Here is a 57,282-nt window from a genome sequence, read left to right as displayed (position 1 = left end):
CCGGCCCGGTGACGCCACCGCACGGCCTGCGCGTCGACCCACGCCTGCTCGACCACGTGGCGGTGACGACGCGACGGGCGCTGTCCGAGGGCGACGGCGACGTGCTGGTCTTCCTGCCCGGGGCCCGGGAGATCGAGACGGTCGCCGGCCGCCTCCGCGATCTGGACGCCGACGTGGTCACCCTGCACGGCCGCCAGTCCGGCTCGGCGCAGGACGCGGCGTTGCGCCCCGGCCCACGGCGCCGGGTGGTGCTGGCCACGGCGATCGCCGAGAGCAGCCTCACCGTTCCGGGGGTGCGCGCGGTGGTCGACGCCGGTCTGAGCCGGGTGCCCCGGATGGATCACGCCCGGGGCCTCGGCGCGCTGAGCACGGTGCCGGTCTCCCGCTCCAGCGCCGACCAGCGTGCCGGGCGAGCCGGCCGCGAGGCGCCGGGCCGCGTCTACCGGTGCTGGTCACCGGCCCTGCACGACCGGCTGCCCGCCCAGCCCGAGCCGGAGATCGCGGCCGCCGACCTCACCGGTTTCGCCCTGGACCTGGCTCTCTGGGGACACCCCGACGGCAGCGGCCTCGCCCTGCCCGACCCGCCGCCGGGTGGCGCCCTCCGCGCCGCCACCGCCGTGCTGCACGACCTGGGCGCCCTCGGCCCCGACGGCCGGGTCACCGCACGCGGCCGCGCCCTGGCCGGCGCCGGCCTCCACCCACGCTGGGCCCGCGCCCTCCTCGACGGCGCCGCCACGATCGGAGCCCGGCGCGCCGCCGAACTGGTCGCCGTCCTCGACGACGACCGAGCCGCCACCGACGACGTGGTCGCCGCATGGCGGCGCTCCCGTGCCACGAACGACGCCACATGGCGGGCCGAGGTCCGCCGCCTGACCCATGCCATCGACCGAGCCACCCAGCCACCGCCCCCGGAGCCCTCATCCCCGAGGGACACGCCAGCCCCAAGCGACACACCAGCGCAGATCGCCACACCAACCCCGGGAAAGCAAGCCGCCCGATCCGACCGCGACACGCCCGCCCAGGCCTTCAGCCCGGGTCAACGGGCCGCCCGGTCCCACCGCGACACGGCCACCCAGGCGCCCACCACGGGCGGGCCGGCGGTGGGGGACGACCTGGCGGCCGGGCTGGTGGTGGGGCTGGCGTTTCCGGAGCGGGTGGCGCGGGCTCGCGAGCCGGGCGGGCGGGCGTACCTCATGGCCGGCGGCACTGCGGCCGAACTACCGGCCGGGAGTTCGCTCGCCGGCACACCGTGGCTCGCCATCGCGAGCGCCGATCGGCCGGCCGGGGCCCGGGTGGCGCGGATCCGCGGTGCCGCGCCGATCGACGAGGAGACCGCTCGGGAGGTGGCCGCGCCGCTGCTCACCGACGCCACCGAGATCGGCTGGATCGACGGGGACGTGGTGGCCCGGCGGGTTCAGCGGCTGGGGGCGATCACGCTGGTCTCCGGGCGGCTGAGCGATCCCGACCCGGCGCTCGTCCGAGAGGCCCTCATCACCGGGCTGCGGGAGTCGGGGCTCGGGTTGCTGACCTGGAGCCGGACCGCCGAAGAGTTGCGGCAGCGGTTGGCCTTCGCGCACACGGCGCTCGGCGATCCGTGGCCGGACGTGTCCGATGCGGCGCTGCTCGCGAACCTGGAGGACTGGCTGGATCTCGGCGCCGCCCGCCGCCGGGCCGACCTGGCGAAGCTGGACGTCACCGGCGGGCTGCGGCGTCTCGTGCCGTGGCGGGTGGCGGGTCGGCTCGACGAGGTGGCCCCGGAACGCCTGCCGGTGCCGAGCGGCTCACAGGTGCGGGTCGACTACCGGGATCCGGCGGCGCCGGTGCTGGCGGTGAAGGTGCAGGAGGCGTTCGGCTGGCGGGAGGCGCCACGGCTGGCCGACGGCCGGGTTCCGGTGCTGCTGCACCTGCTCTCCCCGGCCGGGCGGCCGGTGGCGGTCACCCGCGATCTCGGCTCGTTCTGGGTGCAGGGCTATCCGCAGGTACGGGCCGAGATGCGTGGCCGCTACCCACGTCACCCATGGCCGGAGGATCCGACCACGGCGGAGCCCACCCGTCGCACCAACCCACGCGTCCGGTGACTCGATGCGGGCGCGCCCCTGAAGTGCCTCCCTGGTCGAGGTCCGCGTTTCGCATCTGGCCTTTTCCGGTACGAGTGTCCTCCTCCCCACCTGGTCAGGGCCGTCCCGTCCGGTGGGCGCGAGCTTGCCGCCTACTCCGGCCTGTGCCGCGCCCGCCGGGCGTAGATCGGTTGGACACCCCGCACGTGCTGCCGCTCGCGCTGGGTGGGTGGTCACGCATACCGCGAAGGAGTGGAGCCGCGACCGCGAAAGATCTCTAGTCGGTGGGCGAAGCACCCAGCTGGGCGAGCGGTGCGGGGGCCCCGAACAGGTAGCCCTGGCCAAGGGGGCAGCCCAGCTCCTCCAGGGCCGCGGACCGTTCGGCGGTCTCCAGGCCCTCGGCCACGACGGTGATGCCGAGTTCGGCGCAGATGGACAGCACCGACCGGCACAGTGCGCCGGAACGATCCGAGGTGCTGGACACGTCGGTCAGGGTGGAGTCGAGTTTGACGATGTCGACCGGGATGGCGTGTAGCTGGGCCAGGGCGTTGAAGCCGCTGCCGAAATCGTCCAACGCCACCCGTACGCCCAAGGCTCTGAGCCGGCCCACGACGGCGGCCGCACGGGGCAGATCGGGGATGCGCAGCGTCTCGGTGATCTCGATGACCAGGCGGGCGGCCGGCACGCCGTGCCGGGCCAGCGCGGCGGCCACCGCGTCCTCCAGGCCCTGCTGGCCGATCCGGCCGGCGGAGACGTTGACGTGCAGGTCGATCGGGCGGCCGAAACGTTCGGCCAGGACGGCGGCGTCGGCGCACGCCCGGTCCAGGACGAAGTCGTCGATGGCGGCGACCAGGCCGGTGCGTTCGGCCATCGTGACGAAGACGTCGGGGTGGACCGGGCCGGCCACCGGGTCGGTCCAGCGGGCGAGCGCCTCCACCGCGACGGTCGCGCTGTCGCCGAGCCGCACGATCGGCTGGTAGTGGACCTCGAACCCGGCTTCGGCCGGGCTGCCGCCGTCGGCGAGAGCGCCCGCCAGCAGTTGGGGCAGGTCGGCGTTGGGGCCGGAGTCGCGGCGTCCGGTGTAGCGGATGAGGGCGCCCTTGCCGCGGCGCTTGACCGCGTACATCGCGGCGTCGGCGCGGCGCAGCAGCAGGTCGGCCGAGAGCCGATCGCCCGGCTCCGCCGCGACCAGGCCGATGCTGACGCCGACGCCGACTGAGCGGCCGTCGATGACGTACGGCTCCCGCAGCGCGGCCAGCAGCCGTTGCCCGATCGCCTCGGCCTCCGCGGCCCAATTCTCCCCCGAGGACGCGGAAGGAGAGGAGGGAGCGGAGGGTCCCGAGAGCGCGGAAGGAGAGGAAGGAACGGAAGGCCCCGACGGCACGGAAGAAGCGGAAGGCCCCGACGGCGCGGAAGGAACGGAAGGCCCCGACGGCGCGGAAGGAACGGAAGGCCCCGAGGACGCGGAAGGAGAGGAAGAAGCAGAAAGCCCCGACGGCACGGAAGAAGCGGAAGGCCCCGAGGACGCGGAAGGAACGGAGGGCCCCGGGGCGCCGGAGGATGCGGGAACGGCCGGCGGACCGCCGTTGGGCTGGTGGGAGGCGGGCCGGCGCGACGACGGGACGTGCGGCAGGACGGGGTCGGCGGCGCGCGCGGGCCGCCCGTCCACGGAACGGCCGAGCGGCTGATCGGGGGGTCCGGGAGCGTTCGTCACCCGTACCCCCGCGGCGGAGAGGATGTAGCGACGGCCTCGCGCCGCCGCACCCCAGCGGGACCGGAGACGGCGTCGCGGCACGGGCGCGGGCTGGGGCGCCTGGTCGAGAACGACCGCGAACTCGTCGCCGCCCAGCCGGGCCACCAGGTCCTGCGAGCGCACGCAGGCCCGCATCCGCTCGCCGATGGCGTGCAGCACCCGGTCGCCCATGGCGTGCCCGAACGTGTCGTTGATGAGTTTGAAGTCGTCGAGGTCGGCGAAGAGGACGGCGACCGGCGCCCCGTGCTGGTGGTGGGCGTCGATGGCGAGAACCAGGCGTTCCCGGAACAGCGCGCGGTTGGCCAGGCCGGTGAGCGGGTCGTGGTAGGCCTGATGGTGCAACCGCCGCTGGCTTTCCGCGACCCGGTCGAACAGGACGGTGTTGTCCACGATGGTGATCATCTGCCGGGTCACCACGAGGGCCAGCCCGAGCCAGCCGAGGTAGGCCTCGAACGGCGTGAGCCCGCTGCCCGCCACCGTTCCCGCCACCAGCACCAGCCCGGTCACCAGCACCGGCCCGTACGGGAGAAGCAGCCGGAACCAATCCCGCTGGAGCGGTTCGGCGGCCGGCCGGACGGGCGCCGGACGGCCGGGGCTGAGGGCGGCCAGCGCGATGAACGCCGGCCCCAGCAGGTACCCGGCGTTCTCCAGCCAGCTCATGCCGCCGTCGAGAAGCCAGCCCATGCCGCCGTCGAGGAGCCAGGGATTGCCGCCGTCGAGGAGCCGGATCGTGTCGGCCGTGCCGAAGGCGACGAGCGCCACACCGACGAGCCGCAGCGGCCGCCGCCCGGCGGGCGAGTCGGGCCGGGTGGTGAGCAGCAGCACCACCATGGTGAGCAGGATCAGGTCGGCGATGACGTAGCCGAGCAGGGCCGTGCCGGTCAGGTCGCCGAGCGGGTCGCCGGGAATGACCGACCAGACCAGGGCGAGCACCGAGCCGGTGATCAGCACGCTGTCGATGACGAGGGCGATCTGGTCGCGCAGCGGTGACATCGGCACCGGCCGCGGCCGGGTGTGCACGGCGCCGAGCAGGCCGAGCAGCATGCAGGCGGGCAGCACCAGGTAGCCGAGGCCGTACACGGCCGGCGGCGGGTCGCCGAGCGTCCACCACAGCCGGGTGAGTGTCCAGACGACCAGTCCGGCCGCGGCGAACAGCCGCCACTGGCGCGGGAAGCCGGTCCGGCCGCGGCCGACGGCGAGACACACCGCGGCCGCGACGACTCCGGCGGTCAGCTGCGCCGTGGCGGTGAAGTGGCGCGGGGCGCCGAGGACGAGTTCACCGAACGCGACCAGGCCCAGGATCAGCGCCGTGGTGATGACTGCCACGAGTGCCACCTTCGACGAGCCACCTTCGGACAGGGGAGCGGGTCAGTCCCCGGCTGTCACGTCGGCGACGACCACCGTCACATTGTCCGGCCCACCGCCACGGAGCGCGAGATCGATGAGACGCTCTGCGCACGACTTGGGATCCTGGACAGTGCGCAGTTCCTCTTCGAGGACCGGGTCGGGCACCACACCGGTGAGCCCGTCGCTGCACAGGAGCCAGCGGTCGCCCGCCTGCGGCTCGACGATGACGTAGGCCGGGGTCACCGGCTCGCCCTGGAGAACCCGGGTGACGACGGCCCGCCGCGGATGGGCGGCCGCCTCCTCGGGCTTGATCAGGCCCTGGTCGACGAGCATCTGGACGTACGTGTCGTCCTTGGTGAGCTGGTTGAGGCGGCCGTCGCGCAACAGGTACGCCCGGGAGTCGCCGACGTGGGCCATGGCGGCCCGCTCGCCGTTGAAGAGGACCGCCGTCAGCGTGGTGCCCATGCCGGCGAGGGAGGGGTCGGCGGCCACCTGTTCGGCGATCCGGCCGTTGGCCAACTCCAGCCCGCGGTGCAGGGCGTCCATCTGATGCTCGGTGTCGATCGGGGTGTCGAGCGAGACCATGGCTTCGATGGCGATCCGGCTGGCCAGATCGCCGGCGGCCATGCCGCCCATGCCGTCCGCGACGACGAGAAGCCGATCACCGGCGTAGTGACAGTCCTCGTTGTTGCTCCGGACGTGTCCTTGGTCGGTCACGGCCGCCCACCGGAGGTGCAAGGTCATGGCGTGCAGCCTGCCAGGTCGGCGCCAGCCTGTCTGCACGTGGTGGGCGGCATGTCGCACATGTCGTTGCTGAAAATACACTCAACCCCGCTCAAGCGGGCGCCCGAGGCATCGCGGATCGATTTCGGTGACGGTGCGTGTCGGCGCGATCCACTGGAGTGCCGATGCCTCGACCGGCCATCCGCGGACGGTGACGCCGCTCTCCGGCGGCTGCGCCGCCTGCGGGCAGAGGGTCTTGGAGCGGACCTCGCCGTTCGGGATGAAGATCACCTCGCCGGTGGGCTGGAGCATGGTGGTGGAGGTGTCGTCGACCGCGATCAGCTGGCCGCGGACGACCTTGACCGGCTCCTTCTCCGGGGTCACCTCGACGGCGCTGTCCGGCAGCACCGGGGCGCGCAGGAAGACGACGCCGACCACGAACGGCATGGCGAAGGCCGCCGCCACGGCGGGCCAGTGGGTGGAGATCCGGGCCCATCGCTCCGGCACCGGGCCGGTCAGGAGAGGACCGAAGAACGGGGGTACGGCGAGGAGCACCGCGGTCGCCCACTCCCCGGCACGGACCGCCGCGACCACTCCCGGCCAGACGAAGAGCCAGACCAGGATCCCGGTGAGGACCGGTACGCCGAGGGTGAGCCACCACATCAGCCACGGCTCCCCCGGCTCGCCCTGTACCGCGGTGAGCCCGAGCACGGCGACGATCAGCATCATGAGCAGCGGCAGCATCCGCAGTTGCCAGGTGAAGGCGGCGATCCCGGCGGCGATGACCACCACCCAGCCGGGCATCCGCAGCGCGGTCACGGCGAGGAACGAGTTGGCGGTCCGCCCCGGAACGCTGACCAGCAGGATGCCGCCGAGCACCCGGACCAGCAGGATGGCGGCCGGGATGGTCCAGCTCAGCGTGATGAACAGCGCCCCGATCATGCCGAGCGGGTTGATGTACTGCACGAGCAGCAGCATGGTGGGCAGGTCCTGCCGGCTGAGGTACCACAACCGCAGCACGAGCAGCAGCAGCGGGAAGCCGGGCAGCATGGCGAGCAGCCAGTTCAGTTCGGCGCGGTAGCTCTGCCGGGGCAGCGGCCGCTCCTTGCTGACGGCGCCGGTGTGAATCTCGATCTCGCTCATCCGAGCGGGTCCTCCCACGGCAGCCAGCGCACGTCGGGCCGCTCGACCCGAGGCTGATGGGCCGCGGCGATCGGGGTGCCGCCGTTCGCGGCCACCTCGACCTGGAAGTTGCGGTCGAAGGCCTCTTCCCAGCGGCTGTCCTTGGGATCCGCCCAGGACCGGTAGAGGGTGAGGTCGACGAGCTCTTTCAGGGCGAGGTTCTCACCGACGTTGACGCCCCAGCGCTCGGTAGCATCCAGGCCCAGATCGAAATGATCGTATTTTTCGGGATATCTGTGCTTCCATCCGGCGAGGATCGCGGCGTCGGTGCTGATCGCCTCCACCTGACGACTGTCCAGCAGCGCGAAGCACTCCCGCACCCGGTTCTTCCGGATCACGATGGCCTTGAAATCCTCGAGCGCGGACTGGCTGGTCGAGGTGGACAGGCTGCAGACCTTCCTACCCGCCAGATCTTTCAGCGCGGCGACCGGCGAGTGGCCCTTCAGGGTCAGGACGGACTGCTCGGTGTCGAGGTATCCCTGCGAGAAGGTCACCCCGGCCATGTCCTCACGTGTCTGGGTGATGCTGTAACTGGCGATCACCATGTGCACGGGCACCCGCTCGCCGCCGACCGGGTCGTCGGCCTGCATCCGAGCCCGATCCTCGCTCTCCATGCCGTAGAACTGCACGTCCTCCCGGCGGAACCCGAGATCCTCCGCGATCATGTAGGCGATGTCGATGTCGAAACCGGACCACCGCTTCTCGACGGGGTCGTAGTAGGCCGTACCGAATTGGTCGTCTTTGACTCCGATGGCGAGCGAGGGCCACGTGTCGACCCCGGCCTGTTCCCTGAGCTCGGCCACGGTAGGTGGCCCGCCCACGAACAGCCGCCCCAACGTCACCGCGATGGTGATCACGATCAGCAGCCCCAGCCCAGCGAGCCGCCACGCCTTCAGCCGGTACTCCCGGTCGACCACGATCGCGCTCTCGACCTCGGTGATGACCTCCTCGATCACCTCCTGCTGGGCGAGCGTCTGCGAGGCGATCTCCTCGGCGGTCGGCTCCGGCTGCCCCGGCGCCGGGGGCGGCGGGGTGCGCAGCAGCAGCCGGACCAGCTCCGGCGCCATCTGCAACTGCCGTGGCAGCCGCCACTGCTGGCCCGGCTGCTGGCCCGGCGGCCTGTCGGTGTCCCCCATCGGCCCGTCCCTTCGCGCTCCCTGACGAGTCATGGTGCACGACGAGGTCAGGGAACGGGGTCCCCGGTACCGAACGGGACACCGGGACGGCACCGGGCGAGCCGGCCCGCGGTGAGCCGCAGCCCGGCCCGCAGCCCGTGCCGGTCGATGGCCTGCAACGCGTAGGCGCTGCACGTGGGCGTGTACCGGCAGCGGGTGGGCAGCTTCGGCGAGACCTTCCGGTAGCCGTGGATCGCGCCGACCACGACGCGCTCGGAACGGGAAGCCGGAATCAGGACGGCGGACAGCCGCACCATGGTGCTCAGCGAGAAGCAGTCACAGCCGGGGATGTCACAGTCACAGGCCGGGTTGCACGAGTCCCACCAGTGGGACTTCTTCTTCCGCGATTTCCGCACGCTCACGAGCACATGATGACGGACCGGGGCACGTCAGCGAACCGAGACGACGGCGGCGCTCTCCGGCGGCAGGACGAGCCGGTCCCGTTCGACGACCACGCCGGGCGAGGTGGCCAGCAGCACCGATCGGGGCAGCGCCCGCACGCTGACCGTCTGGGGTGTGTCCGCCAGGTTGGCGGCCACCACGTTGGGCCCGCGGCGGATCACCACGTGCCGGTCGCCGTGCCAGACCTCGACCCGGTGCAGCCACGGGTCGGTGAGGCCGGGGGTGCTCCGGCGCAGCCGGATCAGTTTCCGGTACAGCTCCAGGATCTCGGCGTGGCCGGCTTTCTGGGGTTCGGACCAGTCGAGTTTGGAGCGCTCGAAAGTGGCCGGGTCCTGGGGGTCGGGCACGTCGGCCTCGGCCCAGCCGTGCCGGGCGAACTCCCTACGCCGCCCGTTCCGCACGGCGGCGGCCAGGTCGGGCTCCGGGTGACTGGTGAAGTATTGCCAGGGGCTGCTGGCCGCCCACTCCTCGCCCATGAAGAGCATCGGCGTGAACGGTGAGGTGAGCAGCAGGGTGGCGGCCACCTTCAGCAGGCCGGGCGAGAGGGTGGCGGTGAGCCGGTCGCCGATCGCCCGGTTGCCGATCTGGTCGTGGTTCTGCAGGAAGGTGACGAACCGGTGCCCGGGGGTGCGCTGCCGGTCGACCGGGCGGCCGTGTCTGCGGCCGCGGAACGACGACCAGGTGCCGGCGTGGAAGAACGCGCCGGTGAGCACCGTGCGCAGACAGTCGAGCGATCCGAAGTCCTCGTAGTAGCCTTGGCGCTCGCCGGTGAGCAGGGTGTGCAGCGCGTGGTGCACGTCGTCGTCCCACTGCGCGTGCAGCCCGAACCCGCCCGCCTCACGCGGGGTGATCAGTTTGGGGTCGTTGAGGTCGGACTCGGCGATCAGCGACAGCGGCCGCCGCAGCTCGGTGGCGAGCGTCTCGACCTCGACCGCCATCTCCTCGAGCAGGTGCACGGCGCCCTCGTCGTGCAGCGCGTGCACGGCGTCCAGCCGCAGACCGTCGACGTGGTAGTCGCGCAGCCACATCAGCACGCTGTCGATGATGTAGCGGCGCACGTGGCCGGAGCCCGGCCCGTCCAGGTTGACCGCGCTGCCCCAGGGGTTGCTGGCGCTGCTCAGATAGGGGGCGAACATCGGCGCGTACGCCCCGGAGGGGCCGAAGTGGTTGTAGACGACGTCCAGCACGATGCCGAGGCCCCGGGCGTGCGCGGCGTCGACGAGACGTTTCAGGCCGTCGGGTCCCCCGTACGCCTCGTGTGGCGCGAACCAGCAGACCCCGTCGTAGCCCCAGTTACGGATGCCGTTGAAGGCGTTGACCGGCAGCAGCTCGACCAGGTCGACACCGAGGTCGACGAGGTGGTCCAGCCGCTCGATCGCCGCGTCGAACGTGCCCTCCGGCGTGAACGTGCCGACGTGCAGCTCGTAGAGCACCGAGCCGGGCAGCTGCCGGCCGGTCCACGCCTGGTCGGTCCAGGGGAAGGCGGAGTGGTCGTAGAGCCGGCTCAGGCCGTGCACCCCGTCCGGCTGCCAGGGCGACCGCGGGTCCGGCAGCGGCTGCTCCCGCTCGTCCAGGAGGAAGCCGTAGCGGGCGTCGGCGGGGGCCGGCACGTCGGCCCGCCACCAGCCGTCCTCGCCGGCCTCCATGGCGTGGTCGTGGTCGCCGAGACGCAGGGTGACCTGCTTCTCCGGTGCCCATACCTCGAAGACAGTCATTCCTTCACCAGGAGAGCGACGGGATAGGTGTGCAACAGCTCGGCCACTGGCAGGCGACTCCCACCGTAGCTGGTATTCGTGAACACTTCCGTCCAACTGTGACCGTCCAGTGACAGGCTGGTGTCCCCCCAACTGCCGTGCCGTGACAATCCGATCGGCAGCCGGGTGGCCACCGCGACCACGCCGCCGCGGTCGAAGGCGACCGCGTGATGACCGGCCCGCCCTTCGGCGTAGACCGGCCGGTAGGAGGTGAACAGCTCGGGCCGCTGCCGGCGCAGCCGCAGCACCCGGCTGGTGACCAGGAGCTTGGCCGCGCCGGTCGCGTCCACCGGCGGCAGCCAGCCGTCGTCGATGCGGTTGAGCAGGGCGCGGCGTTCGGCGAAGTCGACCGGCCGCCGGTTGTCCGGGTCGACCAGCGAGTGGTCCCACAGTTCGGTGCCCTGGTAGACGTCCGGCACCCCGGGCATGCTGAGCTGGAGGAGCTTCTGGCCGAGCGAGTTGGACCAGCCGGGCGGGGTGATGGAGGCGGCGAAGTCGGCGACCTCACGGTGCAGGGCCGGGTCGTCGTAGATGCGGTCGACCATCTGCCGCAGGGCGGTCTCGAAGGACTCGTCGGGGTGCAGCCAGGAGGTTCCGGTCCCGGCTTCACGGGCGGCCTTCCGGGCGTACGCCTGAAGTCGCTCCCGGGAGATCGGCCAGGCGCCCACCGTGACCTGCCAGATCAGATGGGCCAGCGACGGGTCCGGGAGCGGAGCGAACCGGACCCACCGGCGCACCACCTCGGTCCAGTCGCCGGGCACCTCGGCGAGGACCGCGAGGCGGGCCCGCACGTCCTCACCGCGTTTGGTGTCGTGGGTGGCCAGCGAGGTCATCGAGCCGGGCCACTCCTGCCAGCGCTCCCAGGCGGCCTCGTGGAACTCGTCGGGGGTGGAGCCGAACCGGGCCGGGTCGCTGCCCACCTCGTTGCGGGCCACGAACCGGGTCCACCGGTAGAACGCGTTGTCCTCCACGCCCTTGGCCATCACCGCGCCGGTGAACTGCTGGAACCGGATGGCGAGTTCGTCGGCGGGGTTGCGCAGGCGAGCGGTGACCTGGTCGAGCGCGCTGATCAGGTGGGGCCGGCGACGGCCCGCCTCGGACCGGGCCTGGGCCAGGTACCGGGATCCGGCCGGCAGGTAGGAGCGGTAGACCGGAAAGCAGGCGGCCAGCTCGGCGAGGGCCCGGGGAGCGTCCTCGACCGTCGGCGCCAGATCGGCCAGACGGGCCAGCTCGGCGGCCAGGGACCCGGTGGCGACCGCGTACTTGGCCTGATGGACCAGGTCCTGCCAGGAGGTGGTGACACCGGTCAGGTGGTGGTCCAGGGTGTCGAAGAAGGCCTCCGTGCCGGTGTCCACGAAGACGCCGTTCACCAGGCACATCGCGTCGTAGCCGGTGCTGCCGTCGACCGGCCAGGCGGGGAGTTTCTCGCCCGGCTCGAGGATCTTCTCGATCACGATCCAGGCGTCCGGGGCGGCCTCCCGCAGCCGGGCGAGGTATCCGGCGGGGTCCCGCAGCCCGTCCGGGTGGTCGACCCGGATGCCCTGCGCGATGCCCTCCCGGTACCAGCGCAGGATCTCGCTGTGGGTGGCGTCGAAGACCTCCGGGTCGTCGACGCGCAGACCGGCCAGGTCGGTGATGGCGAAGAAGCGGCGGTAGTTCAGCTCGGTGTCGCCGCGGGTCCAGTTGACCAGCTCGTAGTGCTGCCGGTCGTGGATCTCCCGTGGCGTGCCGTCGCCGGTGCCGTCGGCGATCGGGAACCGCTTGTCGAAGTACCGCAGCTCGCCGTCCTCGGCGCGCAGGTCGTCGAGGGCGTCCGGGGAGTCGGCCAGCACCGGGATCAGGAGCCGGCCGCGCGACCAGTCGATGTCGTAGAAATGCGCGAAGTCCGACTTCTGGCCGCGGCGAAGGATGTCCCACCACGTGGGGTTCAGATGCGGGACGGCGATCCCCGCGTGGTTGGGCACGATGTCGACGACCAGGCCGAGACCGGCCTCCCGCAGCGCCCGGCTGAGACCCAGCAGCGCCTCCTCACCGCCCAGGGCCGGGTTCACCGACGAGTGGTCGACCACGTCGTAGCCGTGTTCCGAGCCGGGCGCCGCGGTCAGCAGCGGGGCCGAGTAGAGGTGGCTCACCCCGAGATCGGCGAGATAGTCGACGATCTCGATGGTGGACGGGAGGGGGAAATCGGGACGGACCTGAACGCGATAGGTACTGCTCGGCCTGTTGTCGGGCATCACACCGTCCTGTCCAGCACGATGAGGGACCGATCCGGCACCCAGATCTTGTGCCCAGCCTCCACGACGGCCGGACGGTGCGGGGACGGATCAGCGGTTTCGATGACCTTCTCCCACTTCTCCCCGTACTCGGCGGGAGGAGTGGTGAACTCGAGCGGCGCGTCGTGCGCGTTGAAGAAGAGCAGGAACGAGCTGTCCACGTGACGCTGGCCGTACTGGCCGCGCTCCCGGATGCCCTCGCCGTTGACGAAGAGCGCCACCGCCCGGCCGAAGTCGTTGCCCCAGTCGTCGCCGGCCATCTGCCGGCCGTCCGGGGTGAACCACTCCAGGTCGGGCAGCGGATCGCCGCCGCCGCGGGCGGTCACCGGCAGGCCGGTGAAGAACCGGCGGCGCTGGAAGACCTGGTGCCGGTGCCGGAACGCGGTCACCTTGCGGGTGAACTCCAGCAGCTGCTCGTCGGCGTTCTCCCAGTCGATCCAGCTCAGCTCGGTGTCCTGGCAGTACGCGTTGTTGTTGCCCTGCTGGGTGCGGCCCAGCTCGTCACCGTGGGAGATCATCGGCACGCCCTGGCTGAGCATCAGCGTGGCCAGGAAGTTGCGCCGTTGCCGGGCCCGCAGCGCCAGGACGTTCTCGTCCTTGGTGGGGCCCTCGATGCCACAGTTCCAGGACCGGTTGTGACTCTCGCCGTCCCGGTTGTCCTCGCCGTTGGCCTGGTTGTGCTTGTCGTTGTAGGTCACCAGGTCGTTGAGGGTGAACCCGTCGTGCGCCGTCACGAAGTTGATCGAGTGGAAGGGTTTGCGGCCGTCGTCCTGGTAGAGGTCGGCCGAGCCGGTGATCCGGGACGCGAACTCGGCCAGGGTGGCCGGCTCGCCGCGCCAGAAGTCGCGGACCGTGTCCCGGTACTTGCCGTTCCACTCGGTCCAGTTCGGCGGGAAGTTGCCGACCTGGTAGCCGCCCGGGCCGACGTCCCACGGCTCGGCGATCAGCTTCACCTGACCGACCACCGGATCCTGCTGCACCACCTCGAAGAACGTCGACAGCCGGTCGACGTCGTAGAACTCACGGGCCAGCGTCGAGGCGAGGTCGAACCGGAAGCCGTCGACGTGCATCTCGGTGACCCAGTACCGCAACGAGTCCATGATCAGCTGGAGGCTCTGCGGGCTGCGCACGTTCAGGCTGTTACCCGTACCGGTGTAGTCCATGTAGAACTGGGGCTGATCGTCCACCAGCCGGTAATAGGTCCGGTTGTCGATGCCCTTCAGCGACAGCGTCGGGCCCAGGTGGTTGCCCTCGGCCGTGTGGTTGTAGACGACGTCGAGGATGACCTCCATGCCGGCCGCGTGCAGCGCCTTCACCATGCCGCGGAACTCCTGGGTCTGCTGCCCGAGGGAGCCCATCGCCGAATAGCCGTGGTACGGCGCGAAGAACCCCAGCGTGTTGTAACCCCAGTAGTTGCGAAGCCCCAGGTCGTGGAGCCGGTTGTCGTGCACGAACTGGTGGACCGGCATCAGCTCGACCGCGGTCACGCCGAGGCTCTTCAGGTGCTCGATGATCGCCGGGTGGCCGATCGCCGAGTAGGTGCCGCGCATGTCCCGTGGGATGTCCGGGTGCCGCTGGGTGAGCCCCTTGACGTGGGTCTCGTAGATGACCGAGTGGTGGTACGGGATGTCCGGCCGCCGGTCGTTGCCCCAGTCGAAGTACGGGTTCACCACCACGCCCTTGGGCATGTACGGCGCCGAGTCCAGATCCGACATCTGGTCCGGGTTGTCGAAGTCGTACGCGTACAGCGACGGATGCCAGTCGATGTCCGAGTCCACCGCCCGCGCGTACGGGTCGAGGAGCAGTTTGTGCGGATTGCACCGGAGCCCGCGATGTGGCTCGTAGGGTCCGTAGACGCGGTACCCGTACCGTTGCCCCGGCTCCACCCCGGGAAGGTACGCGTGCCAGACGAAAGCGTCCTGCTCGTGGAGCTGGACCTTCCGCTCGTTGCCGGCGGGGTCGAACAGACAGAGTTCGACCGCCTCGGCCACCTCGGAGAAGATCGCGAAGTTCGTGCCCGTCCCGTCGTAGGTAGCGCCCAGCGGGTACCGGTGACCAGGCCAGACCTGCATAATCGTGCTCCCGCCCCTCGGCCGTCCGTATGATCGCGGTCGGCGGCGTCTGCATGCCCATCCGTGGGACCGGCTAACCCTGCGCGGCCGCGTCAGAGGTCATTCTCGCGGACTTCACTGCTAACGTCGGCCCGACTGTCCGGTTAGCCACTGATATCTCCCCGTCCGGGGGTTTGGGTCATCGTGCCGCACAATGATCAGATCACTTTCGGGCCGCAGGTCTGCGGTTCCGTCTCCGCCGAGGCCGGTGGCGGCCGGGAATGGCTGGTCACCGACGGTCTTGGCGGTTACGCGGCGGGGACGGTCAGCGGCCTGCGCACCCGCCGCCGGCACGCCCTGCTGGTGACCTCCGGTCATGTCGCGCTCGCCGCGCTCGATCTCACCGTGACGCTGCCCTCCGGGGCCAAGGTCCCGCTGTTCACCCACGAGTGGGCGTCCGGCGCGACCGACCCGGCCGGGCACACCCACCTGGAGGTGTTCCGGCTGGTCGACGGGCTGCCCCGGTGGCGCTGGCGGATCGGCGACGTGGTGGTCGAGCGGGAGCTGGCGATGCGGCACGGCCATCCGTCGCTGGCCGTGGCGTACCGGGTGGTCAGCGCGCCCGGCCCGATCGGCCTGGCGGTCGCCGCGATGTGCACCTGGCGGACCGAGGGCACCTCCCGCCGGGCGACCGGCCCGGCGCTGTCCGTGGAGCCGGTCGCCGACGGCGTGATCGTCGACGGCGCCTACCGGCTGCACGGTCCCGGCTGGCAGCCCGCCGGGCTCTGGCACATCGGCGTGCACACCCGCGAGGACGGCGCGGACGACGACCTCTGGCACGCCGGCACCTTCTTCCGGCAGGCCGGTCCGGGCCAGTCGGTGGAGATCTCGGCGTGGGCCGGCCCGCTCGGCGAGACACCGCCACCCGCGCCGGTGGTCATCGCCGCGGAGCGCGAGCGCGCCCATCGCCTGGTCACCCTGTCCAAGGCCGAGGGGTACGGGGAAGCGCTGGTCCTCGCCGCCGACCGCTTCGTCATCCGCACCCCGGACGGGCCCGACGTGGTCGCCGGCTATCCGGGGCAGGGCCGCTGGGCCGGCGACACGATGATCGCCTACGAGGGGCTGTTCCTCGACACCGCCCGCTTCGACGAGGGCCGTGAGCTGCTGATCTGGCGTACCCGGGCGGCGGCCGACGAGCCGTCCGGGCCGGCCGCCCCATGGCTGCGGCACGACCCGCTGGACGCTCCGCTGTGGCTGGTGCACGCGGTGGACCGGCACGTCTCGCGGACCGGCGACGGGGCCCTGGCCGCCAAGCTGGCCGTCCCGCTCGGCCGGCTCCTGCGGCACCGCCTGGGCGGGTCCGGCCCGCTCAGCATCGACCCGGCCGACGGGCTGCTGCGGCTCACCGCCCCGCCCGGCGATCCCGGCGACCTCCCGGCCGTACCCCGGGTCGGCAAGCCCGTGGAGATCAACGCGCTGTGGGTGAACGCCCTGGCCGCGATGTGTGACCTGCTCGGCGAGACCGGCCGCGACGACGCCGAGCCGCGGGCCCGGCTGCGGCTGGCGCGCGAGTCGTTCCAGGCCCGCTTCCCGGCGCCCGAGGGCTGGCTGTACGACGTGATCGAGGGCCCGGCCACCACCTACCCGCTCGGTGCGGGCGCCTACCACGACGACCCGTCGCTGCGGCCGAACCAGCTGCTCGCCTGGTCGCTGCCGCACGCCCCGATGCGCGGCCGGCCCGGCGGCGCGGTCCAGGCCGTGGGCGAGGCCCTGCTCACCCCGCTCGGCCTGCGCACCCTCGCCCCGTCCGAGTACGGCTACCAGAGCCGCCCGCCCGCCGAACCCGACCCGGCCTACCACCAGGGTGCGGTCTGGACGTGGCTGATCGGCCCGTACGCGGACGCCTGCGCGGCCACCGGCCTGCCGGTCGAGGACCTGCTCACCGGGCTCGCGGCCCATCTCGGCGAGGCGGGCGTCGGCTCGCTCGGCGACACCGCCGAGGGGGATTCGCCCCACCGGGCCACCGGCTGCCTTTTCTCCGCCCGATCGGTCGCCGAGGTGATACGAGTGAGACAGCGGTACCTGACGTGACCCGAGGGAGGTGGCACGGTGCCCCGCATCATGATGCTGAGCTGGGAGTACCCGCCACTGCTGGTGGGCGGGCTGGGCCGGCACGTGCACGCGCTCGCCACCACGCTCGCCCGGGCCGGGCATGAGGTCACGGTGGTCACCCGGTACACGCCGGGAACACTGCTGGAGGAGTACGCCGAGGGCGTCCGTGTGGTCCGCGCGCCGGACGACCCACCGGACTTCGAGGTGGCCGACGGGAACCTGCTGGCCTGGGCGGTCGCCTTCAACCACACGCTGACCCGGTCCGCGCTACGCGCCACCCGCAGCGGCCGGTACGACGTGGTGCACGCCCACGACTGGCTGGTGGCGCACGCCGCGATGACCGTGAGCGACCATCTGGACGTACCGCTGGTGGCCACCGTCCACGCCACCGAGTCGGGCCGTCACCAGGGCTGGCTCCCGGAGGCCCACAACCGCACCATCGACGACGTCGAACGCTGGCTGGCGACCGGCGCGGCCCGCACGATCGTCTGCTCGGCGTACATGAAACGCGAGGTCGGCCGCCTGTTCGGGGTGAAACCCGACCGTACCGACGTGGTCTTCAACGGGGTCGACGCGCTGCGCTGGCGGGCCCGGCCGCGCGCGGTGGCCGCCGCCCGCGCCCGGTACGCCGGTTCCGGGCCGCTGGTCAGCTGCGCCGGCCGGCTGGTCTACGAGAAGGGCGTGCAGCACCTGCTGTCCGCGGTGCCCGAGCTGCGGGACCGGTTTCCCGGCCTGCGGGTGGTGATCGCCGGCGACGGGCCGTACCGGGCCGAGCTGGAGGAACTCGCCGCCGGCCATCCGGAGGTGACGTTCGCCGGCTTCCTCGGCGGGCACGAGCTGACCGCGCTGATGGGCGCCTCCGACTGCTACGTGGTGCCGAGCATCTACGAGCCGTTCGGGATGGTGGCCCTGGAGGCGGCCGCCGCCGGCACCCCGGTCGCGGCCGCCGACACCGGTGGCCTCGCCGAGATCGTCGAGCACGGCGTGACCGGGGTGAAGTTCGCCCCGAACGACCCGGCCGCGCTGGCCTGGGCGGCCGGCTCGGTGCTGGCCGACCGCGAGTACGCCCGGGCCCTGGCGCTCCGCGCCCACCAGCGGGTCCACGAGGACTTCAACTGGCCGGCCATCGCGGCCCGCACCGTGGACGTCTACGAGCTGGCCCGCATCCAGGACGCCGGCCAGGTGACCCGCGAGGCGGAGAGCGTGCTGGCCCGCATCCCGTCCCCCACCGCCGCCCACTGCGGCAGTTGACCCCCCTCAGCCGGCCGGGTCAGCGGTGGGCGGCCGTGTAGACGGCGAGACCGGTGTGCGCGGCGGCGAGCAGCGGCACCGGCACGCCGTGCCGCTCCGCCTCGGCGACCAGGTCACCGACGATGGCGTCGCCCTCGACCGGCAGGCCCTGGATCAGATCGCGGTACATCGACGAGGTGGTCGGCTCGGTCGTGGCGATGGTCGCCTCCAGCATGGCTACCGCCCGGGGCCGCAGCGGATGCCCGGCGGCCGCCGCGACGGCGGCCGTCTCGGCGGCCAGCGCCGCCAGGAAGGCACGCCCGCCGGGGGCCGTGTTGATCGCCCCGATCGAGCCGCGCAGCAGGGTGGTGGCCGCCCCGAGAGTGGCCAGCAGGACCCACTTCTCCCACAGCTCCGCCACGATCGTGTTCGACGCCCGGGCGTCGAACCCGGCGCCGGTGAGGACGCCGGTGACCGCCGGGACACCCTCGTGGTCACCGTCCAGCGGGCCGAACGACAGCCGGTGCGGGCCGTTCATCCGGACCACGTCGCCGTCCTCGTCGAGCGTCGCGTGGATCATGCAGACGCCGCCCCAGGCGCGGTCGGCGCCGAAGCGCTGGACCAGGGTGCCGATGTGCCGCATGCCGTTGAGCAGCGGCACGATCACGGTGTGCCGGCCGATGCCGGGCGCGGCGCCGGACAGGGCGAGGTCCAGCGAGTAGCTCTTGACCGCGAGCAGGACCAGGTCGTAGACGCCGTCCGGCGCGGTGACGGTCCGCGGGCGCAGGACCATCTCGCCGTCCGGGTCCTTGATCCGCAGGCCGCGCTCGGCCAGCCGCCCGGCGCGGCCCGGCCGGACCAGGAAGGTGACGTCCCGTCCGGCCTGCGCGAGCCGGCCGCCGAAGTAGCCGCCGGTGGCCCCGGCGCCGACCACCAGGATCCTCATCCGAGCTGCTCGTCCTCGTAGCACCAGCGCCAGGACTCGCCGGGCTCGAAGGACCGCATCACCGGATGGCCCTCGGCGGCGTGGTGCGCCGACATGTGCCGCCGCGGCGACGAGTCACAGCAGGCAACCAGTCCGCAGCCCAGGCAGAGCCGCAGGTGCACCCAGTTCTGGAAGCCGGCGGCCACGCACTGGGGACAGCCCTCCGGGTAGGTGCTGAGCGGTGCCGCTTCCACCGCCTCCTTGAGATGCTGGCAGGTCAATCGTCACTCCGTTGCAGCTGGGACTCTTCCAGGTCGAGCTCTCGCTGGGCGCGGACCAGCACCTCCTCGGGGATCCGCCCCTCGTTCCGGGCGATCTTGAAGACGTGCCGTTCGGCACTGATCATCTCCCGCCGCAGCCGCCCGTACGCCGCCGACGGGGTTTCCCGCTCCTGACTGCCGAGCCGCTCCCACGCGTTGTTGCCACGGCTCTCCACCAGCCCGCGCAGCCGCTCCACCACCGACTCGGGCGCGCCGTCGGCGTGCTTCTCCAGCGCCTCCAGCGCGGCCCGGCCGGCCGCGTGCTGCACCCCGGCCTCGGCCAGCGCGTCCTCGGCGCTGCTGTCCTCGCGTACGCCGAGGCGGCGGGCCAGCCACGGCAGGGTGGTGCCCTGCACCAGCAGGGTGAGCACGATGATCGCGAAGGCCACGAACACGAACAGCTCGCGCGGATAGACCGGTACGCCGTCGACGCCCGGCTCCGGCAGCGTCTGCGCGGCGGCCAGGGTCACCACGCCGCGCATCCCGGCCCAGGCGATCACGGTCGGCACGGTCGCCGGCGGCCGGTCCTCCCGGTTGCGGATCCGCGGGATGAGCCGGGCCAGATAGGTGGCCGGGTAGATCCACAGGAAACGGATCGCCAGCAGCGCCCCGAACACCACGGCGGTGACCTTGACGGTGGTGGCCGTGTCGGTCTCGATGGCGCTGAGCACGTCGCGCAGTTGCAGGCCGACCAGGAGGAAGACCACGCCCTCCAGCAGGAAGACGATCAGCCGCCAGACCGCCTCCATCTGCAACCGGGAGGTGGGCGACAGCAGGTAGGGGATGCGGTGCCCGAGGTAGAGCCCGGCGATGACGACGGCCACCACGCTGGACGTGTGCAGGCTCTCCGCGACGATCACCACGACGAACGGGGTGAGCAGCGCCACCGCGTCGTCGAGCAGCGGGTCCTCGACCTTGCGGTGCAGCCACGCGGCCGCCACCGCGAACGCCAGGCCGATCAGCAGGCCGCCGCCGGCCGCGCGGCTCACCGCGAGGGTGATCTCCCAGAACCCGATCGCGGTGCCCATCAGCGCGCCGACCGAGACCCGCACCATGACCAGCGCGGTCGCGTCGTTGAGCAGGCTCTCGCCCTCGAGGATGGTGACGACCCGGCGCGGCAGTCCGACCCGGCGGGCGATCGCGGTCGCGGAGACCGCGTCCGGCGGGGCGACGATCGCCCCGAGCGCGACGCACGCGGCGAGCGGCACGGCGGGCAGAAGCAGATGTACGAGGAAGCCCACCACCAGCGCGGTCACCACCACCAGACCGACCGCCAGCAGCAGGATCGGGCGCAGGGCCAGCCGGAACGCGGGGACCGAGGTCTGCAGCGCCGCCACGTACAGCAGCGGGGGCAGGATCCCGATCAGCACCAGCTCCGGCTCCAGGTGCGCGTCCGGGAAGCCGGGCACGTAGGACAGGCCCAGTCCGACGACCAGCAGCACCAGCGGCGCCACGAAGCCCAGCCGGCGGGCCAGGGCCGCACCGACCACCGAGATCGCCACCAGGACGACCGTGTCGACGATGCTCTCCATGCCGGGAAGCTTAGAGAGTCACCGGCTCGCGCCCCTACGTGGTGGTGACCACGCCGGACCGGGCGACCGTCCGGGTGTAGGTGCCCTCCCGCGCCATGTCGTCCTGCCGCAGCACCGCGTCGACCGAGAAGACGTAGTGACTCTTCGCTTGCAGGCCGGGCACCGTGGTGCTGACCATGCCGCACTCCAGCGGGACCTCACGGACCCAGTCGATCTGGGGCTGCGGGCCGCTGACCAGGTCCTGGCTGATCGCGGTGATCCGGTAGTCGACGATGTTCGCGCCGCCCGGGTGGTACCAGGTGACCACCGCGCTGGTGCTGCCCGGCGTGACGGTCAGCCCGTCGATCGGCTGGGCGTTCTGCCGGGGCGTACAAACCGGTGTAGCGCTGCCGCTCGCGCTCGGCGACACCGTGGGCAGCGGCGGCAGGGTGATCGACGGGGTCGGCGCGGCCGTGCCGGGCGTGGTGCTCGGCGCCGGCGTCGCCTGGCCCTGGTCCACCAGGATCCAGCTGGTGCCGCCCACGGACGTCGCCTCGTCCTCCCCGTTCCGCTTGCCCGACGAGGACGAGGAGCATCCGGCGATCAGCAGTGGCAGCACGACGGCGGACAGCGCGACGGCGGACTTCCGGTATCCCAGCACGACAGGTGTTTCGGGCCGCCGGAGCAGAACCTTAGGGCTTGCGGTAATAGTCTCCCGCGCGCCGGGCCAGGTCCTTGGTGGCCGCCGAGTTCACCCAGGTGCCGAGGATCATGCCGGCGCCCGGGATCATCTTGGCGAACAGCCGCTTCGCGGCCTTGAGACCGGCCATCCGGGCGAGTTTCACACCCAGGGTGACCAGTACGCCGCCGAGCGGCCGCCCGGAGTCACCGGTGAAGATGCGGCTGGCCCGTTCCCGGCCGGCCGCGACGCCGAGCGCGGTCCGGGCGGTCTCGGCCAGCCGGTGCACCCGCTGGAGCACGAGCAGATCGGTGGCGCGCTCCGGTGCGGCCGGGTCGGCGCCGTAGGCGGCCGCGATGTGCAGCACCATCCGGGCCTGGGTCCAGGCGAGCACACCGACGTCGAGGACCGCTCCGGGCAGGCCGGTCGCGCCGGACACCGCCCCGGAGACGCGGGCCAGGGTGGTGAAGTGCCGGACGGCGAGCACCGCCAGTTGCTCCGGCTCCAGCTCGGGACGGTCGGCGCGCATCCGGGCGTGCCAGTCGGCGGCCTCCGGGCCGAGCCGGCGGACCGCCTCCAGGGCGAGATGCTCGGGCGCGTACTGCGGGTCGGCCTTCATCCGGGTCCACAGGGTCCCGGGCGGGGCGGTGGTCTCTGGTACGGACTGCGGTCGAGTCAAGATCACTCCGAGGGGGGCGAGGAAGGGATCTGGGCCCCATTGTGCGGGGTGCGCGCACGTCCCCCACGGCACGAGGTGTTCACCGTCACAGCGGTTTGGCGCGCGTACGGCGTACGAGATGATGCGATAGACCGGAATGAGAAACGCCGGCCCGCGGTTGGCAGGGAGAAGCCCGCGGCAGCGGGCGCGTCTTTCGAGGGAGGATCACAGCGTGCTCGACCCACACGGGCTCTACGAGGTGACCGGTGACCTGCCGGCTCTGGACGGCCCGGTGCTCATCCAGGCGCTCACCGGTTTCGTCGACGCGGGCAGCGCCATCCAGCTGGCCCGCGACAATCTGCTGGAGCATCTGGAGAGCGAGGTCGTCGCCACGTTCGACCTGGACCAGCTGCTGGACTACCGGTCCCGCCGCCCTCCGATGATCTTCGAGGCCGACCACTTCACCAGCTACGAGGACCCGGTCCTCGCCCTGCACCTGATGAAGGACCGGCTGGGCACGCCGTTCCTGATGCTCGCGGGCCCCGAACCGGACCTCCAGTGGGAGCGTTTCATCGCCGCGGTGACCGGCCTGATCGACCGTCTCGGCGTCAAGGTCACCATCGGCCTCAACGCCATCCCGATGGCCGTCCCGCACACCCGCCCGGTCGGCGTCACGGCGCACGCCACCGACAAGCGCCTGCTCGGCGAGCACGAGTCGTGGTTGCAGCGAGTGCAGGTGCCGGCCAGTGTCGGCAACCTTCTCGAGTTCCGGCTCGGCAACTCCGGCCACGACGCGCTGGGCTACGCCGCCCACGTCCCGCACTATCTGGCCCAGACCGGCTATCCGGCGGCCGCCGAGCTGCTGCTCGACTCGGTGTCGGCGAACACCGGCCTGGCCCTGCCGACCGGTGAGCTGCGGGAGTCCGCCAAGCTGGTCCGCGTCGAGGTGGACAAGCAGATCGCCGACGACGAGCAGGCCACCCGACTGGTCGCCTCGCTGGAGGCGCAGTACGACGCCTTCGTCCGCGGCCGTCAGGGCAACCTGCTGGCCGGCTCGGACACGCCGCTGCCGACCGCGGAGGAGCTCGGCGCCGAGCTGGAGCGCTTCCTCGCCGAGCAGGGCCGCGACGACAACTGACCGGCGCTCCGCCGATCACCGATCAGGCTCGATCGTGTAGTACCGCAGCCGAACCGGGCTGCCGTCGGGCCCGGTCCAATCCGCGACGACGGTATGGGTGTGACGCCAGCCGGTCGCCTCGTAGAAGGCGGCCGGCCCGGCCCGCCGCTCGTCGTCCACGACGTTCAGCGTGAGCGTGCGCCCGTGCACCGCGGCCCACTGCCGGACCGCGCCGACCAGCCGCCCGGCCAGCGAACGGCGACGGGCGGCCGGGACGACGAAGAGCCGGGAGAGCTCGGCGTCCCGGTGGACGGCCACGTGCCCCAGCACCGCGCCGTCCACGCCGGTCGCCACCCACGAGCACAGCTCGATCTCCGGGGCCAGCCAGCGCAGCGGGTCGGCCGGCCAGTTCAGCGGATAGCGGTCCGCCTCGTGGACCGCGCGCAGGGCGGCCACGCAGCGCTCCAGATCCTCCGGCCGCCGCAGCCGGATCATCGGGCCCTGCTCACGGCGGTGAGAGCCACCGGTCAGTCCCACATCCGGCCCCCGAACATGGCGGTCAACCGGGGCAGCGCCTCATCCGCATCGCGGTCGTCCTCCGCACGGTCCTGACACGGCGTGACATCTCCCGCGTCGCGGGCCCGCAGCGCGCCGTGGATCCGGCTGGGATCCCGTTCACGCCGCTCGTACTCGTGGACGGCGACGAACTCGAGTTCCTCGAACCACGGATACTCCTCGTCCGTCCACTCTCGCGGATGCCGTTCGGCCAGCTGTCGCACCTCGGGTTCGTCAGCCACCCCGGTCCGGGGTCTTCCGTCCCAGACCGACCAGCCATGCCTGGAACCGGGGGAAGCCGTCGTCGCCGCAACCGCACAGGACGAGGGCGGCGATGTCCAAGCCGGCCCCCGTCTCCGATCCGATGATCCCAAGTCTCGCCACCGGCGCCTCCCGGATACGCGGGTCCTCGGTCGTCACCCGCATCGCCGGCCCCTCGCTCCAGAGTGGTCCATCGTCGTCCTTCCGCGTTGGGAATGTCGTACCCGTCGATTAGAATGTATGTACGAAAGAGGGGACCTGAGCTGCGGATCTTCGGCGGATTTCCGCAGCGCGAGTGAGGAGACGACGTGACGATCTCGACCACCCCCGTGCCCGTGATCCCTCCCTACGCGACGATGCTCGGCTTCACGCGCTATGTCTCCCGCACCGGCCCGGCGAAGGCCACCTTCGTCGGCGGCCTGCGCCGGCAGCGGGAGCGGCGGAGCGGTTTCAACCCGCACGGCCAGCTCGTCAAGGCACTGAAGGCGGACATCGCGTTCCGCACCGGCGGCAGCTACCTCGGCGGTGTCGTCGACGTGGTGAAGGACCGCTGGAAGCCGCTCTACGAGGCGTTGCGCGCCGGCGCCCGCACCTACCTGGCGTCGCTCGGCGACCCGGAGCGGGTGGATCTGGCGCAGACCCGTGACGCCATCGCCACGGTCGGGCCCCTGGCCGTGAAGATCAACCCACATTTCGGCCTGCGCTATGCCGACGGCCGGCGTGAGGCCGTCCGGCTGCACTTCGACGAGGAGCCGCCGAGCGCGGAGGCCGCGACCGCGATGCTGCACCTCATGGCCCGTCACATGGACCAGATCCTGCCCAACGCCGAGCCGGTCCTGGTCGACCTGCGACGGGGTGTCGTCCACCGCATCGACGCGGCGGCCCGCCCGGCCGACGTCGAGAGCTGGCTCGCCGGCGAGGCGGCCGCCTTCACCGCGATGTGGGCCGCCACCGCCGCCCCGGCCGCCTGACCGGCGCCGGGGGGGCGGGGGGGGGCCCCCCCCCCCCCCCGGGGCGCCGCCCCCGGCCGCGGCCGGGGCGCGGCGGCCGGGGGTGCCCCCCCACCGGGGGCTGCGGCGCTCGCCGATGCGGCGCTAGGCTGCCGGGCGTGAGTCCCTTCCCCGGCGTTCTGCCGCCGCCGCGCTCCTGACCGGAGCGCCGCCACGCCGTTCAAGCCCCGCTTGACCGGCTGTCTCGCCTTGCGCTCCGTCGCCGGCCCTTGACGACTCACTTCCGCACGGAGCGCATGTGTTCACCACCACCACCCTCTCGTCCCGCGTCCCCGGTTCCCGGCTGAGCCTGTTGCAGGTCTCCGCCGCCGGCATCCTCTGGGGCACCACCGGCGTCGTCGTCCAGGTCGTCGCCGCACGCACCGGCCTCGGCGCCGTGGCCATCGGCTTCTACCGGCTCGCCGTCGCGGCCGCCGTCCTGCTGCTCATCGGCCTGGTGGCCGGCCACCGGATCGTGGCCGCGTTCCGGGCGGCGCCGCTCGCCATCACCGTCGCCGGTGCCGGGCTCGCCGCCTACCAGGCCCTCTACTTCGTGGCCGTCCGCCTCGCCGGGGTCAGCATCGCCACCGTGGTCAGTCTCGGGCTCGCTCCCGTGCTGCTGAGCGCGTGGGAGACACTGCGCACCCGGCAGCGGCCCGGCGCCGCCACCCTCGGCGCCTCGGTGGCCGCGATCATCGGACTCGTGCTGATCGCCGGCGCCACCGTCGAACCGGGCGCCGCCACCGCCGCCGGCTACGGGCTGCTCGCCGCGATCGGGTCCGGCATCGTCTACGCGGCGTCCACCGCCGTCAGCCGGCACACCACCCAGGGCGTCGAGCCGCTGACCCTCACCACCCTGTCCTGCGTGATCGGCGCGATCAGTCTGCTGCCGCTCGCCGCGGTCGAAGGACTGTCCTTCACGCCGCGGGCCACCCCGGTCGCGCTGCTCGTCTACGCCGGGGCGGTCACGACGGCGCTGGCGTACGCGCTGTTCTACACCGGGCTGCGCCGCATCCCCGGCAGCGTGGCCGTGGTGGTCACCCTGCTCGAACCACTCACCGCCGCCCTGCTCGCCGTCGTCCTGATCGACGAGCCGCTCGGCGCCGCCACCATCGTGGGCGGGCTCCTGCTCCTCGGTGCGGTCGCCACCCTCTACCTCGACGCGGACTGACGGCGGATGACGTCGCCATGTCGGGAATCACCAGATCGGGCAAGATTTTTCCAAGTATCCGCGCGGTAACCGCTTAGGTGCAGCCCGGTTGCGACGATTACCCCTGGTGTAAGGCGGAACCGGCGGATCTCGGGGGGACGTTCGGCCATGAAGAAGCTCGGAAGCGTGGCGCTGGCGGCGGCGATCGGACTGGGCGGCCCACTCCTCCAGCCCACGGCGGCAGAGGCGGCGGCGACACTGCCGAGCCTGGTCGCCTACGTGCGCGGCGGTGACGTCTACGTCAGCAAGGGCGCCACCGAGAAGCGGCTCACCACCGGCGGCGGCCACGCCCGGCCCCGCTGGTCGCCGAACGGACAGCAGCTCGCCTACCTCAAGAACGGCCAACTCTGGACCATGAAGGCCGACGGCACCGGGCAGCGCCGCCTCACCACCCGCCCGGCGGCCGGCCCATCCTGGTCCCCGGACGGCACCTTCATCGCCTTCGCCTCACTGTCCTGCTCCGGCGGCCCCGGCGTGTACCGGATCGCCGCCGGCGCCGCGGCCGCCAAGCCGCAAGTGCTGTTCCCGCGCGACTGCCGCACCGAACAGCTGCCCGCCGAACCCGCCGCCACCGCACGGGCCGCCGGCACCCTCAACGAACGGCTCCGCACCGACGACGCGGTCGCCTGGTCACCCGACGGGACCCGGGTCGCCTTCCGCGGCGGCGACTGCGAGTCCATCTACGACTCCTGCCTCACCATCGGCACCGTCGCCGGCGGCGAGGAGAAGACAGTCGCCGCCTACGGTGGCGGCAGCCTCCAGAACAGCGGCTTCGCCGTCGTACCGAGCTGGCGTGCCGACGGCGCGAAGCTGTCCTGGACCGCCTACCAGGAAGGCGAGACGCCCGCCGAAAGCAAGCCGGTCCACGTCATCGAGTACGACACCGCCACCGGCGCCAAGCGCACCATCGGCAGCGCCATGGACCGGGAACTCTCCTACATCGACAGCACCCGCGCCGTCGTCACCAGCCAGAACAACGGCGGCTCGTGGGTGACCCTCATCGGCCTGGCCACCGGCACCCGAACCCTGATCCGCACCGGCTCCCAGCCCAGCGTCCAACCGAACTGAGCTGTGCCTGATTGCTCCGCTTCGCTCCGCGGCAAAGCTGGGCCTGATTGCTCCGCTTCGCTCCGCGGCAAAGCTGGGCCCGATTGCTCCGCTTCGCTCCGCGGCAAAACGCCTTGTAACCGGTGACGAGGCAGGTGATTTCCCGCCGCCAGCACACCCCGCTGGCGTCGGGAAATCAGCTGCCTCGTCACCGGCGGCGTTTTGCGGGGGTGCCCGTCACACCGCTGCGCCGCTCAGGGTGATCGTTCGCCGGGTGGGGTGAGTGGCGTGGGAGCTTGCTGTGCGCCTTGGTCGATCTTGGTCAGCTGGTCGTGGGCTGTCTCGCAGCGTTCGAGACAGCCCCACAGCCGGCCGGACGAGATCCGCCGCGCTCCGGCTTGTGGGTGGGGTGGGTTTTGGGGGTGAGGGTGAGGGGTGGGTGGCCCGGCGGCGGGGCGCATGCTTGCGTTGCAGGGAGGTGGTGGAGAGGGCGGGGCGGGGTGGATCTTGGGGGGCGGGGACGCCGTACCGGGAAGGGTTTGATTTCGGGTTGGTGGGGTTGGCGTTTTATCGTGGGCCGCCATGAGTGAGACCGGGACCGACGCAGCCAGGCCGATTCGTACCTTTCATCCGCGCCGTGGGCGGATGAGCAGCCGTCACGCGGAGGCGCATGCGGCTCTGTGGCCGCGGTACGGGATGACCGTCGAGGACGGGGACCGGACTCCGCTGGATCTCGTCGCGCTGTTCGGGCGGAAGATGCCGGTGGTGCTGGAGATCGGGTTCGGGATGGGGGACGCCACCGCGGCCATGGCGGCGGCGGATCCGGGGCGGGGCTATCTCGGGGTCGAGGTGCACACGCCGGGGATCGGGAACCTGCTCGCCCTCAGCCGTGATCTCGAGCTGACCAATGTCCGGGTGGCCTGCGGTGATGCGATGCAGCTGGTACACCGGATCGCGCCGGGGACGCTGGACGCGGTGCACGTGTTCTTTCCCGATCCGTGGCCCAAGGCGCGGCATCACAAGCGGCGGCTGATCCAACCGGGGAACGTCGCCCTGCTGCGCGAGCGGCTCCGGCCGGGTGGGGTGTTCCACTGCGCCACCGATTGGCCCGAGTACGCGGTGGCCATGGCGGAGACGCTGGACGCGGATCCGGGGCTGCGGCGCCTCGCGGCCATGCCGCACGGGCGGCCGGAGACCAAGTTCGAGAGGCGCGGGGCCGTCGCGGGTCGGCCTATCAGCGATCTCCGGTACGAGCGGAGCTGAGCCCGCGATCGATTCGCGCCCGCCGGGGAAGTGCCCGGAAGTGCGGGCGGCGGTCCGGATCGGCGGCCTCAGAGCCCAGCGGGCGGTGGGCCGGATCGGTGACCTCAACGTCGGCGGGCGGTAAGCCGGATCGGTGACCTCAGCGCCCGCGAGCGGTAAGCATGATCAACGGCCTCAAAGGTCAGCGGGCGGTAAGGCGGATCGACGGCCTCAGCGTCGGCGGGCGGTGAGCGGGATCGACGGCCTCGACGTCGGCGGGTGGTGAGCGGGATCGGCGGCCGAGAGCCGGCGACGGGGTGATGGTTTGCCGGTTTCAACCCTTTCGCGCATCTAGGCTTGGGGGTGGAGGTCGGCCATGCGGCGAGATGTCCCCGGCGGCGCCGGGCGGTCTGGAAGGGCGCATGCGGCGGAGGCCGCGGCACTCCCGCACGTGGCCGAGCCTCCCGGGACGAGTACGGCCGATTCTTCATCGGTCGCGTCCCAAGCAGCGCGTCCGGCGGTTCCGAGTGGGGAGCAGCCGGACTCGCCGATCGGGGGGTCGGCCGCCGGCGGGCATTCCGCTTCGCCGGCGGCCGCTGACACCCCGCGAGCAGGCACCCCGCCGCGAGCAGGCACCCCGCCGACCGCGCACGCTGACACCCCGCCGACCGCGCACGCTGACGCGCCGCGAACCGCGCACTCGGGCACCTCCCGGACCGCGCACGCTGACGCCTCGGGGGTCAACGGGAGCCGGGCCGAGTTCTTTCCGGCCGCCCTGCATCGGGGCGTGCTGACCAGCGGGTCCGCGGATCAGCTGGCGGCTCTGACGGCGCGGGCCGCGAACGCGCCGAGCGCCTGCGTCCAGTTCGTCGAAGGGGATCGGCTGCGGCGGTACGGCAGTTGGGGCGTCTCGATGGACGGGGCGGACGTGACCGACACCGGGCTGGACGACTCGCTCGGCGGGCTGGTGGTACGCGGCGCCGAGCCCCTGATCATCGAGGACGCCCGCCGGGACGAGCGGGTGCCGGACGGGATGATCTGGCTGGACGACGGCGCCTACCTGGGCTTTCCGGTGTACGACCGGCCGGGGCTGGTGCTCGGGGTGTGCTGCGTCCACGACCACCGGCCGCGGGAGTGGACGCCGGAGCAGAGGACGGCGGTGGCGGAGGCGGCCGAGGTGGCGGCCCTGTTGATCGGGGAGCGGCTGGCGCGCTACGACCTGGAGCGGCAGCACCGGTTCCTGGACGCGGTGCTGGACAGCCTGCACGACGGGGTGACCGCGTGCGACGCCGAGGGCCGGGTGGTGTTCACGAACGAACGGATGCGCCGGCTCTGGGGCGACACGCCGATCGAGGACGTCACCGGGCTGGCCGACGTCTCGGGGGTGCCGCTGCGAACCGAGGATCTGGGGCTGTTCCGGGCGCTGCGCGGGGAGCGGGTCCGGGACGTGCCGATCGCCGCTCAGGGGCGGGGCCGCCGGATCCGGTTCTTCCTGATGGACGCGCAGCCGATCCACGGCCTGGACGGGCGGGTGCTGGGGGCGGTGCAGGCGGTGCAGGACGTGACCCGGCAGCGGCGGGCGGAACGGTTCCGCAGCTGTGAGCTGGCCGTCACGACCGCTCTCGCGGAGGCGCCGAGCATCGAGGCGGCCGGGCCGCGGGTGCTGGAGGCGGTGGTCGCCACCCTGGACTGGGTGCACGCCGAGTTGTGGATGGTCGACGACGGGACGATCCGGGCGGTGGCCCGGTGGAGTGCCCCGGGCTGGCCGTCGGGTGTCCCGGTGCCGGAGCGGCTGGCGTACGGGCAGGGCCTGGCCGGTCGCGCCTGGCAGGTGGACAAGCCGCTGTGGATCCGGGACGTGGGCCGGCCGCAGAGCCTGATCTCGCCGAGCACCTCGGCGGACCTGCTGCACGCCGCGCTGGCGATTCCGGTGCATCACGGGACCGGGCCGATCGGGGTGCTGACGGTTTTCGCCGACGCGGTGGAGGATCCGGAGGAGGAGCTGGTCGCGCTGATGTCGGGGATCGCCGCGCATCTGGGGCAGTTCCTGGAGCGGCGCCGGGCGGAGGATCTGCAACGGCAGCTGACCCGGAGCAAGAAGGAGTATCTGGCGCTGATCGGGCACGAGCTGCGGACGCCGTTGACGTCGATCAGCACCTACACCGGGCTGCTGCGGTCGGCGGACGAGGCGACCCTGGTACGGGACGGGCCGCGCCTGATCGAGGTGATCGAACGGAACACCGACCAGCTGCGGGAGATCATCGACGAGTTGCTGGAGTTGTCGGCGCTGGACGCGGGGCATGCGGACGTACGGCGTATCCCGATGGATCTGGCCGCGGTGGTGCGGGAGGTGGTCGACCGGGCCCGGGCCGCGATCGACGGCGCGCCGGTGGTGATCGACGCCGACCTGCCGGGTGAGCTGATCCTGCCGGGCGACCGGGACCGGCTGCGGCACATCGTGGAGAACCTGCTGAGCAGCGCGGTCCGGTTCAGCCCGGACGGCGGCCGGGTGACGGTGTCGCTGCGCAGCACCGGGCGGGACGCCGAACTGGCCGTCTCGGATTCCGCCACCGACGTGCCGCGCGCCGAGCGGGAGCAGATCTTCACCGGGCACTTCCGGACGGCGCGCGGCCAAGACCGTACGCTGCCGGGCAGTGTCCTGGGTCTGACGCTGAGCCGGGCCGTGGTGGAGAAGCATCATGGCAGCGTCGAGTTGACCGGCGGCGACACCGGTACGACCGTGCTGGTCCGGCTTCCACTGACGATGTAGGCCCTACTCGGTGGGGCGGCCCCGGCGCTCGATCTCCCGCTGGACCTCCGGGTCCCACTCGGACGCCTTCCAGTCCTCTTCGGTGATCAGCGACTTCTTGCCGGACGGGATCGGCATGTCGGTGAGCCGCCGGATCCGGTCACGGGTCAGCACCACCCCGGTGATCAGCACGATCAGGCCGCCGAACCGCAGGCCGGTGACGGCGTACGCGTGCAGCTGCCCGGACAGCACGTAGCCGGCGGTGATCAGCGCGAGGGTGAGGAACAGTGCGGTGTAGCCGGCGACGCCGGGGCCGGTGTCGGTGACCCGGTGGGCGCTGATGATCCAGACGATGACGCAGACCACCAGACCGATGAGGCAGACCAGCGCGACGAACCCGGCGATCATGGCGAAGACCACCATGAAGCCCATCGGGCCCACCCCGGTCGGGTCGGTGGCGCCCCGCACCAGCGCGTCCGCTCCGACCGATACCAGCACCGCGGTGGCCACCGCGACGATCATGTAGGTCACCGCGAATCGGATCACCCGCCGGCTGGCCACGGCGAACGTCTCCAGTTCGCCCTCGTTCACCCGGGTGCACCGGTGCGCGCCGCCGTCCAGGGGCGGCGGCGCGCCGCACTTCTCACAGAACATGGGGCCGATCCTGCCCCATGTCCCGCTCGTCAGCGCTTCGGGTGGACCACCGCGGCCGCGCCGCCGCCCCGGCGGGTGGGTTCGGCGGTGGCGATGAGGCCGCCGCCCCGGGTGAACTCGATCGCGGTGGCCGCCCCGAGTTCGGCCACGTCCGCGGCGAACGTGTGGCCGAGCGGGGTGAGCACCGGGCCGTACCGGGTGCGGAACGCCGCCTCGGCCTGGATGCCGGCGCTGTTGCGCTGGGAGCCGCGCGGCGCGGCCATCGCCTCCGGCAGGGTCATGCCCAGGTCGAGCCGGTTGACCAGCACCTGGAGCACGGTGGTGATGATGGTGGCGCCGCCGGGCGAGCCGAGCGCCAGGAACGGCTTGCCGTCGGCGAGCACGATGGTCGGCGACATGGAGCTGCGCGGCCGCTTGCCCGGGCCGGGCAGGTTGGGGTCGGGTGCGGTGCCCTGGGTGGGCGCGAAGTTGAAGTCGGTCAGCTCGTTGTTGAGCAGGAAGCCGCGCCCCGGCACGACCATGGTGTTGCCGCCGGTCGCCTCGATGGTGAAGGTGTACTCGACGATGTTGCCCCAGCGGTCGGCGACGGTCAGGTTGGTGGTGCTCTGGCCCTCCTCGACGGCGCCGCCCGCGGTGGCGGTGGCGCAGCCGGAGCCGGTCAGGTCACCGGGCGCGACCGGCTTGACCAGCGCCTTCGTGCGGTCGATCGTGCAGGCCCGCTGGGCGGCCCAGCGATCCGAGATCAACTTCTTCAGGACCGGCCGATCGGTGTACGCCCCGACGTACCGGTTCCGGTCGGCGAAGGCGAGCGCCGACGCCTCCAGGTAGTAGTGCAGCTTGTCGGTGGCGGTCGCCGAGGTGGGCAGCCCGGCCTCGATGATGTTGAGCGCCTCGCCGACCGCGGTGCCGCCGCTGGACGGCGTGGACATGCCGTAGACGGTGAGCCCGCGGTAGTCGGAGCGGGTCGGGGCCGGGAACCGGAGCCGGTAGCCGGCCAGGTCGGCCCTGGTGAGCACGCCGGGCCGGATCGGGTGAGCCCAGGTGCCCCACGGGTCGGCGGCGACCGGCGGGTGCTGGACCGTCGTGACGATGTCGTCGGCGACCGCGCCCCGGTAGAAGACGCCGGTGCCCTTCTCCGCGATCAGCCGGTAGGTGGCCGCCAGGTCGGGGTTGCGCTGGATCGTGCCGACCGCCGGCGGCGCCCCGCCCGGCAGGTAGAGCGCCCGGCTCGAGGTGAACTGCCCGAACGCCGCGGCGTTGTCGGTGACCTGCTGGCGGAACGTGGCGTCGACCTCGAAGCCGTGCTCGGCGACCCGGGCGGCGGGCCGCAGGGAGGCGGCGAGGGTACGGGTGCCCCAGCGGTCCAGCGCCTCGTCCCAGGTGGCCAGGGTGCCGGGCGCGCCGGTGGAGAGCCCGCTCACCCGGGCCTCGTTGAAGTCGTACGGCAGCCCGTCCGCCGGGTCGATGAAGTACCTGTCGGTGGCGGTGGCCGGCGCGGTCTCCCGCCCGTCGATCGTCGACACGCTCCGTTTCCGGGCGTCGTAGTAGACGAAGAATCCGCCGCCGCCGATGCCGGCCGAGAACGGCTCGGTGACGCCGAGTGTGGCGGCGGCGGCGACCGCGGCGTCCACCGCGTTGCCGCCGCGACGCAGCACGTCGAGACCGACCGCGGTGGCGGTGGCGTCGACCGTGGCGACCGCGCCGCCGTAGCCGACCGCGGTCGGTTCCTTGACCGGTGTGCCACCGCCGGCCAGGGCAGGTGGGGACGTGACCACGAACCCCAGCGTGGTCAGGGACAGCGCTGTCAGCGCGGGCAGGATCCGCATCGGCCCTCCAGATTGGACAACGTCGGCCATCTATCCCTGCCTACCGGGGATCGGCGCGGCGCACAACCGATCGGCCGACTCCTCATCCGATGCCGAACGGTTGCGGCTCGATCGCCGGGCAGGATGCGCCGGACGCGGGCATGGTCAGCCCGATCAGGTAACGATCGACCGCGCCGCTGACGCACGGGCTGTGCGTGTACGCCACATGCCCCCACCCCTGGTAGGTGAGCAGCCGGGCGGCCGGGCCGAGCTGCCGGGTGACCTGCTGCGCCCAGACGTACGCGGTGGCCGGGTCGTACCGGGAGTTGACCACCAGGACCGGCCCGGTGGCGGGCGGGATCGGCCGTTGCGGGTTGACCGGCGTCTCACGGCCGAGACAGCCGCCGAGGGCGGTCAGCGCGAGCGGCGAGGCGAGCATCTGCGGTGCCCGGACCGCCAGCGCCCGCATCCGGTCCCGGTAGGCGGTGAATCCGTCGACCGGCAGCCACCAGTCCTGGCACATGACCGCCCCGAAGCTGTGCGGGGTGGTGAGGTCGGCCGACTCCAGCACGGGGGATCCGGCCACCGGCTCGGGCGCGGGCTCGTACGCGTCTTTCAGGTAGTACGCGAACGAGTACCACTGTGGGCCGTAGAACGCGCTGAACGCCGCCGAGATGAGGTCCCAGGCGCCGATCCGGTCCGGCGGGTCGTACGGGTCGATCAGCTGCCCGGCCGTGGCCCGCCGCATCAGTTCCGCCCAGATCAGCTTGATGTCCCGGCCGCGCAGCACACACCTGCCGTCCCGGGCGCACCAGGCCACGAACTGGTCGAAGGCGGCCTGCACGGCGTCCGCGGTCTGGGTGAGGAAGGCGTCCACCCCGGCGCTGTGGTCCATCACGCTGTCCAGCACCAGGGCGCGCAGCCGGTGCGGATAGCGCTCGGCGTAGAGCAGGCCGAGCAGGCTGCCGTAGGAGGCGCCGTAGAAGCTGATCCGCTGTTCACCGAGGGCGATCCGGACGGCTTCCATGTCGTGGACCACGCTGATCGAGTCGGCGTGCCGGTAGACCGCGCCGCTGCGGCCGGCGCAGTCGGTGGCCAGCCTGCGGTTGTACTCGCCGGCCTGCCGGAACTCGGCTTCGGTGGTGAACAGCGGTGCCGGCTTGCGGTCTACCAGGGCCTGGTCGCAGAGGACCGGGGCGCTGCGACCGGCGCCGCGCGGGTCGACCCCGACGATGTCGAAGCGGCGGCGCACGTCGGTGCCGAAGTAGCCGTGGTCCAGGACCAGGCCGGCCGCCGAGACGCCGGGGCCGCCGGGGTTGACCAGCAGCGTGCCGACCCGGGCGGTCCGGTCGGCGGCCGGGCTGCGGGCCAGGGCGATGTCGAGGCCGGGACCGGACGGCTCGGACCAGTCGACCGGTACGCGCATGGTGCCGCACTGCACCGTGCCGTCCTGGGGGCACGGTTTCCAGGCGATCGGCGACTGCGCCCGGTCGGCGTGGGCCGGTCGTGGGGCGTACGCCAGAAGGGTCGTGAGGGTGAGGATCGCGGCCGTGAGCCGCCGTGCCAAAGCTCGCAAAGCCCAGACCTCCGCCCCACGCGGCTCGGCACCACGCGGCCCCATCTTGGGCCGGATCGACCCGATCGATCCGGCAAACAGCGTCATTTACCGCAGATAGGGCACATCTCGGCGAGCCGTCGCCGGGGATGCGTGGCAGGGTGGAGGAATGGCATCGATCCGCCGGGCCCTCGCGGCGACCAGTGTGGCCGTTCTGACCGCCTGCTCCGTCGACGGCGAGGCGGCCGCGCCGACGGTGGCGCCGGTGCCGGCCCTCTCGGGCGCGCAGGCGCCCTCGGTCACCTCCCGGGGCAACCCGGATCTCTCCGCGCCGGAGACCGTGGCCACCGGCCTGGACGTGCCGTGGGGGCTGGCCTTCCTGCCGGACGGCACCGCCCTGGTGGCCGAACGCGACACCGCCCGCATCCTCCAGGTGCGGTCGGGCGGCAAGCCCACCGAGTTGCGCCGGCTCCCCGCGGTCGACGCCGGCGGCGAGGGCGGCCTGCTCGGGCTCGCGGTCAAGGACGACTGGGTGTATGCGTACTACACGGCCGCCGGCGACAACCGGATCGCCCGGTTCCGCGGGTCCGGCGGCGACCCGGAGGTGATCTTCGACGGGATCGCCAAGGCCGGCAACCACAACGGCGGCCGGATCGCGTTCGGGCCGGACGGCATGCTCTACGTCGGCACCGGCGACGCGGGCGAGCGCTCCCGCTCCCAGGACCGGAACGACCCGGCCGGCAAGATCCTGCGGCTCACCCCGGAGGGCGACCCGGCGCCCGGCAACCCGTGGTCCGGTTCCCCGGTCTGGAGCCTGGGCCACCGCAACGTGCAGGGCCTGACCTGGGACGCACAGGGCCGGATGTACGGCATCGAGTTCGGGCAGAACCGCCTGGACGAGGTCAACCTCATCGAGCCGGGGAAGAACTACGGCTGGCCCGAGGTGGAGGGCCGCGGCAGCGACGACCGGTACACGAACCCGATCGTCCAGTGGGGCACGGACGAGGCCTCACCGAGTGGGGCCGCCGTCGCCGGCGACACCCTCTACGTGGCCGCGCTCAGGGGCGAACGACTGTGGACGGTGCCGCTCGGCGGCGGGTCGACGAAGGCCGAGTTCACCGGAAGGTACGGCCGGTTGCGCACGGTCGCCGTGGCGCCGGACGGTTCGCTGTGGCTGACCACCTCGAACACCGACGGCCGCGGCGACTTGCGCGACGGTGACGACCGGATCCTGCGCTTCCCGGCCCGCTGACCGCTCAGCTGTCGAGGGGGATCGGCGGCAGTGACGAGATCGCGCAGGCGTACTGGGCGACCTGCCGGTTGTTGGGCACCACACCGAAGGTGCGGAGCTGGTTCTCGATCTCCTTCCGGACGATGTCCTCGGATTGACCGCGATGTGTCTGCGTCACGATGTTGACGACGTAGTCCACGCGTAGTTGCACCTGCCAGCCCACCGGCCGGCTGCTCGCCGAACCGGCGAGCCGACTGATCGAGGCGAGGGGTCCCATGCCGGGGGTCATCGGTGCACGGATTCCTGTCCTTACGTTATGAGGATCCTGTGCAACGGTTTCGCACCCGAATCGCACCCGTCCGGCCCTCAGATCTCGCGGTCCTCGTCCGCCTCCTCCAGCGGAGGCGGCGGGTTCAGCCGCAGCCAGAGCAGCATCAGCAGGCCGAAGGCCAGCATGCCGAGACCCATCCAGAGATTGATCCGTACGCCCTGAGCCTTCTCCAGCTCGGAGGGACCGTCGAGGATCCCGATCAGGGTGACGATCACGCCGTAGAGCACGAACAGGCCACCGATCACCCGTCGTACGTCGAAAAGCCTCGCCATCGTTGCGGCCTCCTCACCAGACCGGGATGTACAGAACGAACGCCAGGATCACCGCGACCACCCCGAGCAGCACCGGGTTGCGCCACCACACCCGGTCCGCGACGAGGGTGTCGCCGGCCGTGCCGTAGACCAGGCCGCGCAGCTCGTCCTCGCTCTTGCCCGGCGTGAACGGGGTGATCAGCGCGGCCACCACCACCGCCGTCACGAAGGCCAGCCCGGCGCCCCAGAAGCTCTGCTCCAGGTCGGAGTTGAACTTCAGCACCTCGGTCAGGTGCAGGATGTAGAGCGTGAACGCGGCCAGGAAGCCGAGCAGCAGCGACCAGAACCCGGCCCACGCCGACATCCGCTTCCAGAACATGCCGACGATGAAGGTGGCGAACAGCGGCGCGTTGAACAGCGAGAACAGCGCCTGGATGTAGTTCATGATGTTGTCGAACCCGGCCGCGATGAAGGCGGTGCCGATGCCGACCAGGATGCCGCCGACCGTGGCGATCCGGCCCACCCGCACGTAGTAGGCGTCGTCCCGGTCCTTGCGGACGTAGGCCTGCCAGATGTCGTAGGTGAAGACGGTGTTGAACCCGCTCACGTTCGCCGCCATGCCGGCCATGAACGACGCCACCAGGCCGGTCACCGCCACCCCGAGCACACCGTTGGGCAGCAGGTCACGCATCAGCAGCGGAATCGCGTTGTTGTACGTGTACGCCCCCTCGTCCGCCCCCAGCCCCTGAACGGTGACCAGGGCGATCAGCCCGGGGATCACGGTGATCGCCGGGATCAGCAGTTTCGGGAAGGCGCCGATGATCGGGGTCCGCCGGGCCGCGCTCATGTCCTTGGCGCTCAGGGCCCGCTGCACCTCGGCGAAGTTCGTCGTCCAGTAGCCGAACGACAGCACGAAACCGAGCCCGAAGACGATGCCGATCCAGCTGGCGCCCAGCGGGTTGTCGGTGCCGCCGGTGTTCGACCAGGTGTGCAGCCCTGCCTCACCGAGCGGGCTCTGCCGCACCTTCTCGAACAGGCCGTCGATGCCGCCCACCTTGACCAGGCCGATGATGGTGATCGGCAGCAGACCGGCCACGATCACGAAGAATTGGAGCACCTCGTTGTAGATGGCCGACGAGAGGCCGCCCAGCGTGATGTAGGCCAGCACGATGAACGCGCCGATCACGATCGACACCACGAGCGGCCAGCCGAGCAGGGCCTGGAGGATCAGCGCGAGGGCGTACAGGTTGACGCCGGCGATCAGCACCTGGGCCACCGCGAAACTGACCGCGTTGAACAGGTGCGTCGGCCGGTTGAAGCGCAGCCGCAGGAATTCGGGGACGCTGCGCACCTTGGAGCCGTAGTAGAACGGCATCATCACGATGCCGAGGAACACCATGGCCGGCACCGCGCCGATCCAGTAGTAGTGCAGCGTCATCAGGCCGTACTGGGCGCCGTTCGCGGCCATGCCGACGATCTCCAGGGCGCCCAGGTTGGCCGAGATGAAGGCCAGACCGGTCACCCAGGCCGGCATCGACCGCCCGGAGAGGAAGAAGTCGGCGCTGGAGCGGATCGCGCGCCGGGCGGCGAACCCGACCCCCAGCACCGTGACGAAATAGACCGCCAGAATCAGATAGTCGACGAACCCCACGTCGAGCCGGAGTCCCGCCACGGGCCACCTCCATGAGTGTGGCCCGCGGCATACCCCTATCGATGGAGGTTCAAAACCACCTCGGGGGTCACATCGGTGATCGCGTTCACCACCAGCGTCGCTCCGGCCAGCGCGTCCGCGGCCGGCGGATAGACGCCGTGCGGGACGGCGATCACGGTGAGGCCGGCCGCGGCGGCCGAGCGCAGACCGTTGCTGGAGTCCTCCACGGCGGCGCAGACGCCGGGGGTGAGGCCGAGTTTGCCGACCGCCTCCAGGTAGACGTCCGGCGCCGGTTTGCCCCGCGGCACCTCCTCGGTCGAGAGGGTCACCTCGAAGGCGCCGGTCAGCCCGGCGGTCTCCAGCACCTGGTCGATCAGGATCCGCGCCGAGGAGCTGGCCAGCGCGAGGCGGTAGCGGGCGCCGAGCGCCCGGACCGTCTCGACGGATCCGGGAATCAGCGGCAGGGCTTCGCGGTAACGCTCGGCCATCCGGCCCAGGACGTCCGCGGCCACCTCCGGAGCGGTACGGGGTACGCCCACCTCGTCGGCCAGGTGCGCCGACCACTCCCCGGTGCTCATGCCCATCATCCGGTCCTGGCTGTCCGGCAGGAACTCCCGCCCGTGCTCGGCCACGTAGGCACGCCGGACCTGCTCCCAGACCTCCTCGGTGTCGATGATGACCCCGTCCAGGTCGAAGACGATCGCCTCGATGCTCACAGCCCCTCCACCGACTCGCACATCGATCACCCTACCCAAACGCCTCTGTACGCTCGGTCACACTCCCACGGCGCAGAAGCCGGTTCGGTCCGCGCAGATGATCACACTCAACCGATAGGCCGGGTTGCAGGCGGGTGGCTGGACGGTAGCTTCGGGCGCAGCCTTGACGTCGAGCCCGGGAGTCGTCCCGCATGCCAGTGCCGAAAGCCCCACTATCACCCTCCGTGAGTGTGGTGATCCCGGTCCCCACCGCGGACCGGCTGCCGATCCTGCTCGGCGCGCTGCCTCCGGTGCACGAGGTGATCGTGGTGGTGGGGCCCGGCGAGGAGATCGTCCGAGGGCTCCCCCGGGCCGCCCGGATGATCCGCCAGACCCGTACCGGGGCCGGCAACGCCCTCGCCTGCGGGGTCGCGGCGGCCATCGGCGACGTGGTCGTCACGGTGCCCGGCGACGGTTCGGCCGACCCCGCCGAGCTGTCCCTTCTCATCGAGGCGCTGCGCTCCGGCGCCGACGTGGCGGAGGGCGTACACACCCCGGCCCGGCTCACCGACCTGATCCTGCTCTGGTTCATGAGCGTCCTGCTCGGCTGCCGCCCGTCCGACCCCGGCTCCGGTCTCCGGGCGTTCCGGCGTGACGTGGCCGGCCGGCTGGGGCTGCCCCGGGTGGCCGGCACCGAACCGGCCCCCGGCGACGGCCGGGACGCTGAACCGCTGCTCACCGTCCGGTCCCGGGCCGCCGGCCTGCGGGTCACCGAGGTCCCGGTGGCGCGGCGCCCCGCCTTCACCGGCACCCCGCTGTTCACCGGCGTGGCGGCCGTGTTCCGGGAGTTCCTGGCGCGGCGCCGGGCGGCGCGGGCCGGCACACCGGAGAGCATCGTGGTGCTCACCGACGGCACCGCGCGCCCGTTGCCGCCGCTCGTCGTGGGCCCGGAACCCGGCGGCACGACCGTCAACGCCACCCGGCGCCCGACGATCGACCGGATGCCCGCCGGTCCGGCGCCGCGCCGCTGGCCGTCGCCGAACGGCGGCCCGGACGGCACCGGACTCGACTACCCGAACAGCGCCGGGCTCGGATTCCCGGACCGGCGCCGCGGGGAACGCCGCGGCCCGGAACGCCGCCGGACCGACCCGTTCGCCGACCGCCGGACCGGCGCGTCCGGCCGTGCGTTCTCGGCGACCGGGCCCGGCCCGCTGCCGCCGCCCGCACGCCCGGCCGGGGAGATCCCGAACCGGCGGCGCTGGCGGGACAACCAGGACCCCGCCGCCCAGGCCCGCCCCAACCTGCGGGTGATCAACGGCGAGGGCGGCGGCTCGGACGGCGGCCGCGGCCACCTCCGCTCGGTGTGAGAGCCCCGCCGGGTCAGCCGCGAGCGCGGAGCTGCGGCAGGATCTGGTCGGCGTAGAGCCGCAGGAACCGCTCCTGGTCCGGGCCGGGCGCGTGGAACACCAGGTGCTTGAAGCCCATGTCCAGGTATTCGGCGACCTTCGCGGCGTGGTCGGCCGGGTCCGAGGAGACGATCCAGCGGGTCGCGGTCCGCTCGACCGGCAGGGCGTCGGCCAGGCGCTGCATCTCCACCGGGTCCTCGACGCCGGTCTTCTCCTCCGGGGAGAGGGCCAGCGCGCCCCAGTAGTGGGTGTCGGCGCGGGCCCGTTCGACGTCGTCGTCGAAGGAGACCTTGACCTCGATCATCAGGTCCAGGTCGTCGATCTTGCGACCGGCCTTCTCGGCGCCCTCGGTGACGGCCGGCAGCAGCGTGTCCGTGTAGAGGGCGTGCCCCTTGCCGCTGGTGGTGATGAAACCGTCGGCGATCCGCCCGGCCAGCCGGGTGGCGGCCGGTCCGGAGGCGCCGATGTAGATCGGCACCGGAACATCCGGCTTGTCATAGATCGTCGCGTTCTGGGTCCGGTAGAACTGGCCCTCGTAGGTGACCCGGTCCTCGGCCCAGAGCTTCTGGATCAGCAGCACGGCCTCCTTGAGCCGGGCGAACCGCTCCTTGCCGTCCGGCCACCGCGTGCCGAGCAGCACCTCGTTGAGCGACTCGCCGGAGCCGACGCCGAGGACGGCGCGGCCCGGCGCCAGGCAGCCGAGCGTGGCGAACGCCTGCGCCACCACGGCCGGGTGGTAGCGGAACGTCGGCGTGAGCACGCTGGTGCCGATCAGCACCCGTTCGGTACGCGCGGCGAGCGCACCCAGCCAGGGCAGAGCCGCCGGAGCGTGGCCGCCGTCGTGCCGCCACGGTTGCAGGTGATCGCTGACGAAGACCGAGTCGAACCCGAGCTCCTCCGCCAGAATGCCGAATCTGAGCAGCTCCGCCGGCGCGAACTGCTCCGCCGACGCCCCCCCCCCCCCCCCCCCCGGCGGGGGGGCGGGGGGGGCCCGGCCGCCCCCCCCCCCCCCCCCCCCGGCCGGGTTCCCGTGAGACGGTCATCCGGCGGCGCGGTAGGCCTTTCCGGCCGCCGTGGGACTGTCCGCATCGGTGTAGAGGCCGAAGTCGGCGCTGTCACCGACGGCCGGCAGCCCGAACCAGGCGTACCGCTCGACGTAGGACCGCTTCTCCAGGCCCGCGGTGGCGCCCCTGATGAACCGGACCTTCTGCGCGTCGCTCGGATAGCGCGGCGAGCCGCCGAAGTCGATCAGGCCGAACTCGGTGACCCAGACCGGCTTGCCGTAGCGCCGGTGGACGGCGTCGACATAGCCGAGGAACTGGTTCACCGCGGCGGCGCCGAAGTCCGAGCCGTACCAGTGCAGGGCGATCGCGTCGACCCGCAGCCCCTTCGCCTCGGCGCCGGTCATGAACCGGTCGAGCCAGCCGCCGGCCGTGTCGCCGCCGAACGCGACGGCCGGGCTGACCAGCTTCATCCCGGTCGCTTCGAGGCGGGGCCAGGCGGCCAGCGCGGCCTCGACGGTCATGTTCGACTGCTCGGCCAGATCCGGTTCGTTGAAGCCGAGCAGCACGTCGCCCTCGGCCTCGGCCCGCTTCAGGGTCGCGTCGGTGACGTCGGCGGCGCCCCAGATCATCGGCACGAACTCGACGCCGGCCGGGCCGGGCACCTCGTCGTCGTCCGGTCCCCAGTCGTAGTACCAGCCCGCGCCGACGTCCTCGAGCGCGCCCTTGGAACCGGCGAACCGCCACACCCCGGCCCCCTTCTTCGGCGAGCGGGCGGCGGGCACGGCGGTCGCCTTCCTCGACGGCGGGGTCGTGGTGGGCACGGCCGACGGGGAGATCGACGGCGCGGCCGGGGCGGAGGAGACCTCCGGTGCCGCGACGACCGCTGCGGGGCGGGACGGCTCCGCCGGTTCCCGGTACGCGTGAGCCAGCGCGCCGCCACCCGTGACCAGGCCCACGGCGAGCACCCCGGCCAGCACCTTCGACGTCACGGCGCCACCGGCCTGCACCGCCGTCGTCGCGGTCGCGGTCGGCGTACCCGTACCGGGAAGGACGTTGATCTGGATCGTGCCGAAGGCGGAGCCGAGGCCGGGCGGCAGCGGCACCAGCGCCATGCCGGCGAGCAGGCGCTCGGCCTCCACCATGTCCTGCCAGGCGGGCGCACACCGCCGGCAGTCGCGGGTGTGCCGGGCGATGCGTTTACGCCAGAGCGCGCCGGGCCGGCCGTCCCAGCCGGACAGGGCGGCGGACAGCTCCGGGCAGCGCGGCGGGCGCAGCGCCCGGACCACCGCGCGGGCGGTCTCCAGCTGGGCCTTCATCCGCTGGATCCGGACCGCGGCGTGCTGGCGGCCCAGGCCGGTGGCCTCGACGATCTCGTCGCGGGTGAGTTCGCCGGACGCCTCCAGCCACCAGAGCGAGAGCAGTTCCCGGTTCTCCTCGTCGAGCCAGCGGGTCGCCTCGGCGGTCTCCCGGCGCTGTCCGGAGAGCTCCAGGCGGGTGATCGCCAGGTCGGTGAAGTCGGCGCCGGGATCGCGCAGCTCGGGATCCAGCTCGACGGCCGGCGGCCGGCCCCGGAAGCGTTCCCGCACCTGGCGCACGGTGATCGCGACCAGCCAGGAGCGGAACGCCGCCGGGTCGCGCAGCTCGCCGAGGTTGCGCAGCACCCGGAGCATGACCTCCTGCACGACGTCGTCGGCGTCGGCGTGCCCCTCCAGGGCCCGGCCCACGATGGTGTAGACCAGCGGCAGGTAGCCGGAGACCAGCCGGTCGACCGCGGCCGGGTCGCCCGCGCGGGCGGCCGTCACGATCGCGATGCCGGGTTGTCGTGTCATGTCAGCTCCTGCCCTCCGGGCGCGGGTCGCACCGATGAGGGAGACGGGCGCGGGGTCCATGGATAACACGTTCGGGCGCGGTGATCACCATCCGGCCGTGGTTAGCCGGAGCGCGGATCGGGCACAGCAGAGTCATGCGCATGTCGGTCCGGCTCAATCTGCCCCGCGAGGTGGACAGCGTTCCGGCGGTGCGCCGGCTGTTGCGTTGCGCCCTGACGATCCTGCGAGTGGATCGCCAGGCCGGCGCGGATCTGGAGATCGCCCTCACCGAGGCGTGCGCCAACGTGGTGAAGCACGCGGCCGGGGCGGAGAGCTTCGAGGTGCACCTCGACGTGGGTGAGGACCGCTGCTCGATCGACGTGGTCGACGACGGCACCGGTTTCGACCCCGGGGTGGACGCTGCTCCGTCCCCGGTGAGCGAGCGGGGCCGTGGCCTCTTCCTGATCCGTGCGCTGGGCGAGAACGTGCGCATGCAGTCGAGCCCGCGCACCGGCAGCCTGATCCATTTCGAGAAGTCGTTCGCCTGAGGAAACGAGCAGCGCGCCGGACCACCCGCATGGGGGGTGGTTCCGGCGCGATTTGCTTGCCGTATAACAAATACCTGTCGCTGTTGTCCGGTCGAACGTGACGTCGTGGAGAGGAGTCCGGAATGTCTGATCAACCGGCGCCCCTCGGCTCGCTGCTGCGGGCCGCGCCGCCTGACCGGCTGCCCGAGGTGGCCGCCGAGCATCTGCGCCGCCATTACGCCGCCGACACCGTCGAGGTGCTGATCCCCGATCTCACCTTCACCCGGCTGCACCCGCTGCTCGGCCCCGGCGAGCGCCCCGACGCGGCCGCGCTGCGCTGCTTCGGCAGCCAGCGGCCCGGCACCGAGCGGCCGGACGGCGGCCCGGTCCGCCTGCACCTGCCGCTGAGCTGCTGGGGTGAGCGGGTCGGGGTGCTGCGCCTCGACCTGCCCGAGAGGCCCGGCGGGGATCTCGGCGAACGGCTCACCGCCGACGCCGACGACCTGGCCACCGCGCTGCGCGCCGCCTCGGCCGCGACCGACCGCTACCGGCGGGCGCAACGGCGGGCCCGGCTCACGATGGCCGCCGAGTTGCAGTGGGACCTGCTGCCCGGGCGGTCGCTCGGCGACGACCGGTTCCTCATCGCGGGCCAGCTGGAGCCGGCGTACGACGTTCGCGGCGACCACTTCGACTGGGCGCTCGACGGCGACCGCCTGACCGTCACGGTGCTCAACGGCTGCGGCGACGGGATGGAGGCCGCCCTGCTCACCTCGCTGGCGGTGAACGCCATGCGCAACGCCCGCCGGTGCGGCGCCGACATCGTCGAGCAGGCCGAGCTGGCCTCCGACGCGGTGCACTCCCGGTACGGCGGCGCCGTGCACACCGCCACGCTGCTCCTGGAGATCGACCTGGTCGGCGGTGGGGTGTCCGCCGTGGACGCCGGTTCGCCGCACTGCCTGATCGCCCGCGCCGGCGAGACCGGGAAGGTCCCGCTGGAGGAGCAGCTGCCGCTCGGCATGTTCGGCGAGGCGCGCTACGAGATCCAGCGGTTCCAGCTGGAGCCGGGCGACCGGATGCTCGTGGTCAGCGACGGCGTCCACGCGGCCAGCCCCGGCGGCCTCACCCGGTACGGCGCGTCCGCCCTGATCAGCGCGGTTCGCCGGACGCGGCTGCAGCCCGCCACCGAGGCGGTGGGTACGGTGATGAGGGGCCTGCGCGACTATCACGCCGGCGCCGAGCCGGAGGATGACGCCGTGACCGTCTGCCTGGACTGGCGACGCTGAGATTTTCTCGGCTTCGACGTTTGTGAACCTCCCCCGGCGGGTATACGTGTAAGTTCACGGGTCCGCGACTGGCGATGACGGGGAACACCGATGGAGTACGCCACCGAGGTCGCCGCGGCTGTCGAGTCGTCGGTGGAGTCACTGGTGGGCGTCCTCGAACGGGCCAGGCTGGCCCAGCAGCCCGCGGTCCCGCCGGCCCAGCTCCGGGTGCTGACCATCGTCGCCGGCAACCGGCACACCAACATGAGCCGCCTGGCCGAGGCCCTCGACGTGGTGCCGTCCTCGGCGAGCCGCCTCTGCGACCGGCTGGAGGCCACCGGCCTGCTGCGCCGGGTCGCCGACCCCCGGGATCGCCGCGAGGTGCGGCTGCTGCTCACCTCGGCGGCCCGGCGGCTGCTGGCCGACCTGCGGGAGCGCCGGCGGGCCGCGCTGGCCGAGGTGCTGGAGCGGATGCCGGTCGCCGCCCAGCAGGACCTGCTGCGCGCCCTCCAGGCCTTCACCGCGGCGGCCGGGCACCCCGGGGAGCAACCAGAGGAGGGCCGGCAGACGGCCTGACGTAGGCTTCGCCCGTGCGTATCGGCATCGTGATCCTCCCCGACCGGCGCTGGGCCGACGCGAGCCGGCGCTGGCGGCTCGCCGAGGAGTTCGGCTTCGACCACGCGTGGACGTACGACCACCTCGGCTGGCGCGATCTGGTCGACGGCCCGTGGTTCGACGCCGTGCCGACCCTCACCGCCGCCGCCATGGTCACCTCCCGGATCCGCCTCGGGACGTACGTGGCCTCGCCGAACTTCCGCCACCCGGTGCATTTCGCCCGGGAGGTCACCGCTCTGGACGACATCTCCGGCGGCCGGCTGGTCCTCGGTCTGGGCGCCGGCGGCATCGGCTTCGACTCGGCGGTCCTCGGCGCCCCGGAGCTGACGCCGCGCGCCCGGGTGGACCGGTTCGCCGAATTCCTGGAGCTCTTCGACGGCATCCTGCGGCAGCCGGTGACCACCTGGTCCGGGTCCTGGTATGCGGCGGTCGACGCGCGCAACGATCCGGGCCCGGTGCAGCAGCCGCGGCCGCCGTTCGTGGTCGCCGCCAACGGCCCGCGGGCGCTGCGTCTCGCCGCCCGGTACGGCGACGGCTGGGTGACCACCGGCCCGCAGGTCGACAGCGCCGAGGAATGGTGGCGGGCGGTGGCCGAGTTCCGGGACCGTTTCCACGCCGCCATGGAGTCCGCCGGCCGCCCGCTGGATTCGGTGGACCGCTACCTCAACCTGGACTCGTCGCCGATCTACTCGATGACCAGCGTGGATGCCTTCACCGACGCGACCGGGCGGGCCCGGGAGCTGGGATTCACCGATGTGATCACGCATTGGCCGCGGGAGTCCAGCTGGTACGCGGGTGACGAGAAGGTGCTGGAGGCGGTCGCCGCCGAGCTGCCCCGCCTCACTAATCGGTAAAGCCGGGCCCCATTCGGACCGATTGCGATTCCCTCGGTGACCGAGTGGGATTTATCACGGTCTCCGGCAGCCGGTCCGTTTACCCCCGGTTATCGCCCGCTCCACGCACCGAGATCGACGTCTCGCACCGCGTCAAGACAGCGTCACGCACCGTGCCGGTGGCGGACCGCCGGCACGGTGACAACCGTTGGGAATCAGCGCCCGTGTGCCGCCCGGTAGGCGTTGCTGACCTCCTGCGGAATGCGGCCCCGCTCGGAGATTTTGCGTCCGTTCCGGATCGCCCACTCCCGGATCAGCCGGTTCTCGTCACGGGAACCCGCGGTACGGACGGGGGCGGCGCCACGCGACGGGATACGCCCCGACGTGGTGCGTCCCAGGCGGGTGCCCGCGGAGATGAACGGGTCCAGAGCCTTGCGCAGCTTTCCGGCATTGGCCTCGGAAAGGTCGATCGTGTAGCTGACGCCGTCCAGACTGAACTCGACCGTCCGATCCGCCTTCTTGCCGTCCAGATCGTCGATCAGGGTGGTGATTACCTGCCGCGCCATAACGACTCCCGAGAAGAATTAATCAACCGCGCCCGGTGAGGCTCATTCACGACGGTGGAGGCCGCCGCCGCCGACCTACGCTGAGTGACACTCAAGGTGGGTCCCGAATAAGCCTCAGTCTGGCGCGCGGAAGGTCTGTGGCGCAACTCCCCACCGCGATCCGGCAATTCTTCGCCCCGGTTATCGGAATGGAACCCGGGAATGGGAGCAGAATCCGGGAAAGCCCGGTTGACCGGAACCCGGCGTCTCGCGTTAGGGTCGGCGCCATGCAGGACGAGCAGGCCGCCTGGCGGGAGCAGCAGCGCCGGGCCGTTGCCGTTCGCGCCGCCGCCCTCGAGGCGGATCGGAGCGCGGAGGCGCGGCAGGCCGCCGCGCTGCTCGACGACTTCGTGCGCCGTGCCGCCGAGGCCGGGCTGGCCCCGCACACGCTGGCCGCGCGCAGCCTCGACGGCCGGTCGACGTACCGGACGCACATCCGCGGGTGGTATCTGAAATCCGACCGCTCGGTGGCCGTCGGCGACGACGGGGAGTACTACGTGCTCACCGTGCCGCCGTCGCTGCGGGCCCGGTTCACCGGCGCCGACCTCTCCCCCAGCATGCCGCGCCTGATCGTCGGCGCGGGCGGGCGCGACGGCGAGTCGATCCCCCTGGCCGCCCTGCTGGAGAAGCGGCTGACCGCCGGGGACGTCTGGCCGTGAGAGCTCCCGTGGCGGCGTGCGCGGCCGTGCTTCTCGTGCTCACCGGAGTCCCGGCGTCGGCGGCCCCCGCCGAGATCCCGTGCCCCAAGCCGAAGATCGCCAAGCCCAGCGCGCCGCCCCGGCCCACCCCGCCCGCCGAGGTGGCCGAGGACATGCGGGTCGGCGGCGACGACCTCGCCACGCACGGCCTGGTCGTTCCGGAGAACAGCCCGAACCCGCCGGCCCTGACCGCCACCACCTGGCTGGTGGCCGACCTGGAGACCGGCGAGGTGCTCGGCGCCTGCGGCCCGCACGTCCACCAGACCCCGGCCAGTGTGCAGAAGATGCTGCTCGCCGCGACCGCGATCGATCAACTCGATCCGGCGCAGAGAATCACCGTGACCCGCGGCGACCTGGACATCGAGCCCGGCAGCTCGGCGGTCGGTCTGGTGGTCGGCGGGCAGTACACGATCGCGACCCTCTGGCTCGGGCTGATGCTCAACTCGGGCAACGACGCCGCCAACGCGCTCGCCCGGCTGGCCGGAGGCGGCGGCAAGGACGGCCTCGCCACGACGGTCGCCGCCATGAACGCCAAGGCGGCCGCGCTCGGCGCACGCCAGACGCACGCGGTCACCCCGTCCGGGCTGGACGGCAAGGGGCAGTTCACCAGCGCGTACGACCTGGCCCTGATCGCCCGGGTGTGTTTCGCCAACGACGACTTCCGCAAGTACGTGCTGACCAGAACGGCCCGGTTGCCGGCGCAGAAGAAGCCGAAGGTGGGCGGCTTCCAGTTCCAGAACGAGAACAAGCTGATCTACAACTACCCGGGCGCGCTCGGCGGGAAGACCGGGTTCACCACCCTGGCCCGGCACAGCTACGTCGGCGCGGCCACCCGCGACGGCCGCACCCTGGTGGCCACCCTGCTGGGCGCCGAGGCACGGCCGCTGCGCGGCTGGGAACAGGGCGCCAAGCTGCTCGACTGGGGATTCTCGCTGCCGGCCGGGTCGTCGGTGGGCCGGCTGGTCACCCCGGAGGAGGTGGCGGCCACCGGGTCACCCCGGGTGGAGAAGACCACGGTCGCCGGCGGCGGTGGCGGGGCCGGCAACAAGCGGCCGTCCGCGCCGGCCGGGCTGACCGTCGCGGCGGCGGCCTCGGTGGCGGTGCTGCTCACCGCCACGCCGCTGCTGCTCCTGCTCGCCGTCCGGCGACGCCGCCGGATGACCCGGCCCTAGGCTCGCGACCCCCGGCGCCGGTCTCAGGCGAAGGCCAGCCCGAAGAGCCAGATCACCGCGATCGCCAGCGCCGCCGCGAGCTCCACCAGCAGGGACAGGCCGACCGCCCCGAGCGCCGAGCGGGTCGACGGCCAGGCCCGGTCCAGGCCCAGCCGGCTCAGCTCGACCAGCCAGATCCCGAGCACGAAGCCGAGGATCAGGCCCACGAACGGCACCACGAAGAACCCGACGATGCCGAGCACGCCACCGGCCAGCAGCGCCGACGCCGGCACCCCGCTGTCCTTGAGCTTCTTCCCCGGCCACAGGTACTTGATCACCAGACCCAGCCCGGTGAGCACCGTGGCGAGCACCGCGACCAGCAGCCGGGCACCGCCGCCGCCGTCGCCGAGAACCGCCCAGAGCATCACTCCGGACCAGGTCAGCAGCAGGCCGGGAAGCACCGGCACCAGAACTCCGACCACGCCGGTCAGGATCACCAGGCCGGAGATGAGGGCGATGGCCGAACCGGTGTCGCTCAGATCCATGCGCCCACCCTGCCGTACCGCCTGCGAACCCTCAACCGGAGCCCTCGCCCGCCGATCCAAGAGCCGTCACCGGCAGAGGAACCCGATGCAACCGGTAGACAACCGTAAGTGACCGGAGCGTGCACCCCCCGACCTCGAAAGTTTCTCTCGTCAGCCGGTGCCCACCAGCCAGGGGCGCCGACGAGCAACCGGGGGAAACGAATGACCAGCACCGTGACGACCGCTGCCGACATGATCGCCGACACCGCCTCGCCCGTGCTCTCCGCCGCCGAGCAGGAGGAGCTGATCCGCACGCACATGCCGCTGGTCGGTCACCTCGTCCGCGACATGCTCTCCCGGATCCCGAACCACATCCACCGCGACGACCTGACCAGCGCCGGCCTGCACGCCCTGGTCACCGCGACCCGCGGCTGGGACCCGGCCCGCGGCGTCCCGTTCCACCGCTTCGCCGCCACCCGCATCCGCGGCGGCCTCCTCGACGAGCTGCGCTCGCTGGACTGGGCGACCCGCTCGGTGCGGTCCAAGGCCCGCAACACCGACGTGACCCGTCAGCAGCTGACCACCACGCTGGGCCGTACGCCCACGCCGGAGGAGCTGGCCCAGGCGCTCGGCACCACCACCTCCGAGCTGCACCAGACCGACACCGACGTGCAGCGGGCCACCGTCCTGTCGCTGCAGGGCTTCACCACCAGCAGCGCCGACGACCTGGTCACCGAGCCCACCCCGGGCCCGGAGGAGATGCTGCTGCGCCGCGAGCAGATCGGCTACCTGCACCACGCCATCGGCTCGCTGCCGGAGCGCCTGCAGACCGTGGTGAACGAGTACTTCCTCCACGAGCGCCCGATGGCGGAGATCGCCGCCGACCTGGGTGTCACCGAGTCGCGCGTCTCCCAGCTGCGCGCCGAGGCGCTTTCGCTGCTGCGCGACGGCCTGAACACCCACCTCAGCCCGGAGCTGGCCCCGATCCCGGAGAACCCGGACAGCATCACGGCCCGCCGCCGCGCCACCTACTACGCCAACATCGCGAACAACACCTCGATGCGCAGCCGCCTGGCGATGACCAACGCCAACGGCCACACCGCGATCGGCCGCGGCGTCAAGCCCGCCGCTCCGGCCGCCTGACACACGATCGGGCCCGGCGTCCTCCGGCGCCGGGCCCGATTCGTCGCTCTCTCACCCTTTCCGCGGGTCCTTCTTCGGCCCTTCCCCGGTACGCCGGGCGCGCACCCGTGGTCAGGCCAGCGAGGAGAGCACCTTCGGCAGATCGGTGGTGTGCAGCACACCGAGACGGCGGGTGGCCCGGGTGACCGCGACGTACAGGTCGGACAGGCCGCGCGGGCTCTCGGTGATGATCTCGTCGGGGGCCACCACCAGCACCGAGTCGAACTCGAGGCCCTTCGCCTGGCGGACGGTCATCAGCACGACGTGGTTCAGCAGGTCCGGCTGCTCCCCCACGGCCGCGCCCGGGACGGCGGCCACCAGCTCGGCGCCCAGCGACGGCTCCCGGCTCTCCGGGACCAGGACACCGAGGCGGCCCTGTTCGATCAGGGACGCCTCCTTGCGTACCACCGAGACGAGCTCCTCGACGAGCGCGGCCGGCGGCACCCGGCGCGCCCACGGCGTCACGCCGGCCGAGCGGACCGACCGCGGCGGCCGCAGCGCGGGATCGACCGCGGCCAGCACGTCGGCCGCGACCGCCATCACCTCGGACGGCGTCCGGTAGTTGACGCTCAACTCGACGATCCGCCAGCGCTGCGCCACGTACGGCTCGAAGACCTGCTCCCAGGTGGTGGTCCCGGCCAGCTCGGAGGTCTGCGCGACGTCACCGACCGCGGTCATCGAACGGCTCGGGCAGCGGCGCATGAGCAGCCGCCAGGCCATCGGGGACAGCTCCTGCGCCTCGTCGACGATCACGTGCCCGAACACCCAGGTCCGGTCGGCGGCGGCCCGTTCGGCGGCGGTCCGCGTGTCGATCACCTCGTGCCGCTCGACGAACGCACCGGCGTCGACCACGTCGAGCGCGGAGAGGATCTCGTCCTTCTCGGCGCCCTCGTCCTCGAAGTCCAGCGACCGGGAGCCCTCGACGATCTCCAGTACGCCTTCCGCGTACTCGATCGCGGCCCTTCGCTGCCGTTGCTGCTCACGCACCTTGAGTGTGTCGTCGACGCCGAGCAGCTCGGCCAGCTCGTCGAGCAGCGGCACGTCGGCCGGTGTCCAGCCGTGGCCGCGTTCGCGCAGCAGCTCGGGCGGCAGGCCGGCCGACTCCAGCCGGCCGGCGTCGGAGAGCAGGTCGCGCAGCACCTGGCGCGGGGTGAGCACCGGCCAGAAGTCGAAGAGCGCCTGCTGCACGTCGATGTCCTCGCGCAGCTCACGGCGGGTCTCCGCGAGGTCGGCTTCGGAGAGCAGGTTGTCGCCGCCCAGCGGGTCGGCGCCGATCCGCTCGGCGATCTGGAGGGACAGCTGGTGGATGGCCTCGGTCACGAAGACCTGCCGGGCCACGTTGTGCGGCTTACCGGACCGGCGGGCCGCGGTCCGGGCGGCGAGCAGCACCTCCCGCTCGATGCGCAGCGGATAGCCGTCGTGGTCGACCTCGACGAAGTCGTCCGGCACGGTCTGCCGGTCGGCGACCGCGTTCTCCAGCGCGTCGAGGATGCCCAGGCCGCCCTTGACCGCGGCGACCGCGGGCGGTTCCGCGGCGTGCGCGCGCACCCCGGGGAACATGTCGCCCAGGGTGGCCAGCAGCACACCGGTCTCGGCCAGTGACGGCAGCACCTGGGAGATGTAGCGCAGGAACGTGGTGTTCGGCCCGAGAATCAGCACACCGGTCCGGGTGAGCTGCTCCCGATAGGTGTAGAGCAGGTACGCCGCCCGGTGCAGTGCCACCGCCGTCTTCCCGGTGCCGGGACCGCCCTGGACCACCAGCACACCGGGCAGTCCGGAACGGATCACCTCGTCCTGCTCCGCCTGGATGGTCTCGACGATGTCGCGCATCCGGCCGGTCCGGTTGGCGGTGAGCGCGGACAGCAGCGCCGCCTCACCGGTCACGTCCTCCCGGCCGCTGCCGTCGCCGGCCTCGATGTCGAGCACCTCGTCGTCGATCCCGGTGAGCACCCGGCCCCGGGTGCGCAGGTGCCGCCGCCGGGTCACCCCGTCCGGGCTGACCGCGGTGGCCAGATAGAACGGCCGGGCGGCCGGGGCCCGCCAGTCCACCAGAAGGGGGTCCCGGTCGCGGTCCTCGGCGAACAGCCCGAGACGGCCGATGTAACGAGGATTCTCGGCGGAGAAGTCGAGCCGGCCGAAACAGAGGCCGTTCTCCACCGCATTGAACTGGGCCAGCTGTTCGGCGTAGTGGCTGCGGGTGGCCTCCCGCTGGGTCCGGCCCTGTGGGGTGCCGCCCGCTTCCAGCAGGATCGCGCGCAGCCTGCTGTCAGCCTGGTCACGCAATTGATCCAGCCGCTGGTAGAGCGTGGTCAAGTACGCCTGCTCGGAATCGATGTCGGCGTTCGAGCTTGACAAAGTCGCCCCTTTTCGTGCTATCATTCCGGCGTTCGGCAGCCATTCTTATGGTTGCCCTTTTTTGTTTGCCGCAACGCTTTCGGCAAACGACCAGAATAGCGGAGCCGCCGCAGGTTACGGCCCGGGGCGGGACTGTCCGGAACCCGTCATCGCCCCCGGCGGCCCGTTACGCCAGCCCTGTCGATGGGATTAAGCGGGTCATGGACAACCACCACCCGTATCGACGTCTGGGCGCCCTGGCCCTCGCCGCGGCAGCCATCCTCACCTTCTCCGCCGCCTGCACCGAGGACAGCGCGACCCCGGCCGGCAACGCCGCGGCGGCGGCCGCCGGCGGACCCGAACCGAAGACCCTGGAGGGCGCGAAGGTCGCCGCCCAGACCGTCTTCGACCGGTTCAGCGGTGGCGACTTCGCCGGCGCGTGGGAGATGTACACGTCCGCCGGCAAGCAGGCGATCAGCAAGGACGACTACGTCAAGCTGAACACCGCCTGCTCCCGCAAGGGCCTGGCGATCCAGCTCACCAGCGCCCGGATGGAGGGCACCGACCGGGCCGTGGTGATCGCGAAGCAACTGGTGGCGGCCCAGTCGTACACCATGGTCTACGAGGCCGACGCGTGGCGGCTGGAACCGGCCAAGGAGGGCCTGACCCTCTACAAGCTGGGCGCCGACAAGGCGATCGCCGCGCAGAAGAAGGCCGGCACCTGCGCGGGCGGCTGATCTTCCGGGGCCCGCCGCGATCCGCGGCGGGCCCCGTGCCCCGGGCGCTGTCTAGGCGGCCTTCAGCGGCAGGCCGTCCGGGCCGGTCAGGGCGAGCCGGGTACGCAGGGTGCCCCGGCTGGCGATCTTGTCGTAGTAGGCGGCCCGGCGCCGGGCCACACAGCCCTCCTTCGGCGGGTTCTGCGCCGCCATGGCCGGGTCGAGGTGGGTGTTCAGCCCGTCCCGGAGCAGGACCAGCGCCTCGGCACGCAACTGCGACACCCGCGACTCGCTCACCCCCAGATCCTCGGCGATCTGGACCATCGGCCGCTCCTCGAAGAAGTAGCCCTGCACCACCGTGCGCAGCCGGTCCGGCAGCGCCTCGACGGCGTGCCGCAGATAGCCGAACCGCTCCCGGCGCAGCAGCATCTCCTCCGGCCCGGCGCCCGGCTCGGTGACGATGTCGTCGGCGGTCGCGGTCGCGAAGCCCTGGAGACTGAACACGGTGGCCCGGTGCACGTCGCCCTCACCGTGCTCGATGTCCTCGACGGTGCAGCCCAGCTTCTCGGCGACCTCCGGCACGGTCGGCGTCCGGCCCAGCTCGGCCATCAGCTCCTCCCGGGCGGCGTCGACACGGCGGGCCCGCTGGCGGACCGAGCGGCTGGCCCAGTCCAGGCCACGCAGCTCGTCGAGCAGGGCGCCGCGGATCCGGGCGGCGGCGAACCGGGAGAACGGCACGCCACGTTCGGCGTCGAACCCACGGGCCGCCGAAACCAGTGCCGCGTAACCGGCGGAGAGCAGATCGTCCCGGTTCACGTGCGACGGCACGCGAGCCAGCATCTCCCGTACCAGGTGCCCGACGAGCGGCATGTTCGCCCGGACGATGTCCTCGCCACGCCGCTCGATGAAAGGCGCTTCACCACTCATCAGGGGGTCTCCTCAGGTACCGGCCGGCTGGGGATCTCCGGCGCTGAGGAGAAAGATGCGGCGCGCTGAGTGCCGCGCGGTTCACCTTGAGGTGCGAAGTGGTTGCGGACCGTGCCCGGGTAAAATGATCAGCAATCGACCACCCGGAGTTTCCATCTTCATGCAGACCTTCACCGAGCTCGGCGTGCCCGCCGTCCTCACCACGGCACTGGACCGGCTCGGGATCACCACCCCGTTCCCCATTCAGGCGGCCACCCTTCCCGACTCGCTGGCCGGCCGCGACGTGCTGGGCCGAGGACGCACCGGTTCCGGCAAGACGTACGCGTTCGCCATCCCGGTGGTGGCCCGCCTGGCCGCCTCCCGTGCCCCGGCCCGGCCCGGCCGCCCGCGGGCGCTGATCCTCGCGCCCACCCGGGAGCTGGCCACCCAGATCGAGGCCACCGTGCGCCCGCTCGCCGACGCGGCCGGGCTGCGTACCCTCGTCGTCTTCGGCGGCGTCGGGCCGAACCCCCAGATCAAAGCCCTCAAAGCGGGCGTCGACGTGCTGGTGGCCTGCCCCGGCCGGCTCGACGACCACATCCGCGGCGGACACGCCTCCCTGGAAGCCGTCGAGGTCACCGTCCTCGACGAGGCCGACCACATGGCCGACCTCGGCTTCCTGCCGGTGGTGCGGCGGCTCATGTCGCAGACCCCGTCCGGCGGCCAGCGGCTGCTCTTCTCGGCCACTCTGGACAACGGGGTGGACGTGCTGGTGCGGTCCTTCATGCACAAGCCGGTGACCCACCACGTCGACTCGGCCGCCCAGGCGCCCGTCGAGATGGACCACCACGTGCTGCACGTCCGCGACGACGACCGGTTCGGCGTGCTCGTCGAACTGCTGGCGGCGCCCGGCCGGTCGGTCGTCTTCACCCGGACCAAACGGCGGGCCAAGGTGCTGACCCGGCAGCTCAACGCGGCCGGGGTGCCGGCCGTCGAACTGCACGGCAACCTGGCGCAGAACGCGCGCAACCGCAACCTGTCGGCGTTCTCCGACGGCACGGCGGGGACCCTGGTCGCCACCGACATCGCGGCCCGCGGCATCCACGTCGACGACGTGGCGCTGGTCATCCACGCCGACCCGCCGGTCGAGCACAAGGCCTACCTGCACCGCTCCGGCCGTACCGCCCGGGCCGGCGCCCGCGGCACGGTGATCACGCTGATGACCGACGAGCAGCAGGCCGACGTCCGTGACCTGGCCCGCAAGGCCGGCATCCGGCCGGTCACCACCCGGACCCGGCCGGGCGACGCCCTGCTCGCCGAACTCGCGCCGGGCGAGCGCACCTTCACCGCCCCGGTGGCCGCCGCGCCGGCGTCCCGCCCGGCGCCGTCCCGGCCGGCCTCCCCGGAGGCTCCGGCCGAGGGCACGGCGGGCCGCTCCCGTCGCTCCCGCCGCGGCCGCGGCGCCGCCGCCTCACCGGCCGCCGCGCAGTCGTCCAGTCCCACGCCCACCGGTCGCCCCCGGACTTCCGGCCCGGCACAGGACTCCACCAGCCGTCCCCGGTCTTCCGGCCCGGCACAGGACTCCCCCAGCCGTTCCCGCTCCTCCGCCCCGGCACAGGATTCCACCGGTCGGCCCCGCTCTTCCGGCCCTGCGCAGGAGTCCGGCGGGGAAGGCCATGGCCGGGTGCAGAGCCCGGGCCGGCGGCGTGGTGCTCGCCGGGCGGCCGGATCCGGTCAGTCACCCGAATCCGGCCAGACCCAGCGGGAGCCGGGCGCGTCCCGCGGTTCCGGCCAGGCTCAGCGCGGGTCGGCCACATCGCGCGGGTCGGGCCAGGCGCGTGGTTCCGCTTCCACACCCCGATCCGGTACGCCCCAGCAGCGCACCACCTCGAGCGGAGGCGCCGCCGCCTTCTCGGCCCGTTTCAGCGACCGCCGTTCGGGCCGCTGACCCGGCCGTCCCAGCACCTTTGCCGAGCCAGCCGGATCTTTCCGGCTGGCTCGCAGGGCTTCTGAACGCCCCTCGAACAGCCCCCACAACCTGCCGGAGCTTCCCGGCTAGCTGCTAGAACTGCCTCAGCGCCGCTCAACCCCCGTTACCTTTTTGATCGTCCCCACCGGGGACTGCTCGGTCGCTCGGTCCGGTATGACTTATCGCCCCTGTCGTACGCATGATCCGGGGGGTGTTGTCGCCGGGCCGGGTGGCGTCGGCGGACCGC

At 72.4% G+C, this 57,282-nt stretch carries 47 protein-coding genes and 2 pseudogenes (1 of these 49 only partly in view); 20 read left to right on the top strand and 29 right to left on the bottom strand.

All coding sequences use genetic code 11. The features are described 5' to 3' along the window. On the top strand, positions 1–2,078 hold the 3' portion of the coding sequence (locus tag J5X75_RS33300; protein WP_208471664.1) for an ATP-dependent RNA helicase. The gene continues 586 nt to the left of window position 1, outside the view; only the last 2,078 of its 2,664 coding nucleotides appear in the window; the start codon falls outside the window, past its left edge; its stop codon occupies positions 2,076–2,078. A 256-nt stretch (positions 2,079–2,334) separates the two neighbouring features. On the opposite strand, the gene J5X75_RS33295 is transcribed toward J5X75_RS33300, so the two are convergent. From J5X75_RS33295 to glgX, 8 genes are all read right to left on the bottom strand, one after another. Continuing rightward, positions 2,335–5,136 carry a putative bifunctional diguanylate cyclase/phosphodiesterase gene (locus J5X75_RS33295; protein ID WP_208471592.1) on the bottom strand — a complete coding sequence of 934 codons (2,802 nt, stop codon included), beginning with the start codon at positions 5,134–5,136 and terminating at the stop codon, positions 2,335–2,337. 42 nt (positions 5,137–5,178) lie between these two features. Then, positions 5,179–5,901, bottom strand: coding sequence for a PP2C family protein-serine/threonine phosphatase (locus J5X75_RS33290; protein WP_208471591.1), 723 nt, complete (start codon positions 5,899–5,901; stop codon positions 5,179–5,181). Between the two features lie 81 nt (positions 5,902–5,982). After that, positions 5,983–7,023, bottom strand: a complete 1,041-nt coding sequence (locus tag J5X75_RS33285; protein WP_208471590.1) for a hypothetical protein — start codon at positions 7,021–7,023, stop codon at positions 5,983–5,985. After that, on the bottom strand, positions 7,020–8,198 hold the full coding sequence (locus J5X75_RS33280; protein WP_238490408.1) for a transporter substrate-binding domain-containing protein: 1,179 nt from the start codon (positions 8,196–8,198) through the stop codon (positions 7,020–7,022). The genes J5X75_RS33285 and J5X75_RS33280 overlap by 4 nt, the downstream gene beginning before the upstream one ends. Before the next feature lie 47 nt (positions 8,199–8,245). Then, positions 8,246–8,599: a membrane protein insertion efficiency factor YidD gene (gene yidD / locus J5X75_RS33275; RefSeq protein WP_307798420.1), complete on the bottom strand. Its 354-nt coding sequence runs from the start codon at positions 8,597–8,599 to the stop codon at positions 8,246–8,248. A 27-nt stretch (positions 8,600–8,626) separates the two neighbouring features. After that, complete coding sequence (gene treZ / locus J5X75_RS33270; RefSeq protein WP_208471589.1) at positions 8,627–10,354, bottom strand: malto-oligosyltrehalose trehalohydrolase; 1,728 nt, start codon at positions 10,352–10,354, stop codon at positions 8,627–8,629. Beyond that, the gene (gene treY / locus J5X75_RS33265) at positions 10,351–12,627 is read right to left on the bottom strand and encodes a malto-oligosyltrehalose synthase (protein ID WP_208471588.1); all 2,277 of its coding nucleotides are present in this window, start codon (positions 12,625–12,627) and stop codon (positions 10,351–10,353) included. The genes treZ and treY overlap by 4 nt, the downstream gene beginning before the upstream one ends. Continuing rightward, on the bottom strand, positions 12,627–14,738 hold the full coding sequence (gene glgX, locus J5X75_RS33260) for a glycogen debranching protein GlgX (protein ID WP_208471587.1): 2,112 nt from the start codon (positions 14,736–14,738) through the stop codon (positions 12,627–12,629). Before glgX ends, treY begins: the two co-directional genes overlap by 1 nt. 183 nt (positions 14,739–14,921) lie before the next feature. On the opposite strand from glgX, the gene J5X75_RS33255 reads away from it, so the two are divergent. Next, the gene (locus J5X75_RS33255) at positions 14,922–16,808 is read left to right on the top strand and encodes an amylo-alpha-1,6-glucosidase (protein WP_208471586.1); all 1,887 of its coding nucleotides are present in this window, start codon (positions 14,922–14,924) and stop codon (positions 16,806–16,808) included. Positions 16,809–16,838: 30 nt separating this feature from the next. Beyond that, entirely contained in the window at positions 16,839–18,080 is a 1,242-nt protein-coding gene (locus J5X75_RS33250; RefSeq protein ID WP_238490422.1) for a glycosyltransferase family 4 protein, read from the top strand. A 19-nt stretch (positions 18,081–18,099) separates the two neighbouring features. Here J5X75_RS33250 and J5X75_RS33245 read toward each other — a convergent pair whose 3' ends face one another. From J5X75_RS33245 to J5X75_RS33225, 5 genes are read right to left on the bottom strand one after another with little or no spacing between them, the layout of a single operon-like run. Next, positions 18,100–19,005, bottom strand: coding sequence for a ketopantoate reductase family protein (locus J5X75_RS33245; protein WP_208471585.1), 906 nt, complete (start codon positions 19,003–19,005; stop codon positions 18,100–18,102). Next, positions 19,002–19,265 carry a UBP-type zinc finger domain-containing protein gene (locus tag J5X75_RS33240; RefSeq protein ID WP_208471584.1) on the bottom strand — a complete coding sequence of 88 codons (264 nt, stop codon included), beginning with the start codon at positions 19,263–19,265 and terminating at the stop codon, positions 19,002–19,004. The genes J5X75_RS33245 and J5X75_RS33240 overlap by 4 nt, the downstream gene beginning before the upstream one ends. Then, positions 19,262–20,836, bottom strand: coding sequence for a Na+/H+ antiporter (locus tag J5X75_RS33235; RefSeq protein ID WP_208471583.1), 1,575 nt, complete (start codon positions 20,834–20,836; stop codon positions 19,262–19,264). The genes J5X75_RS33240 and J5X75_RS33235 overlap by 4 nt, the downstream gene beginning before the upstream one ends. A 34-nt stretch (positions 20,837–20,870) precedes the next feature. Next, the gene (locus J5X75_RS33230) at positions 20,871–21,476 is read right to left on the bottom strand and encodes a fibronectin type III domain-containing protein (RefSeq protein ID WP_208471582.1); all 606 of its coding nucleotides are present in this window, start codon (positions 21,474–21,476) and stop codon (positions 20,871–20,873) included. Between the two features lie 31 nt (positions 21,477–21,507). Next, a complete protein-coding gene (locus J5X75_RS33225; RefSeq protein WP_208471660.1) occupies positions 21,508–22,113 on the bottom strand; it encodes an EcsC family protein in 606 nt (201 codons plus the stop codon). A gap of 271 nt (positions 22,114–22,384) precedes the next feature. Between J5X75_RS33225 and J5X75_RS33220 the strand changes: the two genes are divergently transcribed. Beyond that, the gene (locus J5X75_RS33220; RefSeq protein ID WP_208471581.1) at positions 22,385–23,290 is read left to right on the top strand and encodes a proteasome assembly chaperone family protein; all 906 of its coding nucleotides are present in this window, start codon (positions 22,385–22,387) and stop codon (positions 23,288–23,290) included. A gap of 15 nt (positions 23,291–23,305) precedes the next feature. On the opposite strand, the gene J5X75_RS33215 is transcribed toward J5X75_RS33220, so the two are convergent. From J5X75_RS33215 to J5X75_RS33205, 3 genes are read right to left on the bottom strand one after another with little or no spacing between them, the layout of a single operon-like run. Next, positions 23,306–23,764, bottom strand: a complete 459-nt coding sequence (locus J5X75_RS33215) for a GNAT family N-acetyltransferase (protein ID WP_208471580.1) — start codon at positions 23,762–23,764, stop codon at positions 23,306–23,308. Positions 23,765–23,796: 32 nt separating this feature from the next. Further along, positions 23,797–24,066, bottom strand: a complete 270-nt coding sequence (locus tag J5X75_RS33210) for a hypothetical protein (protein WP_208471579.1) — start codon at positions 24,064–24,066, stop codon at positions 23,797–23,799. After that, positions 24,059–24,250, bottom strand: coding sequence for a DUF4240 domain-containing protein (locus J5X75_RS33205; RefSeq protein ID WP_208471578.1), 192 nt, complete (start codon positions 24,248–24,250; stop codon positions 24,059–24,061). Before J5X75_RS33205 ends, J5X75_RS33210 begins: the two co-directional genes overlap by 8 nt. Before the next feature lie 191 nt (positions 24,251–24,441). Between J5X75_RS33205 and J5X75_RS33200 the strand changes: the two genes are divergently transcribed. The 5 genes from J5X75_RS33200 to J5X75_RS33180 all read left to right on the top strand — a co-directional run bounded on the left by J5X75_RS33200 (position 24,442) and on the right by J5X75_RS33180 (position 31,343). After that, on the top strand, positions 24,442–25,056 hold the full coding sequence (locus J5X75_RS33200; protein WP_208471659.1) for a hypothetical protein: 615 nt from the start codon (positions 24,442–24,444) through the stop codon (positions 25,054–25,056). A gap of 277 nt (positions 25,057–25,333) precedes the next feature. Continuing rightward, entirely contained in the window at positions 25,334–26,245 is a 912-nt protein-coding gene (locus J5X75_RS33195; protein ID WP_208471577.1) for a DMT family transporter, read from the top strand. 147 nt (positions 26,246–26,392) lie between these two features. Further along, a complete protein-coding gene (locus J5X75_RS33190; protein ID WP_208471576.1) occupies positions 26,393–27,352 on the top strand; it encodes a TolB family protein in 960 nt (319 codons plus the stop codon). A 624-nt stretch (positions 27,353–27,976) separates the two neighbouring features. Beyond that, complete coding sequence (gene trmB, locus J5X75_RS33185) at positions 27,977–28,594, top strand: tRNA (guanosine(46)-N7)-methyltransferase TrmB (protein ID WP_238490406.1); 618 nt, start codon at positions 27,977–27,979, stop codon at positions 28,592–28,594. Positions 28,595–29,360: 766 nt separating this feature from the next. Further along, entirely contained in the window at positions 29,361–31,343 is a 1,983-nt protein-coding gene (locus tag J5X75_RS33180) for a sensor histidine kinase (RefSeq protein WP_307798419.1), read from the top strand. Positions 31,344–31,346: 3 nt separating this feature from the next. On the opposite strand, the gene J5X75_RS33175 is transcribed toward J5X75_RS33180, so the two are convergent. The 3 genes from J5X75_RS33175 to J5X75_RS33165 form a co-directional block, all read right to left on the bottom strand. Then, a complete protein-coding gene (locus J5X75_RS33175) occupies positions 31,347–31,976 on the bottom strand; it encodes a hypothetical protein (RefSeq protein ID WP_208471573.1) in 630 nt (209 codons plus the stop codon). A gap of 29 nt (positions 31,977–32,005) precedes the next feature. After that, on the bottom strand, positions 32,006–33,802 hold the full coding sequence (ggt, locus tag J5X75_RS33170; protein ID WP_208471572.1) for a gamma-glutamyltransferase: 1,797 nt from the start codon (positions 33,800–33,802) through the stop codon (positions 32,006–32,008). A gap of 82 nt (positions 33,803–33,884) precedes the next feature. Next, the gene (locus tag J5X75_RS33165) at positions 33,885–35,357 is read right to left on the bottom strand and encodes an alpha/beta hydrolase (protein WP_208471571.1); all 1,473 of its coding nucleotides are present in this window, start codon (positions 35,355–35,357) and stop codon (positions 33,885–33,887) included. A 148-nt stretch (positions 35,358–35,505) separates the two neighbouring features. Between J5X75_RS33165 and J5X75_RS33160 the strand changes: the two genes are divergently transcribed. Further along, positions 35,506–36,588 carry a PQQ-dependent sugar dehydrogenase gene (locus tag J5X75_RS33160; RefSeq protein WP_208471570.1) on the top strand — a complete coding sequence of 361 codons (1,083 nt, stop codon included), beginning with the start codon at positions 35,506–35,508 and terminating at the stop codon, positions 36,586–36,588. Between the two features lie 4 nt (positions 36,589–36,592). On the opposite strand, the gene J5X75_RS33155 is transcribed toward J5X75_RS33160, so the two are convergent. From J5X75_RS33155 to J5X75_RS33140, 4 genes are all read right to left on the bottom strand, one after another. Next, positions 36,593–36,844 (bottom strand): hypothetical protein, encoded by a 252-nt coding sequence (locus tag J5X75_RS33155; protein WP_238490405.1) that lies wholly within the window; start codon positions 36,842–36,844, stop codon positions 36,593–36,595. Positions 36,845–36,933: 89 nt separating this feature from the next. Continuing rightward, a complete protein-coding gene (locus J5X75_RS33150) occupies positions 36,934–37,170 on the bottom strand; it encodes a hypothetical protein (RefSeq protein WP_208471569.1) in 237 nt (78 codons plus the stop codon). 13 nt (positions 37,171–37,183) lie between these two features. Next, complete coding sequence (locus tag J5X75_RS33145; protein ID WP_208471568.1) at positions 37,184–38,821, bottom strand: sodium:solute symporter family protein; 1,638 nt, start codon at positions 38,819–38,821, stop codon at positions 37,184–37,186. 35 nt (positions 38,822–38,856) lie between these two features. Continuing rightward, positions 38,857–39,516 (bottom strand): HAD family hydrolase, encoded by a 660-nt coding sequence (locus tag J5X75_RS33140; RefSeq protein WP_208471567.1) that lies wholly within the window; start codon positions 39,514–39,516, stop codon positions 38,857–38,859. 224 nt (positions 39,517–39,740) lie between these two features. Here J5X75_RS33140 and J5X75_RS33135 point away from each other — a divergent pair, with 224 nt between their 5' ends. Then, entirely contained in the window at positions 39,741–40,862 is a 1,122-nt protein-coding gene (locus J5X75_RS33135) for a glycosyltransferase family protein (protein WP_208471566.1), read from the top strand. A 13-nt stretch (positions 40,863–40,875) separates the two neighbouring features. Here the strand turns inward: J5X75_RS33135 and fgd are convergent. Together fgd and J5X75_RS33125 are read right to left on the bottom strand one after the other, a co-directional pair. Further along, positions 40,876–41,850 (bottom strand): annotated as a pseudogene (fgd, locus tag J5X75_RS33130) (glucose-6-phosphate dehydrogenase (coenzyme-F420)); the annotation flags it as partial. A 90-nt stretch (positions 41,851–41,940) separates the two neighbouring features. Continuing rightward, on the bottom strand, positions 41,941–43,734 hold the full coding sequence (locus J5X75_RS33125) for a sigma-70 family RNA polymerase sigma factor (RefSeq protein WP_208471565.1): 1,794 nt from the start codon (positions 43,732–43,734) through the stop codon (positions 41,941–41,943). Between the two features lie 140 nt (positions 43,735–43,874). Between J5X75_RS33125 and J5X75_RS33120 the strand changes: the two genes are divergently transcribed. The 4 genes from J5X75_RS33120 to J5X75_RS33105 all read left to right on the top strand — a co-directional run bounded on the left by J5X75_RS33120 (position 43,875) and on the right by J5X75_RS33105 (position 46,971). Next, positions 43,875–44,261 (top strand): ATP-binding protein, encoded by a 387-nt coding sequence (locus tag J5X75_RS33120; RefSeq protein WP_238490403.1) that lies wholly within the window; start codon positions 43,875–43,877, stop codon positions 44,259–44,261. 122 nt (positions 44,262–44,383) lie between these two features. Next, positions 44,384–45,523, top strand: coding sequence for a PP2C family protein-serine/threonine phosphatase (locus tag J5X75_RS33115; protein ID WP_208471563.1), 1,140 nt, complete (start codon positions 44,384–44,386; stop codon positions 45,521–45,523). 90 nt (positions 45,524–45,613) lie between these two features. Then, entirely contained in the window at positions 45,614–46,078 is a 465-nt protein-coding gene (locus J5X75_RS33110; protein ID WP_208471562.1) for a MarR family winged helix-turn-helix transcriptional regulator, read from the top strand. A gap of 14 nt (positions 46,079–46,092) precedes the next feature. Next, positions 46,093–46,971 carry an LLM class flavin-dependent oxidoreductase gene (locus J5X75_RS33105; RefSeq protein WP_208471561.1) on the top strand — a complete coding sequence of 293 codons (879 nt, stop codon included), beginning with the start codon at positions 46,093–46,095 and terminating at the stop codon, positions 46,969–46,971. Positions 46,972–47,165: 194 nt separating this feature from the next. On the opposite strand, the gene J5X75_RS33100 is transcribed toward J5X75_RS33105, so the two are convergent. Further along, entirely contained in the window at positions 47,166–47,516 is a 351-nt protein-coding gene (locus J5X75_RS33100) for a histone-like nucleoid-structuring protein Lsr2 (RefSeq protein ID WP_208471560.1), read from the bottom strand. A 266-nt stretch (positions 47,517–47,782) separates the two neighbouring features. On the opposite strand from J5X75_RS33100, the gene J5X75_RS33095 reads away from it, so the two are divergent. Both J5X75_RS33095 and J5X75_RS33090 read left to right on the top strand, forming a co-directional pair. Next, on the top strand, positions 47,783–48,214 hold the full coding sequence (locus J5X75_RS33095) for a hypothetical protein (RefSeq protein WP_208471559.1): 432 nt from the start codon (positions 47,783–47,785) through the stop codon (positions 48,212–48,214). Then, a complete protein-coding gene (locus J5X75_RS33090; RefSeq protein WP_208471558.1) occupies positions 48,211–49,425 on the top strand; it encodes a D-alanyl-D-alanine carboxypeptidase family protein in 1,215 nt (404 codons plus the stop codon). Before J5X75_RS33095 ends, J5X75_RS33090 begins: the two co-directional genes overlap by 4 nt. Before the next feature lie 23 nt (positions 49,426–49,448). On the opposite strand, the gene J5X75_RS33085 is transcribed toward J5X75_RS33090, so the two are convergent. Further along, on the bottom strand, positions 49,449–49,949 hold the full coding sequence (locus tag J5X75_RS33085) for a DUF456 domain-containing protein (RefSeq protein WP_208471557.1): 501 nt from the start codon (positions 49,947–49,949) through the stop codon (positions 49,449–49,451). Positions 49,950–50,150: 201 nt separating this feature from the next. Between J5X75_RS33085 and J5X75_RS33080 the strand changes: the two genes are divergently transcribed. After that, positions 50,151–51,071 carry a sigma-70 family RNA polymerase sigma factor gene (locus J5X75_RS33080; RefSeq protein WP_208471556.1) on the top strand — a complete coding sequence of 307 codons (921 nt, stop codon included), beginning with the start codon at positions 50,151–50,153 and terminating at the stop codon, positions 51,069–51,071. Between the two features lie 111 nt (positions 51,072–51,182). Here J5X75_RS33080 and J5X75_RS33075 read toward each other — a convergent pair whose 3' ends face one another. Beyond that, on the bottom strand, positions 51,183–53,489 hold the full coding sequence (locus J5X75_RS33075; RefSeq protein WP_208471555.1) for a HelD family protein: 2,307 nt from the start codon (positions 53,487–53,489) through the stop codon (positions 51,183–51,185). Between the two features lie 176 nt (positions 53,490–53,665). On the opposite strand from J5X75_RS33075, the gene J5X75_RS33070 reads away from it, so the two are divergent. Beyond that, on the top strand, positions 53,666–54,181 hold the full coding sequence (locus J5X75_RS33070; RefSeq protein WP_208471554.1) for a hypothetical protein: 516 nt from the start codon (positions 53,666–53,668) through the stop codon (positions 54,179–54,181). A gap of 51 nt (positions 54,182–54,232) precedes the next feature. Here the strand turns inward: J5X75_RS33070 and J5X75_RS33065 are convergent, their stop codons facing one another. Continuing rightward, entirely contained in the window at positions 54,233–55,087 is an 855-nt protein-coding gene (locus J5X75_RS33065; protein WP_208471553.1) for a sigma-70 family RNA polymerase sigma factor, read from the bottom strand. A gap of 160 nt (positions 55,088–55,247) precedes the next feature. Between J5X75_RS33065 and J5X75_RS33060 the strand changes: the two are divergent. Continuing rightward, positions 55,248–56,624 (top strand): annotated as a pseudogene (locus J5X75_RS33060) (DEAD/DEAH box helicase); the annotation flags it as partial. Positions 56,625–57,282 lie beyond the last annotated feature (658 nt).

The sequence above is a fragment of the Actinoplanes flavus genome (assembly GCF_017592555.1).
Classification (GTDB): Bacteria; Actinomycetota; Actinomycetes; order Mycobacteriales; family Micromonosporaceae; genus Actinoplanes; species Actinoplanes flavus.
Note: the sequence above shows the minus strand (reverse complement) of the source record. Positions and strands in the feature narration are given on the sequence as shown.

Excerpts from the sequence above, each read along its gene's own strand:
- J5X75_RS33100 (WP_208471560.1), bottom strand. The coding sequence starts at position 47,516 with ATGGCGCGGCAGGTAATCACCACCCTGATCGACGATCTGGACGGCAAG.
- J5X75_RS33285 (WP_208471590.1), bottom strand. The coding sequence starts at position 7,023 with ATGAGCGAGATCGAGATTCACACCGGCGCCGTCAGCAAGGAGCGGCCG.
- treY (WP_208471588.1), bottom strand. The coding sequence starts at position 12,627 with ATGCCCGACAACAGGCCGAGCAGTACCTATCGCGTTCAGGTCCGTCCC.
- J5X75_RS33200 (WP_208471659.1), top strand. The coding sequence starts at position 24,442 with ATGCTCGGCTTCACGCGCTATGTCTCCCGCACCGGCCCGGCGAAGGCC.
- J5X75_RS33235 (WP_208471583.1), bottom strand. The coding sequence starts at position 20,836 with ATGGAGAGCATCGTCGACACGGTCGTCCTGGTGGCGATCTCGGTGGTC.
- J5X75_RS33075 (WP_208471555.1), bottom strand. The coding sequence starts at position 53,489 with ATGATAGCACGAAAAGGGGCGACTTTGTCAAGCTCGAACGCCGACATC.
- J5X75_RS33190 (WP_208471576.1), top strand. The coding sequence starts at position 26,393 with ATGAAGAAGCTCGGAAGCGTGGCGCTGGCGGCGGCGATCGGACTGGGC.
- J5X75_RS33280 (WP_238490408.1), bottom strand. The coding sequence starts at position 8,198 with ATGGGGGACACCGACAGGCCGCCGGGCCAGCAGCCGGGCCAGCAGTGG.
- J5X75_RS33080 (WP_208471556.1), top strand. The coding sequence starts at position 50,151 with ATGACCAGCACCGTGACGACCGCTGCCGACATGATCGCCGACACCGCC.
- J5X75_RS33155 (WP_238490405.1), bottom strand. The coding sequence starts at position 36,844 with ATGGGACCCCTCGCCTCGATCAGTCGGCTCGCCGGTTCGGCGAGCAGC.
- J5X75_RS33225 (WP_208471660.1), bottom strand. The coding sequence starts at position 22,113 with ATGAAGGCCGACCCGCAGTACGCGCCCGAGCATCTCGCCCTGGAGGCG.
- J5X75_RS33205 (WP_208471578.1), bottom strand. The coding sequence starts at position 24,250 with ATGCGGGTGACGACCGAGGACCCGCGTATCCGGGAGGCGCCGGTGGCG.
- J5X75_RS33120 (WP_238490403.1), top strand. The coding sequence starts at position 43,875 with ATGTCGGTCCGGCTCAATCTGCCCCGCGAGGTGGACAGCGTTCCGGCG.
- J5X75_RS33070 (WP_208471554.1), top strand. The coding sequence starts at position 53,666 with ATGGACAACCACCACCCGTATCGACGTCTGGGCGCCCTGGCCCTCGCC.
- J5X75_RS33250 (WP_238490422.1), top strand. The coding sequence starts at position 16,839 with ATGATGCTGAGCTGGGAGTACCCGCCACTGCTGGTGGGCGGGCTGGGC.
- J5X75_RS33215 (WP_208471580.1), bottom strand. The coding sequence starts at position 23,764 with ATGATCCGGCTGCGGCGGCCGGAGGATCTGGAGCGCTGCGTGGCCGCC.
- J5X75_RS33150 (WP_208471569.1), bottom strand. The coding sequence starts at position 37,170 with ATGGCGAGGCTTTTCGACGTACGACGGGTGATCGGTGGCCTGTTCGTG.
- J5X75_RS33175 (WP_208471573.1), bottom strand. The coding sequence starts at position 31,976 with ATGTTCTGTGAGAAGTGCGGCGCGCCGCCGCCCCTGGACGGCGGCGCG.
- trmB (WP_238490406.1), top strand. The coding sequence starts at position 27,977 with ATGAGCAGCCGTCACGCGGAGGCGCATGCGGCTCTGTGGCCGCGGTAC.
- J5X75_RS33085 (WP_208471557.1), bottom strand. The coding sequence starts at position 49,949 with ATGGATCTGAGCGACACCGGTTCGGCCATCGCCCTCATCTCCGGCCTG.
- J5X75_RS33290 (WP_208471591.1), bottom strand. The coding sequence starts at position 5,901 with ATGACCTTGCACCTCCGGTGGGCGGCCGTGACCGACCAAGGACACGTC.
- J5X75_RS33095 (WP_208471559.1), top strand. The coding sequence starts at position 47,783 with ATGCAGGACGAGCAGGCCGCCTGGCGGGAGCAGCAGCGCCGGGCCGTT.
- J5X75_RS33160 (WP_208471570.1), top strand. The coding sequence starts at position 35,506 with ATGGCATCGATCCGCCGGGCCCTCGCGGCGACCAGTGTGGCCGTTCTG.
- J5X75_RS33245 (WP_208471585.1), bottom strand. The coding sequence starts at position 19,005 with ATGAGGATCCTGGTGGTCGGCGCCGGGGCCACCGGCGGCTACTTCGGC.
- J5X75_RS33065 (WP_208471553.1), bottom strand. The coding sequence starts at position 55,087 with ATGAGTGGTGAAGCGCCTTTCATCGAGCGGCGTGGCGAGGACATCGTC.
- treZ (WP_208471589.1), bottom strand. The coding sequence starts at position 10,354 with ATGACTGTCTTCGAGGTATGGGCACCGGAGAAGCAGGTCACCCTGCGT.
- J5X75_RS33115 (WP_208471563.1), top strand. The coding sequence starts at position 44,384 with ATGTCTGATCAACCGGCGCCCCTCGGCTCGCTGCTGCGGGCCGCGCCG.
- glgX (WP_208471587.1), bottom strand. The coding sequence starts at position 14,738 with ATGCAGGTCTGGCCTGGTCACCGGTACCCGCTGGGCGCTACCTACGAC.
- ggt (WP_208471572.1), bottom strand. The coding sequence starts at position 33,802 with ATGCGGATCCTGCCCGCGCTGACAGCGCTGTCCCTGACCACGCTGGGG.
- J5X75_RS33110 (WP_208471562.1), top strand. The coding sequence starts at position 45,614 with ATGGAGTACGCCACCGAGGTCGCCGCGGCTGTCGAGTCGTCGGTGGAG.
- J5X75_RS33125 (WP_208471565.1), bottom strand. The coding sequence starts at position 43,734 with ATGACACGACAACCCGGCATCGCGATCGTGACGGCCGCCCGCGCGGGC.